The organism is Nonomuraea sp. NPDC050547, assembly GCF_044457345.1.
GTDB lineage: Bacteria > Actinomycetota > Actinomycetes > Streptosporangiales > Streptosporangiaceae > Nonomuraea.
The window spans coordinates 1-53,077 of record NZ_JBITGW010000039.1 but is presented as its reverse complement, the minus strand read 5'-3'; the positions used below and the strand labels follow the sequence as shown (position 1 = coordinate 53,077).

Here is a 53,077-nt window from a genome sequence, read left to right as displayed (position 1 = left end):
AGCCCACGTAGGCCGCCCCCTCGGCCAGCATGCCGGCGGGCAGGGTGCCGGGGACGTTGAGGTTGACCCCGATGCCGCCGGCCGTGCCGCCGAACGCCATGACGGCCGCCTGGACCAGCACCGCCAAGGCGCCCAGGCAGCCCAGGACGAAGCCGAAGCTGAACGTGATCTCGAGTCTGGCGATCCATCGCATAACGATTATCGTAAATAACGAAAGTCGTTATGTCGAGGGTTCGATGAGGGTCGCCAGGCCGTTCAGGAGCGGGGTCAGGCCGAACTCGAAGAAGGCGTCCAGGTCGAGGTCGTAGTCGTCGCCCAGCCCGGCGACGACGGCGGCGAAGTGCGGGTAGGCGCCGGAGGCCCGCAACTCCTCCAGGCCGGGCCCCTGCGCGTCCATCCACTCGTCGTCGCCCATGCCGGTCGCCGCGTCCTGCTGGGCTTCCCGCTCCAGGTGTACGGCCACGCCCTGCACGTAGTTGTAGATGAGCACATGGATGTTCTGCCTGGTCAGGGCGTCGAGCCCGTAGCCGTCCAGGGAGGCCAGGGCGTATTCGGCGTGCCGCATCAGGTGGGGCAGGATCAGCGGCCGGGTCAGCGCGGTGACGTGCGGCAGCCAGGGATGGCGGCGGTACAGGGACCACAGGCCGCGCGCCGACAGCTCGAAGCGGGCCCGCCAGCCCTCGGGCAGCGGCTCAGGGTAGTCGAACTCGCCATAGGCGGCGTCGGCCATCAGCCGCACCAGGTCCTCCTTGCCGCCCACGTGGCGGTAGAGGGACATGGTGGCGGCGCCGGTCTTGGCGGCGATGCCGCGCATGGACAGGGCGGCCAGGCCCTCGGCGTCGGCGATCTCGATGGCGATCCTCACGATCCGCTCGCGGGTGAGGTCGGAGGGGGTGGGCGGGCGGTCCCGGGCGGGGCCGGCGCCGGCGACGGTGCTGCCGACGCGGGGCTCGGACGTGATCACGCCCTCCTGGGCCAGAAGGGTCAGCGCCTTGGCCGCCGTGGCCAGCGCGACGTTCCAGTCACGGGCCAGGCCGCGAGTGGACGGGACCTTGTCACCCGGCTTCAGCTCGCCTTCTGCGACGCGCCGCTTGATGTCGGCCACGATCCGGATGTAGGGCGGGGTCATGGGGCCTCCTGTTCTAGTACAGAAGCTAGCAGAAATGCCTGTTGCATGAGCTGTGCGTACTGTGTACATTCAGCTTGCGTACAGCGTCAACGACTGAATGGGAGCACCATCGTGAACGTCCTCGTCTCCGGCGCGAGCATCGGCGGCACGGTCCTGGCCTACTGGCTGCGCGAGCGCGGGGCCCGGGTCACCCTCGTCGAGCGGGCCCCGGCGCCGCGCGGCGGCGGGCAGGCCATCGACATCCGCGGCGCGGCGCTGACCGTCGCCGAACGCATGGGCGTCCTGGAGGCGGCCAAGGCGCTCAAGACCGAGATGCTCGGCATGTCCGTCGTGGACGGGAACGGCGACGAGGTCATGCGCTCGGAGGAGTCGACCTTCAGCGGCGGCCGCCTGGACAGCCCGGACGTCGAGATCATGCGAGAGGACCTGATGGGGCTGCTCCTGGGCGCCGTCGAGGGCGTGGAGATCCTGTGGGGCGACTCGATCGCCTCGCTCGGCGACGACGGCTCCGCCGTACACGTGAGATTCGAGAAGAACGCGCCGCGCACCTTCGACTGGGTGGTCGGCGCGGACGGCCTGCACTCCAACACCCGCGGGCTCCTGTTCGGCGAGGAGGAGCAGTTCGTGGAGCATCTCGGCATGTACCTCGGCCTGTTCCGCGCCGAGAACTTCCTCGACCTCGACCGCTGGCAGGTGTGGCACCGCGAGGGGGCGGCCGGGTTCGGCCTGTACCCGGCCAGGGGCAACGGCGAGCTGGTGGTGAACATGGGCTTCGAGTCGGGGCCGATCGCCTACGACCACCGCGACACCGAGCGGCAGAAGCGGCTGGTCGCGGCGGCCTGCGCGGACCTGCGCTGGGTCGCGCCCAAGCTGCTGGAGGCGATGTGGGCGGCCGGCGACTTCTACTTCGACGCGATGGCGCAGGTCCACCTGCCCGCATGGCACAAGGGCAGGGTCGCGCTCGTGGGGGACGCCGCCTACTGCGCCTCGGTGAAGTCGGGGCAGGGGACGAGCCTGGCCATGGTCGGCGCGTACGTGCTGGCCGAGGAGATGGCGGCGGGCGGCGGGTTCGGGCGCTACCAGGAGCGGATGCGCGAGTTCGTCGCGCTCAACCAGGCGCTGGCCAAGGAGAACCCGGCCGGGCCCGCCCCCGACGAGAGCGTGCGGCGCGCGGCCGACGCGATCACTCTGTGAGACCGCGCCACGTGGGGTGGCGCAGGACGCCGTCCCTGGTCCAGCCGGCGTACTCCACCTCGCCGGCCAGCTGGGGCTCCACCCAGTGGGCCGGCTCGGGGGCCACCCCCGCGAACGGCGAGGCCGGGCGGGCCAGCGGCGCCATGCGGGCCGCGAGGTCGCGCAGCATGTGCTCGGTGAAGCCGGTGCCCACGTGACCCACGTACCGCAGGCCGCCGGCCGAGGGCACCCCCACCAGCAATGACCCGATCATCCCCGACCGGCGGCCCTCACCCGGCTTCCAGCCCCCGACCAGCACGTCCAGCATCAGCGTGTTCTTGACCTTGATCCACAGCTCGCTGCGCCGTCCCGGCAGGTAGGGCGAGTCGAGCCGCTTGCACACGATGCCCTCCAGACCGTGCTCGCGGGCCACGCCCATGACCACGCGGGCGCTGCCGGGAAACGACGGCGGCACCCGCACCCGTCCCCGATCCAGGGCGAGCTCCTCCAGCAGCGCCCGCCGCCGCTCGTACGGCAGCCGCAACGTCGAACGCCCGTCCAGGTGCAGCACGTCGAACGCGTGGTACATGACCGGCACCGTGGCCAGCAGCGACCGGCTCGGCGACCGGACGTGCATGCGCGACTGGAGCCGCCCGAAGTCCGGCGCTCCCGACGAGTCGAGCGCGACGACCTCGCCGTCGAGCACCATGCTCCGCTCACCGGCCAGGTCCGCGCGGAGCTCCGGATAGGCGCCGGTCACCTCGCGGTCGTTGCGCGAGAGCAGGCGTACCTCACCGTCGAGCAGGTAGGCGACGGCGCGTACCCCGTCCCACTTGAACTCGGCGGCCCAGGCCGCTTCCTGCGCGGCGACGGGCAGCTCCCCGCTGACCGCCAGCATCGGCCTGATCAGCATCATTCCCCCTGGTCAGAGGCATACCCCTGCCAGACATAGGGCGAACCGATACGATTTGCCGCCATGACCGGAATCAGGCTGACGCTGGCCTTGCTGGGCGCCGCCGCCCTGACACTGACCGCGGTGCCCGCATGGGCGAGCGCGGCCGCCGCGCCGATCACCGACCAGGTCAGCCTGGAACTGCGCAAGGACGGTGTGCTCCGGGTCAGCGAGAAGATCGGCGGCACGGGCGAGGTCAAGCGGACCTTCCTCACCAGGACCCGCTACGACGACGGCAACGACCGCGTCTACCAGATCGCCAACGTCAAGGGCGGCCAGCTCGCCGGTGACGTGCTCACCGTCAAGGCCCCCGCGACCGTCACCTACGAGGTGAAGGGCGCTGTCACGCCGTCCGGCGGCGTGGAGGAGCTGCGCTGGTTCGCGGTCAACGGCTGGAACGTCCCGGTCTCCAAGGCCACGGTGAAGGTCACCGGCGCCGGCATGGTGCAGAACCTGTCGTGCTTCGCCGGCGAGCTGACCTCGGCCATCGGCTGCACCAGTGCCTCCATGGACCACGGGGCCACCCAGGCCGACTTCGAGCAGGAGAACCTCGCGCCCGGCGAGGCCCTCACCGTCGTGGTCGGCTACCCCAAGGGCACCAGCTCCGGCGCCCCCATCCTGGAGCGGCGCTTCTCGCTGGCGGCCGCGTTCACGCTCAACGGGATCACCGGTGGCGCCCTGGCCGCGCTGCTGGTGCTGATGCTGGGCGGGATCGGGCTCCTGTACTGGACACGGGGGCGGGACGCGCGGATCGCCGGCCAGGAGACCGCCGTCGACCCCGTGCAGAACGGGCACTTCTCGCCGCCGGACGGGGTGCGTCCCGGTCAGATCGGCACGCTCGTGGACGAGCAGGCCGACGTGGTCGACGTGACCGCGACGATCGTGGACCTGGCGGTGCGCGGATACCTGCGGATCGACGAGCAGTCCAGGCAGGCCTACGACGCGCCGGACTGGACGCTGGTCAGGCTGCCGAGCGCGCCGGTCGAGGCCTTGCTGCCGTACGAGAAGGCGTTGTACGACGCGGTGTTCGAGGGCCGGGACGCCGTCCTGTTGTCGGAGTTGTCCGGATCCTTCGCGAAAAATCTCGGGAAAGTGCGGGATGAGCTGTACGCGGATGTCGTGCGGCAGGGGTGGTTCGCCCGGCGGCCCGACACCGAGCGCACGCGCTGGACCACGGCCGGCTTCGTCCTCATCGGCGCCGGGATCCTCGCCACGGTGGGGCTGGCCTGGTTCACCACCTATGGGCTGCTGGGCCTGGCCCTGATCATCGCGGGGGCGGCGCTGGCGGTGGGCGGGCAGTTCATGCCGGCCAAGACCGCGAAGGGGTCGGCCGCCCTGGCGCACACGCTGGGCTTCCGGCAGTACCTCTTCTCCGGCGAGCTGGGAAATGTCCCCGAGCAGCACCGAGTCGAGCTTTTTTCGCGATATTTGCCCTACGCCGTGATTTTTGATGGCGTGGAGCATTGGTCGCGCGTGGTGGCCTCGGTCACCGGCAACGGCCACCAGGCCGACAACCTGTACTGGTACCACGGGCCGGCCGAATGGGACCTGTCCAAGTTCGCCGGGTCGATGCGTACCTTCACCACGACCACGTCCGGCGCGATCTCCGCCACCCGGCAGCTGCGCTCGTTGTGAACGCCGAGGAGCTGGAGCGCCATCGCAGGGAACTGCACGTTCACTGCTACCGGATGCTCGGCTCCTTCCACGAGGCCGAGGACCTGGTCCAGGAGACGTTCCTGCGCGCCTGGCGCAAGCGGGACGAGCCGCCGGACAACCTGAAGGCGTGGCTGTACAAGATCGCCACGAACGCCTGCCTCGACTTCCTGCGCGCCAACCCCCGGCGGCCGGAGCCGCTCGACACGCCCATGGCGGCCGACGCGGGGATGCCGTGGCCGGTCTCCACCCACGTGCCCTGGATCAGCCCCTACCCGGACAACCTGCTCGACTCCGTCATCGAGCGCGAGACGATCGAGCTGGCCTTCCTCGTGGCGATCCAGCACCTGCCCGCCAAGCAGCGGGCCGTCGTCATCCTGCGCGACGTGCTCGGCTGGTCGGCGCCGGAGACCGCCGCGGCGCTCGACACGACCGTCACCGCGGTCAAGAGCGCCCTGCAGCGTGCCCGGCCGGTGCTGCGCGAGCACCTGCCCGCCCAGCGCATGAGCTCGGGCAGCGCCGACGAACTGGCCGTGGTGCGCACGTACATTCACGCGCTCGAACAGGGCGACCCCTCGGTCCTGCCCGCGCTGCTCGCATCGGACGTCTGGCAGACCATGCCGCCCACGCCGGGGTGGATCCTCGGCCGCGAGGCGTTCGTCTCCTCGTGGGGCCCGCAGATGTCCGGCGAGGCCTCGTGGGGCGACTGGCGTGTGCTGCCCGCCCGGGTCAACCGCCAGCCCGCGATCGCCGCGTACCTGCGCCGGCCGGGCGAGGAGGTCTTCTCGGCGTCCTGGCTCGGCGTCTTCCGCATGGAAGGGCCGCTGATCAGCGAGATCACCACCTTCGACCACGAACTTTTCCCGGAGATGGGTCTGCCCGATTCCTTTTCCGGCGATGCCTCGTCATATGGGCATGACTGATCTGCAGAAGAACGTTCAGGCCACGATCGACGAGCTCGTGGAGACCGGGGTGGAGCGCGGCGTCCAGGTCGCCGTGTACCGAGGGGGCGAGCTCGTCGTGGACGCGGTCGCGGGTCTCGCCGACCCCGCCACCGGCCGCCCGATGACCTCGGACACCCCGGTCTACGTGACCTCCACCGGCAAGGGCATGATCGCCACGGTCGTGCACCTGCTGGCCGAGCAGGGCGTGATCGCCTACGACACACCGATCGCGGAGTACTGGCCCGCGTTCGCCGCCCATGGCAAGGAGCGGGCCACCGTACGGCATGCCCTCAGCTACCGGGCGGGCGTGCCCGGCGTGCCCGTGGACACCACGCCGGCCGACATCGCGAACTGGGACAAGATGTGCGCGGCCGTCGCCGACGAGAAGCCCTGGTGGGAGCCGGGCACCACGATCGGCTACCACCCGCAGTCCTGGATGTACCTCATGGGGGAGATCGTCCGGCGGACGTCCGGCAAGACCGTCTCCCAGATCCTGCGCGAGCAGGTCGCGCTGCCGCTGGGCGTCGCGGACGAGCTCTTCCTGGCCGTGCCCCCCGCCGAACTGCCGCGCCTTGCCGTCATCGAGGACCCCGAGGGCCCGCCGATGGAGCTGACACCGGAGTTGACGGCGCAGATCCCGTTCTTCCGCGTCGTGGACGGCTACACCGCCGCGCCGTTGGCGGCCCTGCCCGACGCCGCCTTCAGCAACCGTCCCGACGTCCTGACCAGCGACGCCGGCGCCACGGCCACCGCCAGGGGCCTGGCCCGCATGTACGACGCCCTGCTCAACGGCCTGATCCCGGCCGCGCGGCTGGCCGAGGCCACCTCGGTGCAGGCCAGCGGGACCGACGAGGTCGTCGGCATGCAGGCGACCTGGGGGCTCGGGTACTCCGTCGGGCTGACCCAGGTGCTCGACCGCCCCACCTACTTCGGCATGGGCGGCAGCGGCGGCACCGCGGCCTTCGCCGACAAGGCCACCGGGCTCTCGATCGGGATCACCAAGAACCGCATCGGCGCCGGTGACCCGTTCGGCACGGTGGACAGGATCGGGCAGGTGATCCTATAGACGGATGTGGCCGAGCTCGACGGCCTTGCTGACGGCTGCGGTCCTGGTGTCGACGCCGAGCTTGCCGTACACGTGATTGAGGTGGGTCTTGACCGTCGCCTCGGTGATGAACAGGGCCTTGGCGATCTCCTTGTTGCCCGCCCCGCGGGCCAGGAGTTCCAGGATCTCGATCTCGCGGGTGGTCAGCGCCGGGCCGGGGTCGCGCATGCGGCGCATCATGCGGGTCGCCACCCTGGGTGAGAGTGCCGTCTCGCCCCTGGCGGCGGCCCTGATCGCCTGGAACAGCTCGTCCGGCGGGCAGGCCTTGAGCACGTAGCCGGTGGCGCCCGCGTCGATGGCGCGCACGATGTCGGCGTCGGTCTCATACGTCGTCAGGACCAGCACCTGCGGCGCGTCGTCGAGCGCGCGCACCTTCCTGGTCGCCGCGACGCCGTCGGGGCCGTCGCCGAGTTGCAGGTCCATGAGCACCACGTCGGGCCGGCGCAGGGCGATCAGCCGGAGCGCGTCGTCGGCGTTCTCCGCCTCGCCCACGATCTCCATGTCGGCCTCGCCGCCGACCAGCGCGGCGATGCCCGCCCTGACCACCGGATGGTCGTCGACCAGGAACAGCTTCATACCGGAATCCTCGCAGCCACCGCCGTGCCCTCCCCCGGCGCGCTCTCCACCGTCAGCGTGCCGCCCACCTCCGCGACCCGGTCGCGCATGGCCCGCAGACCGTACCCGCGCCCCGGGCGGGTCACGGCCATCGTCTGGTCGAAGCCCACCCCGTCGTCGTACACGTCCAGCGTCACCTCGTCGTCGAGATAGGCGAGCGTCACGATCACCCGGCTCGCGCGGGCGTGCTCGCGCGCGTTCGCCACCGCTCCCTGAGCCACTCTCAGCAGTACGGCCTGCGTCCCGTCGGCCAGCGGGAACTCCGTGCCCTCCAGCCGGAACTCCGCGCCCAGCGCCGTCAGCGCCTCGGGCAGCGACCGCACGGCCAGCGGCGCGGGCCCGAGGTCGCGGACGAACCGGCGGGCCTCGTCGAGGTTCTCCCCCGCCGCCTCGATCGCCGTCCTGACGTAGGAACGGGCCTGCGCGGGGTCGGACTCCCAGACCCGCTCGGCCGCCTGCAGCAGCATGCGCTGGCTGGTCAGGCCCTGGGCGAGGGTGTCGTGGATCTCTCGCGAGAGGCGCTCGCGCTCCTGCATGATTCCCGCCTTCCTCAGCTCCCAGAAGATCACGATGGTCATGGCCGCCACGGCGATCGGCGCCAGCACCAGGCTGGGGTCGAACCGGTCGGACAGGCTGATCTGCGCCACGATCACCGCGACGGTCAGCACGGCCGCGGCGACCAGCGTCATCCGCAACGACAGCAGCCGCAGGCACAGATACAGCAGGGGGATCGCGCACCAGGCGAACGACGGCGCCAGCTCCACCAGCACCAGCCAGCACCCGAGGACCACCGCCAGCCAGACCAGCCGGCCCCTGCGGCCCAGGCGCTCCCACAGCAGAACGCCGCCCGCGTACACGAGCGCCAGCAGGCCGGCGTCGGCCAGGGCCGCGACGGTCGTGAGGTCCATCGCGTGGCGTACCACCAGGCGGGAGGCGGAGGCGGCCAGCAACAGGAAGAAGCCGGCGTGCATCGCCCGGTTGAGCCAGATCCGCTCCATCTCACCCCCTCGCCGTGGTGCGAGCGTAGGCGGGGCCCCCGGCGCCCGCATCAACCGATCGGTTGACCCGCCCCTCGACCGATTCTCTCCCACGCATCGACCGCTCTCCCGATGGCGTGGCCGGTTCGTCCCGGCAGTCTGGAACTCGTCGAACTGACCACTGACCTGGAGGAACACCATGAAGCTCCGCACCCGCTTCGCCGCCGCCTCGCTCGCCGCCCTCGCCGTCGCCGGTGGCGTCACCGGCACCGCCGCGCAGGCCGCCGCGCCGGACGCGCCCGCGGTCGTCCAGACCAACGTGCTGTCGGCCGACGCCGCCCTCAAGATCGCCGACGCGGTGCAGAAGGAGGCGGCCAAGCAGAAGCAGCGCGTGACCGTGGCCATCGTGGACCGCTCGGGCGCCACCCGCCTCATCCTCAAGGGCGACGGGGCCGGGCCGCAGACGGAGGAGTCGGCCAAGCGCAAGGCGTTCACCGCGGTGTCCTTCGGCCAGCCGACCAGCGCCCTGGCCAAGAACCAGGCTCTGGCCGCCATTCCCGGCACTCTGCTGCTGGCCGGCGGCGTCCCGGTCGCCTCGGGCGGCGCGCCGATCGCCGGGATCGGCGTGGGCGGCGCGCCCAGCGGCGACATCGACGAGGCCATCGCCCAGGCCGGTCTCAAGGCCGTCCAGGGCCGACTGGGCTGATGCCGCCGACCCCTTTCGCGGGATATATCCCGTTCTGTCCAAAAAGGTGAAAAAGGGAGAGAGGATGGGGGCGTGGGTGGGGTTGGCAGGCGCGGGCTGCTGCTCGCGGGTCTAGGGCTCGTGGCGGCGGCCTGTGGTGGAGGTGATGGCCGGGCGGTATCGACCGCTCCGGGCGTTACCTCCCCAACAGCCGTGAAAGGATCAGACGTGCTTGACGAACAACTGCTTACCGCCGCCGCCGCAGGTGAGGCCGCCGCCGTGCGCGAGGCGGTCACCGAGGGGGCCGATCTCGAGGCCCGTGACGGGCGCCGGCGTACCGCTCTGCTGCTGGCCTCGGCCGCCGATCACGTGGAGGTCGCGCAGATCCTGGTGGCCGCGGGCGCCGACCCGAACGCGCTGGACGCCCAGCACGACACCCCATGGCTCGTGACCGGTGTGACCGGCAGTGTGGCGATGCTACGCGTCCTGCTGCCCGCCAACCCGGACCTGACGATCAGGAACCGCTACGGCGGCGTCTCCCTGATCCCGGCGTGCGAGCGCGGTCACGTGGACTATGTCCGCGAGGTGCTGAAGACGGACATCGACGTCAACCACGTCAACGACCTCGGCTGGACCGGCCTGCTGGAGGCGGTGATCCTGGGCGACGGCTCGGCCAGGTACCAGGAGATCGTCCGCCTGCTGCTGGCCGCGGGCGCCGATCGCGAACTGGCCGACCGGGACGGGGTGACCTCCTTGCGGCATGCGGTCAAGAAGGGCCAGCGGGAGGTCGCCGACATCCTGCGCGGCTGAAGCGCCGCCCTATGGGCGCACGCGGACCTCGCCCACAGGGCGGCCGCCGCCGTACAGGACACCCGTGGCGAGGACGTCCAGGTCGGGGCCGGACAGGCCGAGGCGGCGCAGGGCGGCGACCGTGACGGGCGTGCGGGCGCGCGACGAGCCGTCCTCGATCTTGACGGTGCCGGCCCGCCCGTCCTCGAAGACGAACGCGTCGAACGCCTCCGCCCCGGACTTCAGCATCAGTCCCGGTACGGCCCGCATGAGCTTGGCCTCGTCCCGGTGCGTGCCGGACGTCCACTGCGGGTAGGCGCGCATGGCGTCGAAGACCCGCCGCTCGTGGCTGCCGGGCCCGCCGAGCGGCAGGGCACGGAACGCCCTGGTCACCCCCAGCATGGACACGAAGAACAACGGGGCCCCGCACCCGTCGACCCCGGAGGCGGCCACGCGCTCCCCGGTCAGCTCCTCGACCGTCGCCCGGACCGCCCGCTGCAGCGGATGCCTGGGCTCCAGGTACGAGCCCAGCGGCCAGTCGTTGAGCACACAGGTCGCGAGCATGGCGGCGTGCTTGCCCGAGCAGTTCATGTACACGCGGCCCCGGTCGGTGACCGTCCGGTCCTCGGGATAGTCCTCGGGACACAGCAGCGCCGACTCCTCCAGCCCGGCCCCGGCCAGGATCTTGCGAACCCCGTCCACATGGTACGGCTCGCCCGCGTGCGAGGCGCAGGCCAGCGCGAGCAGTTCACCCTCCAGCGAGAGCCCGTTGCGGAGCATGCCCAGCGCCTGGAGCGGTTTCATCGACGAACGCGGCGAGGCGGGCACGTGGACCGCGCCGTGCGCGTCGACCGGCGTCCCGTCGGCGTCCACGGTGAGCACCCGCGCCAGATGCGTGGACTCCACGAACCCGGACCGGACAACCTCGACAACGAGCGACATTCCCCGCCCCCCTTCAGCAGGAGTCTACGGATCGGCGAGAATGAGTTCCCATGCGGGCGGTGGTGCAGCGAGTGAGTACGGCCTCGGTGGTCGTGGACGGTCAGACGGTGGGCGCGATCGACGAGCCGGGGCTGCTCGTGCTCGTGGGCGTCACCCACACGGACACGGCGGAGCAGGCGCGCAAGCTGGCCGCCAAGCTCTGGGGGCTGCGCGTCCTCGACGGCGAGAAGTCCTGCTCGGACGTCGGCGCGCCGCTGCTGGTCATCAGCCAGTTCACCCTTTACGCCGACACCAGGAAGGGCCGCCGCCCCACCTGGCAGGCGGCCGCCCCAGGGCCGGTGGCAGAGCCGCTCGTGGAGGCCGTGGTGTCCGGGCTGCGGGCGCTCGGCGCGCACGTCGAGACCGGCCGCTTCGGCGCCGACATGAAGGTCTCCCTGATCAACGACGGCCCCATCACGCTGGTGATCGACGTCTAGGGTGGGGCTGGCCCCACCCACAACCGGCCATCCACCGCCATGTCCCCAGACGGGCGGCGCTTCCTATCGTGCTGGTATGCGAAAGATCCTCTGGGCAGTGCCGGCCGGGGCCGCGCTCCTCGTCGCCGCGCTGGCCGTCCAAACCTTCGACCGTGAGCCAGGCCCGGCGCCCGTGCCGCAGACGGAGACGACGTTCGGCTACCACGAACTCCCGGGGGCCGATCTGGCCATCGAGGCCGACGGGCCCATCCGCCTCACCGTCGTGGCCGGGGGACGGCAGCGGGTCGCCATCAAACGGGAACTCAGCTGGACCGGCGCGCGCCACCACGAGGAAGCCTGGGAGGACGCCCGGCGGCTGCGCATCGCCTACTCGTGCGACGACGGGTGCGCGGCCGACTACGTGCTGACCGTGCCCGAGTCGACCCGGATCAAGGTCACCGGCGCGGCCGGGGGCCTCAGCTGCGCCGCGAAGGTGACCTGCGCTGAAGGCTGAGCCCGGCCCCTGCCGTACCGGGCAGAACTAGCGGATGCGGCGGCGCATGGCCGGGTCGATGCTGACGTTGCGGCCCGCGTCCGGCGGGACGATGATCTCCTGCGTGGCGGCGACGCCGCCCGCCAGCAGCGGTGCGTCGACCGGGACCGACCGCTTGACCACGGCCAGCGCGATCGGCCCGAGCTCGTGGTGACGGACGGACGAACCGACCGCGCCCACCTCCTGGCTCTCGAAGATGACCGGCGCGCCGTGCGGCGGCAGCGTGTCGACGCTGCCGTCGAGGTGCAGGAAGACCAGGCGGCGGGGCGGGTGGCCGAGGTTGTGCACGCGCGCGACCGTCTCCTGCCCGCGGTAGCAGCCCTTGGTCAGGTGTACGGCCTCGCCGATCCAGCCCACCTCGTGGGGAATGGTCTTGTGGTCGGTGTCGAGCCCGAGGCGCGGCTGGTGACGCTCGATGCGCAGCGCCTCGTACGCCCAGATCCCGGCCATGCGCCCCAGACCCGCGTTGAGCTCGGCCCGCGGGATGTAGCGGTCGCCGTCGGCGGTGGAGATCACGGCCAGCTCGTCGTCGGCGCTGGAGACCTCGACGCGCAGCATGAAGCGCATCTTGTCGAGGTAGTCGATCAGCGCCTCGGAAGTGCCGGGCTCCACGTGCGCGAGAACGGCCTCGCCGTCGTCGACCAGCGTGAGGTGGTGCTCGACGCGGCCCTGCAGGTCGAGGATGAGGGTCTGGGTCCACTCCCCCGGCTTGAGGGTGTCGAGCTTGTTGGAGGTCAGATCGTTGAGCCATTTCAGCCGGTCTGCCCCGGAGACGCGGACGATCTCGCGATTGCTGCGGTCGACGACCGCCTCTCCCTTGATCAGCGCGCGCTGCTCGGCGAACAGATCGCCGTAGTGCGCCGCCACGTCGGCGTCGGGGGCATCGGCCGCGACCGCGCCGGGGAGATCGAGCAGAGGGCTACGCATGCCCTCCAGGCTATCTGCAGTTGCGGCACAGCCCGAAGACGGTCAGGTGATGGACGTCGGCGACGAACCCGAGCTGGTCGTCCAGCCCCTTGACCAGGCCTTCCGCCATCTCTGGCCCCACCTCCCCGACCTCGCCGCACCCCCGGCAGACCAGGTGCACGTGGTCGGCGTCGGCCGCCAGGTGGTAGGTGGGCGCGCCGTGGCCGAGATGGGTGTGGGTGACCATGCCCAGCTCTTCGAGCAGCTCCAGGGTCCGGTAGACGGTGGAGATGTTCACCCCCCGCGCGGTCTCACGAACCTTGACGCAGATCTCCTCCGGGGTGGCGTGCTCCAGGTCCTTGACCGCTTCCAGCACCAGCTGGCGCTGCGGCGTCACCCGGTAGCCCTTGGCGCGGAGTTCCTCGTGCCACTGCGTCTCCGTCATGCCCTGAGAATAATCGCTTGCCCGGGTTCGGGAGCCTCGCATAGCGTCGTCTGCACGCGGAAAGGAGGTGGTCCAAACAATGGTGATTCATAGTTGGGCTAGCGAGGTGGTTGTCCGCTAACGAAGCGGACTCCATTGTCTCGCGTCGTTTCGGCGAAATTCGAGGCAACCACCGGGGCCCCGAGGCTGCTGGGGGGCGGGAGGTCCATCCCGACCCATGGCCCATCCAGCCCGCCCGCTCGAGCGGGCGGAACCTGCCCGGGGCCCTTTGCCTTTTCCGCCTAGTGTTCGGTCCGCCAGGGGATCCCGAGCTTCTCGCAGGACTCGCGGTAGAGCATCACCACCGCCTTGCGCACCTGGGGACGCTCGGTCAGCGTCTCCCCCCACGGCACGTCGAGCTTCTCGCCCCCGTCGATCGTGAACTCGATCGCCTGCGCCGTCACGTCACTCGTGACCGCCTCGGTGGCCTCGGGCCGCCCGCCCAGCCCGCGCACGATGATGAGCGCGTCGTCGGTGTGGTCGTCGTTCATGTGGCGCTTGATCGCCTCGACGACATCAGGGGTGAAAGGGGTAGTCATATCCGCTCAAGCTACCTTCTTCAGCTCCGCCGACATATGGGACGTCAGCGGGTGTCCGACGGCGGCCATGTCATAGGCCCACATGAGGTTCCCGTTGACCAGCCCGTAGATCCGCTGCCCCGCCGTGTACTCCTTGGCCGACTCCGTCCGCGCCACCACATCGGTGCGCAGCTCGATCTTGTGGAAGACGACCTCGCCCAGGTAGATCTCCACGATGCCCGTGGGATGCGCCAGCACCACCTCGAGCTGCCGCTCGGGCCGCGCCCGCCAGTAGCCCGACTCGGTGGCCAGGGGCCGCACCCGGTTCCCTTCCCCGTCGAGCAGCCAGGTCCGGCTCACGTACTCCAGGAACGGCTTGCCGTTGTGCCCGAACTCGATCTCCTGCCCGAAGTTGAAGCTCTCGATCGTGGGATAACCGCCGACTCCCGCGCCTTCCCACCTGCCCAGGAGGAAGGAGATGTGCTCAAGATCGGGGTGCGCCTCAGGGGTTTCCATGCCGCCCAACATTACTCTCCGTCGCCCGCCGTTCCCGGGGTACCGGGCGAGGTTCTGAGGTCCGGTGGAGGAGGCGTAGGGTGGCCTGCATGGCACGATCACTGGTGATCAAAGTGACCGCTGGGGCCGACGCCCCCGAGCGGTGCAACCAGGCCTTCACCGTCGCCGCCGCCGCGCTGGCCAGCGGTGTCCCGGTCTCGCTCTGGCTGACCGGCGAGGCCTCCTGGTTCGCGTTGCCGGGAAGGGCCAAGGAGTTCAGCCTCCCCCACGCCGCTCCCCTGACCGACCTCCTGGACGTGGTCCTGGCCGCCGGCCGGGTCACGGTCTGCACCCAGTGCGCGGCCCGCCGCGAGATCACGGTCGACGACCTCATCGACGGCGTACGCATCGCCGGCGCCCCGGCCTTCGTCGAAGAAGCGGTGGCAGAAGGCGCCCAGGCCCTGATCTACTGACCCAGCGCCGCAACCGCCGCACGCCGGTAACGATCGTCCAGAAACGCGTCCCGCGAACTCACCCGAGCAGGACCGAAGGCGATCGCCCGAAGCGCGGTCACAGGCCCACGTGTCAACGGGGCAGGACCGCGGAGAGGCGTTCGGTGCGCAGGGCCTCGTACCAGCGGTCGTCCAGGGGCGGGAGGTCGCCGGCCGACCAGGTCAGCAGGAGGTCGGCCAGAGCGGGGTTGCGGGCGAGGGCGGGGCCGTGGAGGTAGGTGCCGACGACGTGGCCGGCGTAGCAGCCTTCGAAGCCGTTGCCGTTGCCCACGCCGGTGACGACCTGGGAGAGCGGCTTGACGCCGGGGCCGAGCTGGGTGACGCCCATGTGGTTCTCGAAGCCGGTGAGGGTGGGCAGGTTGAGCGCGCTGTCGACCTCGGCGACGAGTTCGCCCACGGCGCGGGCCGGGCCGCGGGTGCTGCTGATGTCGAGGAGGCCGATGCCGTCGACCGGCTGGCCCTCCTCGCCGCCGAAGGTGGATCCCATGATCTGGTATCCGGCGCAGACGGCCAGCATGGCCGCCCCCCGGGCGATGGCGCGGTGGAGGCCGCCGTCGCGGCGCAGCCGTTCCGCGGCGAGGATCTGGGGGCGGTCCTCGCCGCCGCCGATGAGGTAGATGTCGCCGGTCTCCGGTACGGGGTCGGCCGAGCGTACGTGGACGACCTCGGCGTCGATGCCCCTGCGGCGGGCACGCTGCTCGAGCACCAGCGCGTTGCCCTGGTCGCCGTAGGTGCTGAGCAGGTCGGGGTAGATCCAGACGATGCGCAGGGTGCTGTCAGACGGCACGGCCGAACTCCGATCGGATCTGCTGGAAGGCGGTGTAGTTGGCGATCACGTCGACCCGGCCGGGCGGCTGCGCGCCGAGGGCCTCGGCGAAGGTGTCGGCCAGCGCGAACGGTACGTCGGCGACGTCGAGCCGCAGCGCCAGGTCGAGCCGGCGCTCACCGGTGACGAACACGGGCCGCCCGCGCAGGATGCGGTAGTCGACGTCCCAGAGCCAGGAGGTGTCGCGGCCGTCGGGGCCCTGGGCGTTGACCGACAGGATGATCGGCAGCGCCGGGTCGGCGACGTCGAAGGCCTCCAGCCAGCCGGCCGGGTTCTTGGCCAGGAGCAGGCGGGCGTGGCGGCCGTCGCGCTCGACGGTGGTGTAGCGGCCGGCCACGGAGGTGACCTCGCGCAGCCTCGGCAGGGCACGCTCGACCGGCAGGCCGAACGCCTCGGCGACGGCCAGGGCCATGGCGGCGTTGGAGCGGTTGGCGGAGCCGGGCAGCTGGATGTCGAGCACCCAGCGCTGGCCGCGCGGGTCGATCACGGCGTCGTCGTCGAGGATCCACTGCGGCTCGGGCCGGTGGAAGGTGCACTCGCGGCAAGCCCAGTGCCTGTCTTTACGGTCAAGAGGCCCACCGCACTCGGGACAGCACCAGCTGTCCTCCTTCCAGCGCTGGCCGCCGGAGACCCAGGTGACCTTGGCGGCGGTGGAGGCGCCCCAGGTGACGAGGGGGTCGTCGCAGTTGGCGATGACGTGGGTGGGTTTGCCGGACAGGGCCCGGCGCCACTTCTGGGCCAGCAGCCAGATCTCGGCGGCGCGGTCCATCTGGTCGCGGCTGAGGTTCATGAGGCAGACGACGCCGGCGCCGGTGGTGTCGAGCACCTCGGGCAGGTACTTCTCGTCGACCTCCAGCACACCGTAGGGCGCGTCCTTGTGCTGCGACAGCGCGGAGACGTGCCCGGCGGGCATGTTGGCGCCGTAGGCGTTGGTGGCCACCTCGCCCATCTCCAGCAGCGCGGAGGTGATCAGCCGGGTGGTGGTGGTCTTGCCGTTGGTGGCGCTGATGAGGGCCAGCCTGCGGTCGCGCGCCAGCTGGCGCAGCAGGTCGGGCTCCAGCATGAGGCCCACGCGGCCGCCGATCACCGAACCGTCGCCACGTCCGGTCATTCTGGACAAGGTGGCGGCACTGCGCCCCAGGGCACTCGCGAGCTGAGCCCGCAGGGGAAGCTGGGTCATGGTTATGGATCCTAGTCAAGGCTGGCCGGTACTCGGCGTTACCGCCGAATTCCCGCCGTGGACGGGCGGCCGGGGATCGGGGCAACCGCCCCACAAGCCCCTCTTTCCGGTACGCGCCTGCTCCGCCCGCTGCCGGAACTCCTTCTCGTACGCCACGTTCGGCCACACGCGAAGAAAGAAGGCGTTCCCCTCGGCCAGCTGGCTCTCGTTCACCAGCACCCCCCGGGCATTCCACACGTAACGCAGCTGCCTCCGGTAGTCATCGAATTTCCGCGTGTCGAAGGCGATGGTGACGATCGACCCCCGAGGCGCCAGCTTCAGCAAGGCGTCCGCCGACTGCCTGGCCCAGCACTGCGGCGACGGCCGCATCTCGGGCGCGTCGATCCCGATCAGCCGGACGCGCTGCTCACGCCCCGCGTACTCCCCGTCGACCGGCGCGACCACCATGGTGTCGCCGTCGTTCACCCACACGACCCGCGCGCTCTCGACCGGCGGCGGGCTCGCGGGCGCCAGCCCGGTGATGGGCGGCCTGACGAAGGTGTCGGCCAGCACGTACACCGCGCCCAGGGCGGCTACAACCAGCAGTATTCCAATCACGGTCAGTCGCACACGGGCAGACCTACCCAGACTCGGCGAAGGTGATCTCGGGGGCGCCGCCGTTCTCGAACGGCAGCACGAACCGCCGCGGCCACGACAGCACGCTCTCCAGCCACCCCGCGCCCATCATCTGCCCGACGTGCCGCAACCGCGCGGCGGCCTCGATCCCGATCGCGACGGTCATGATGTCGCGCTGCACGGCCTCGTTCTCGTCGTCGCCCAGGATGACCCGCCAGGCCAGCGCCCGGTTGTGGTCGATCTCCATCGACAGCGGGTGGTGGCGCAGCGCCTTGGCCCGGTGGCCGAGCAGCTCGCTGCGCACCAGTTCGGTGGCGGCGCCGGCGCCGAACAGCGCGTACTCCAGCGCCGGCGCGGGCGCGCGCAGGTCGGGAGCCGGATGCCCGAACGGGAAGAGCCTGTCCACCTCGTGCAGCCACCGCACCTGCGGGATCACCCACGAAGGACCGGGCCGCTCGCCGCCGCCCTCGGCCGCGTTCAGCAGCTTGGCCGCCGTCTCCGCGGCCTTCTCCACCAGCAGCGCCGGGTCGAACCAGCTCCGCAGCGCCCACGCCCGCCTGCTGACGGCCCGCTCGACCAGCGTGGCCAGCAGGCACTCGCGCCGCCTGGCCGGAACCTCGGCCCAGACCCCGGCCAGCGCGCGCGGCACCCCGGGCAGCGGCCGGTTGCCGACGAAGGCCAGCACGACGGTGTCGCACCAGATTCGCAGCCACGCCCACTCGGGCGCGCCCGCGAGCACGTCCGCCTCGCGCAGTTCCACGAGCGTGCACGCCTGTCCGGTACGGCACGCCGCCCCGCAGGCCGCCGAGCGCCGCCCCCGGATCGGCGGCGGCGGCCCCGGCAGCACCTTCTCCCGCGACTCCCCGAGCGGCACCATGATGCGCAGCGGCCGGTCCATGCCGTCGGCGAACACCGCCGCGGCGCCCGGCTGCAGCGAGACGACCTGGCGGGACTGCTCGTCGCTGAGGTTCATGGCGGCGCCGACCAGCTGCCTGTCGTCCTCGGCGGGCAGCCGGTGCACGACCTTGAGCGCGGTGTTCTTGACGACGTCGGACACGAGTTTGGTCGGGATCTGCTCGGCCACGACGATGCCCTCGCCGTACGCGCGGATCTCGGCGAGCATTCCGGCGAGCAGTTCGACGGCGTGGGTGGAGGCGCGGCCCGCGCCGCGGTCGCGCAGCAACCGGTGCGCTTCCTCGATCACGATCACGTGCCGCAGCCCGCCGGACTTCTCGCCGCGGGCGCGCATCCGCAGGTGCTCCACGATCCGGATGATCAGCGTGCCCATGAGGAAGGCTTTGTCCTCGTCGTTGGCGACGTCCTCGATGGCCAGGACGACGTTGCGTTCGAGGAGCCCGCCGATGTCGGCCGGGTGGCCGCCCTCGAAGAAGCGCCCGGCCGAGCCGACGCGCAGTGAGCGCAGCCGCAGGGAGATGAAGCCCTCGACGTCGGCCTGGACCTCGCGGCCGTAGCCGATCTCCCGGATCACGTCCATGGCGTGCTGCTGCAACTGCTCCAGGGTCGGCACGCTGGGCGGCACCTTCGAGCCGGGCACCGCGCCGCCGGTGACGACGTCCCAGCCGGTCGCCTCGTAGACCCGCTGCAACGCCAGCGACATGATCTGCGGGAACGGCTCCTCGGCGTCGAAGGCGGCCATGAACAACGCCCGGATCATGTCGATGTGCGCCTGCACCGGGTAACCGGGCTCGGGCTCCAGCGGGTTCACGCTGAACGGCACGCTGTCCGGCGCCGACGGGTTGATCACGGTGACCGGGGCGTCGATCCGCCCGGCCATGGCCTGGTACTCCGACTTGGCCGGCTCGATGGCCAGCCACGGGATCCTGGCGGCGCTGAGCTGTTCGAGCAGGTGCCGGACGGTCTGCGACTTGCCCGAGCCGGTCGCGCCGGTGACGAAGGCGTGGCGGTTGAGCGTGGCCAGCGGCACCCGGAAGGCGCCCACGCCGCGGTCCTGGCCGTCGAGGATCTCGCCCAGGTCGAGCTCGCCCGCCTCGGAGGCTTCCGAGGTGACGTCGAAGAATCCGGCGTCCAGCACGCGCAGGCCGGGCACCTCGCGCCTGGGCAGCCCGGCGAGGGCGGCCAGCGCGCCCGCGGTGGCCGCGAACGGCGCGGCGGCGCCGTCGCCCGGGTCCTGGAGGTTCAGGCTCAGCGCCTCGGGCAGCGCGTAGACGGCGCCCGCGGCGCTGCGCAGCCGGTAGGGGTGGTGGCCGATCTCGACCGAGCCGACCAGGACGGGCGCGAGCTGGCGCAGTTCGTCGGCGGTGGCGGCGCCGGCCAGCGCCCTGACGTTCCACAGCCCGGCCTCGCGGAAGGCGTCGAGCTCCTGCATGCGGCGCTCGGCGCGCTCGGCGTCGAACCTGGAGCGCTCGGAGGCGTCGCCGTACTGCCTGAGGACGTTGAGCTGGGTGCGCAGGTGGGCGACCTCCGCGTCGAGCAGGTCGGTCGGCTCGGCCACCAGCAGCCAGGCGAACGGCCGCGACATGAGCGTGACCAGCGTCGACTCGAACAACGTGGGCCGCTTCAGCTCGTCGGGGTCGTACTCCCTGCGCGCGTTCAGCGGCGGCGCCTGACGTCCCGGGCAGGGCATCCACACCAGGTCGGACAGGTCGGCCAGGCACTCCTCACCCAGCTGCACGCCCCTGGCCCCGCCGGGGAACAGCAGCGGCTGAGGCCCGCGCGCGCCCTCTGGCCCCGGCGCGCGGCGCGGCTGCCGGGGCGGCGACAGCGGCCCGGCGTTGGTGATCAGCTCCAGCGGCGCGCCGGAGCCGCGCGAGAGCCAGCCGATGACGAACGGCCGCTGCCGCTGAGCCGCCGAGAGCACGGCCGGCAGGATGGAGACGAAGTCCCACTCCGCCGATGAACTTCGCGAGGGTGCGGCGATCGACTGGATTCTGTACCAGGGTCCGCTTAGCTGCATCTCATCCCCCCACAGATGGTTCTTAGTAAAGTCCGCCTCCATTCGGCGTGTGGACCGGCCATTGGGGAGGTCCTTACCTCTCCTTGCGCCAGTCCAGACGCGGCGGGGGCGGGCCGAGGTTCGGGGGTGGCTCTTCGCCGGGGTTCTCGTTGCCGTTCTGCGCCAGTACGGCGTCGCGGACGTCCTCCAGCTCGCCAAGCGTGGTTTTGGGGAAGGTCAGTATCGCGGGATTGGCGTCGGCCAGGCGGACCCGGCGGCCCTCGGCGGTGGCGTCGGTGACGATCACGGACGTCGTGGGCAGCTGCTGCAACTGGTGCGGCTCGACCAGGAACTCCCGCGAGCGCTGCAGCACCCGCTCCTTCTCGCCGATCTTGGTCGCCGTCCTGCCCCACTCGGTCGATTCGGTGATGTCCCCGGCCAGGTCGGTACGGTTGTCACCGCGCTCCTCCGTCGACTCCTCCACCTGGGAGATCGTCGAGGTGTAGCCGCCGTCGAGCCCCGGCACCGAGGCGCTGATCGTCTCGGTGAGCTGGGCCAGCTCCAGCCGGTGCTCGGTGCCGACGTGCTCGCTGGCCACCCGCGCGTCCTCGGCGTTGCCCAGCCGCATGAACGCCACCGCCGCGTGCCCGCGGCCCAGCCGTTCCCTGACCGTGGGGGTCAGCGAGCGGTAGGTCAGCACGAGGCCGGTGCGGGAGGTCTCGCAGGCGTCCATGAGCCGGTCGAGCACGTCGCCGCGGAGCTTGTCCGCGCCCGCGACGATGATCGTGTGGTACCAGGGCCGCTCGGAGGCGGGCGACTGGCGCAGGATGTGGGTCAGCGCCGTGGCCACGTACGTTCCGAGGACCCGGTTGCCGAACACGCCCGCCTGACGGTCCATGCTCACCACGCGCAGGCGCGCGGGCGGGAGCCGGACGGCCTGGGTGCCGAGGGTTTCGAGTTTGCGCAGCTGCGACTCCAGCGCCCACGCCCGCTCGATCACCACGCGGTCGCTGACGCCGCGCCCGAACAAAGTCCCGATGCGCTCCAGCTGCGTCGCGGTGATCAGCCCGAACCTCAGGTCGTCGCGCGGGTCGCCCACCTGGGCCAGCGCCCGCAGGGCCGCGGTGACCTGTCTGATCGTGGCGTCCTCGCCCAGGACCTCCAGCACGCGCTCCAGGATGGCGTTGTCGAAGCTGAGGTCGCGGGTGGTGCGGTGCTCCTCGCTGACGCTGACGACGTGGGCCAGCACGTCGGCGAACGCTTCCGGCTTGAGCGTGGCCCCCAGGTCCAGCCGGGGCAGGTCGACGGGCAGCACCCAGACGAGCGGGTCGTCGCCGCCGCGCCTGGCCAGCTCGATGAGGTCCTTGGCGATGGCGCCCTCGGACAGGTCGAGCACGGTCAGGTGCCCGCCGCTGTAGAGCCGGGTGGCGCCGATCAGCGTGATCAGCGCCGACCATCCGGGCAGCGTCCCGCCGGCCACGTCGATGCGGTCGATCTCATCCGGTACGGCTACCGCGTACCAGTTGACCTGCCGGTCGTGGCGGTCCTTGACCTCCTGCCACTCGCGGTAGCGCTGGGCGTGCTCCTCCTGGGCGCGGAACAACTCCTTGTCACGTTCCTGACGCACCCGGTCGTCGCGCGCCTGCTGCTCCAGGACCCGGTAGCGCACCGCCCGGTCGCCCTGCAGCAGCGCGTAGCTGCAGATTCCCGCGACGCCGCCCGCGGCCACGAACCCGATCAGCGCGAACGACCAGTCGAGGTAGCCGAGCAGGGCGAGGGTGAAGATGAGCAACGTGAGAAAGATCATGAAGATCCGGAAGATCCGGACCGGCCGGTTGAGCAGATCCTCCTGGAGCTTCTCGCGCCGCAGCAGCTCGGTGTCGACCCGGGCCTGCTCTCCGGCGTCGGCGGGCTCGCCGGTGTCGCCGATGGGCGAGGGCCGCTTCGGCGGCGGGCCGGGGTCGGGGTGCAGCAGGACGTACTGCCAGCCCAGGTAGATCCGGTCGGCCTGGAGCTGCGCATGCTCGGGATGCACGTCCGTCACGTGACCCTCCGGCTGCGATATGTCCTTGTCCCGCGGCGACCTCGTCGTCGGCCGCTCGTGACAGCGTAAGAGCTAGAACCCCTATTCGGGCAGGGTTCCCGCCAAATCCATCACAGGGATGGGACCATTGCGGCAGATGGTACAAGCGCGACCTATTACCATCCATACCCATGACGGAACCCTCCGGCGCACCAAGCACCCCCAAACGCCCGGTTGTGGTGCCCGCGATCGGCTTGGTCATCCTCACCGCCCTCGGCATCACCGCCCTGCTCGGCGGTCTGAACACCGCGCCCGACAAACCGCCGCCCCAGATGGCCGCCGGCCAGAAGATCGACCAGGGCCTGTACGAGACCGAGTTCGTGGAGGCCAAGATCACCGTCCAGCGAGGTCCCGGCGAGTTCGCGGAGGACCGGCGGTATCTCGACATCCTCTTCAAGGTCACGAACAAGAGCGACACGACGATCACGACCGGTGCGGGCTCCAGCGCCACCGGCGCCGGCAGCGGCTTCGCCGGGACGCTGATCAAGATGACGCCGGAGATCAAGTCGCAGTGGGGCGCGCAGGCCTTCATCCCCTCGGGCGAGGACGGCAAGAGCTCCCAGCTGCATCCCGGGGTCCCGTCGAACGTGACCGTCCGCTACGAGCTGGACAAGGCGGCCCAGGCTCCGCCAGAGGTGGCCCTGAGCCTGTCCAAGCTGGAGAAGAACGAGAGCCCCATCTCCGGCACGACGGTGTGGATGCCCGTCGACAAGGAAGACCCCTTCACCCGGAAGCGCGCCGTGGAAGTGCTCTACACCATCAAGGCCCCTGTGAAGCAGGAGGCGACGCAGTGACGGCGACCGACCAGCGGCCGGCGGCGCCGCGCAGACGCCGCGCGCCCGCCCGCGGGGGCGGTTCCAAGGTTCTCGGCGCCGTCGTGGGCCTCGCGCTGGCCGCGGCCGCCGTGGGACTCCAGACCCTGGGCCTGAGCGACGACGACCTGTCGATGCCGCTCGCGACCACGGGAGACACGGGCGAGGAGGTCGCCACCGGACGGTTCACCATCCGCGTGGACGGCGTGAAGACGGCCAAGTCCATCCGCGCCGGGGACAAGACCGCCGTCACGGGCAACATCTTCCTGGTGGTCGAGACCTCCGCGACCGTACCGCTGGAGCCCACGAAGATCCGGCCGCCCGTTCTGGTCGCCGAGGACGGCCGGCGCTTCGACGCCACCGACAAAGTCGACAGGAGCAAGACGCTGGCGAACGTGTGGAGCCAGCCGGGCTGGTGGGCCTCGGGTGTGTTCGTGTTCGACGTGCCCGCCGACGTGCTGGCCGGCGCCCAGGCCTCGTTCGTCGCGCCCACGAGCGCCTTCTACGGCGAGCCGATGCCGCCGGCGGCCGAGATCGACCTGGGCATCGACGAGACGGCGGCCAAGCGACTCGCCGCCGCCCCTCAGGACGTGTACACGCTGGGCGAGAAGAAGTAGACGATGAGCACGAACGATTCAGAGCGCGACTGGTTCGCCCCGCCCGCCGGCCAGCCCCCGCAGCGTCCGCAGCCGCCGGCGCCGCCGATTCGGCGTCCGGGGCGCCGGGCCGCCGCCCCGACGCCGCCACGCCCCCGTCCCGCGATCCACGCCGACCAGCAGGTGTGGCCGCCCGCTCCCGCCGAGCCGGCCGGTAGCTCGACGCAGCCCATCCCGGCCATCCCGAGCGCGGGGCCGTTGCCCCCGAGGCCGCCCCAGCCGCCGTGGACCCCTCCGGAGGAGACGCCGCCCGCCGCCACGCCGCCGCCCAGGCCGCGCCGTCTCCTGCTCGGCATCGGGGCGGTCGTCGCCCTGGTGGTGGCCCTCGGCGTACCGACCGCCGACCGGTACCTGTTCTACAAGAGCGGGCGGCCCAGCCCGACCGTGCACCTGGCGGGGCCCGGCCAGACGCTCACCTACGAGCACGTGTCCTGGAAGTCGGCCATCGAACCGGCCACGGCGCCCCCGGGCAGCAGGCACAACACGCCCGACAAGCAGTGGTTGAAGATCACCGTCACCCGCTCCGCCACCGACGCCACCGGCGCCGTGCTCACCGCCAAGCCGAAGCTGACGCTGAAGGACGCCGCCGGGCGTGCCTGGATGGCCGAGATCTACGAGGACAACACCCCGACCGAGAAGCACGAGGTAGGCAAGGAGTACAGCTACCTGGCCATGGCGGTCGTCCCGGCGGCGGTCGGCAAGGAGGTCCAGCTGAACCTGGAGCCGGACATCACCTACCGCATGGACACCCCGACGGAGAAGCTGTTCGAGGCGAACGAAGAGGACACGGAGAAGTCCCGCCGCAACGATGTGATCGTCTTCAGGCGGTGATGTCCTCGCCGCGGGCGCGGGCCCTGGTAGCCGCGATGTCGAAGGTGGCGGCCAGCAGGCAGTAGGTGAGCACGGTCACCAGCAGGTTCTTGACGAAGTCGACGGGCCAGCTGACCCACAACCACATGTACGGCGTGGGCGACCCGATGAACGTGCTGACCGCCCTGTCCAGATAGTCCGCGCCGACCCGGATTCCCACGAACAGCAGGCACATCAGCCCGAAGAGCGTCGCGCCGCCCTTGACCGTGACGCGGAAGGCGTTCACGACCGGGACCCAGCGTTCCTGGAACCCGCCGACCATGCGGTTGACCGACCGCTGGGTGACCTCGTGCGAGCCCTCCAGCCTGTCGACGCTGCCCGCCAGCCGGGTGCCGCGCAGCGCCCGCCGGGTGTCGTCGACCGTGCCGCCGAACACCAGAACGGCGACGGCCAGCCAGGTGAGCGGCATGACCAGGGCGTCCACGATGAAGGGCCAGGCCTCGCCCACCCAGCCCCAGAACGCCTCCAGCCCGGGAACGCTCTCCTTGGCCTTGGTGACGATGTCCCCCGCCTCGGAGACCACGACGCGGTGCTCGGCCCAGTCGGCGCGCAGCGCGCTGAAGGTGAAGACCGCGTTGAGGCCGCAGAACATGAACGCGAACTCGGCGAAGGCGGTCGCGACGCCGGCCAGCTTGCCGGCTCCGCGCTCGACCTGCCGCTCGAACAGCATCCGCAGACCCAGCGCCACCGCCATGGCGGCCAGCGACACGCGCCAGTCGAGACCGACCAGCCCGGTGGTGAGCGTGGTCTCTTCCTTCGTGCCGTTGGCGATGTTGTTGAAGATGACGTTGTAGAAGTTGTCGTCGAGGTTGTGCAGCAGGTCCATCGCCACGAAGGCCCTGGCGTCGGGCTTGTACAGCTCCCAGGCGAGATAGATCACCGCGAACGCGGGGGCGATCCGGTTCAGCGAGGACCAGAACGACTCGTCCTCGGCCCCGTCGGCCCGGCGGGCGGCGTTCTCCCACATGGCGGCGCGCAGGGAGAGCATCATCCCGGTGATGACGGTCATCGCCAGCATGACGATGACCGTCATGAGGGTGATGGTCACCACCAGGCGGGCTTGGCGGAAGTCGCCGTGGGAGATCTCGGTCGCGATGTAGAGGAGCGCCCATCGGGCCGCCTCTCCCGCGGAGAACCACAGGACCAGCGGCAGCGCGCACTTGCCCGCCAGACGCAGGGTGTGCAGGGGCAGCGAGTACGGCGAGGGCACTCGCTGAGCCGGTGTCGGCCCGGGTTGAGGGGGTGCCACCACACCAGACGATCCGGACATCTGCAGAATCGTAGCGGTCTGTCCAGGATGGGCGCATCCACATCGCGGAATGCCGCCAATCAGTTGATTGTTCAACCGTCCATGACGCTTCTCAACGAGATCGAGCGTTACCGCTACGCCGAGCGGTTGCTTGGCCAGCGGGATGCGCTCGGAGCCCTGTACATGCTGGAGCCGCTGCTCGACGAGCACGGCGACGATCCCGGCGTGCTCCTGCTCGCCGCCCGTGCCTACTTCCACTCCGCCCAGCTCGGCCGTGCCCAGAAGGCCCTGGGCACGCTGGTCGAGCGCGACCCGAGCGACCACTATGCCCGGTTCCTGCTGGGCCGGACGCTGGAGCGGGCGAGCAAGCCGGAGCAGGCGCTGCCGCACCTGCGGATGGCCGCGGCCATGGCCGCCGAGCCCGACTACGCCGACTCGGTGACGCGAGTCGAGCGGAAGCTGTCCTTGTAGTTCGTCAACAGGTGGAACGCGCCGCCCACCAGCAGGCCCCAGAAGGCCGAGCCGACGCCGAAGAAGGAGACTCCAGAGGCGGTCACCACGAAGGTGACGGCGGCGCTTTCCACCCCGGCTCTTTCCACCCCGGCCCTGAACGCGGACGCGATCGAGGCGGCCAGTGCGCCGAGCAACGCCAGACCCGCCACCGCCTCGATCAGCACCGGCGGCGCCAGCAGGACCAGCGCCACCGCCAGGCCCGATCCCAGGCCCAGGACGACCATGCAGATGCCCGACGTCAGGGAGGCGACCCAGCGGCGCGCGGGGTCCTCGTGCGCGTCGGGCCCGGCGGCGAGCGCCGCGGAGATGGCGGCCAGGTTGATGGCGTGGCCGCCGAGGAAGGCCCCTGCGGCGGTGCCGGCCCCGGTGGTCAGCAGCACCTCGCCGAAAGGCGGGCGGAAGCCGTACCCGGAAAGGACGGCCATGCCCGGCACGTTCTGGGAGGCCATCGTCACCAGGAAGAGGGGCAGTGCGATGCCGACCATGGCGGAGCCGGTGAAGGCCGGTACGGCCGGCGCCACCACGGGCACCGCGTCGAACGTGAGCGAGGGCGCGGTCACCACGATCGCCACGACGGCGGCGGCCAGCGCGCCCGGCACCGCCCACATGCGGGCGAACCGGTAGAGCAGCGCCCAGATCACGATCACCGGGATCGCCATGAGCGGCACCTGCGCGACCGCGGCCACCGGCGCCAGGCACAGCTTGAGCAGGATGCCGGCCAGCATCGCGCCGGCGATCGGCTGCGGGATGCGGGCGATGAGGCGGCCGAGCGCGGGGAACAGCCCCGTGGCCATGATGGCCAGGCCGCAGACCAGGAAGGCGCCGATCGCCGCGGTGTAGCCGCCGTCGACGGGGCCGGTGGACAACAGGAGCGCCGCCCCGGGAGTCGACCAGGCGGCGGTGACGGGCATGCGGTGCCGTACGGAAAGGACGATGGTCGTGACGCCCACGGCCACGCAGAGGACGAGCAGGCCGGAGGCGGCCTGGCGGGAGTCCGCGCCGACGGCGCGCAGGCCGGCCAGCACGATGGTGAACGAACTCGCGAAGCCGACCACCGCGGTCACGATGCCGGCGATGACCGGTCTCAGGGTAGTTCGTTCCATTTATGGAACAGTAGTGAAGTCGGCGGCGAAAGGGCAAGATGGGCGGCATGGATTCCCGGCCGGCGCTCGACGGCGACCCGCGCGAGGTGGGTCAGCGTGTACGCAGGCTACGGGAGGCACGCGGAGTCTCCCTGTCGGAGCTGGCCAGGCGGGCCGGGATCGGCAAGGCCACACTCTCCGGCGTCGAGACCGGTCAGCGCAACCCCACCCTGGAGACGCTCTGGGCGATCACCGCGCAGCTCGGCGTGCCCATCGGCGCCATCCTCGACACCCCCGCGGAACCCCAGGTCATGTACGGCACCGCCGTCGAGGCCACCCTGCTGGAGGTGTTCGAGGACCAGGAGGTCACCTACGAGCTCTACCGGCTGCGCGTCCCGCCGGGAACCACCCAGTCCTCGCCCGCCCACCATGCGGGCGTCACCGAACACCTCACCGTCTTCCACGGCACCCTGATCGCCGGGCCGGCGTCCGCGCCGATGACGGCGGGCCCCGGCGACCACATCAGCTGGACGTCCGACGGGCCGCACCTCTACCGGGCGCAGGGACCCGACGTCGTGCAGGCCAGCCTGCTCATCCGCTACCCGGGACGGCAGACCTTGCAGGGCCGGTAGCCCTCCCGCTCGGCCTGGTCGAGGGTCCGGAAGCCGACGCGGTGCGCCGGGGTGATCCGGCGGGCGTTGTGGCAGGTCGGGAAGCAGACCACGCCCGTGGTGTCGCTGCCCAGGTAGAAGACGCTGGAGGTGGTCAGCTCGCGCATCCGCGCCAGGTCCACGCCCTCGCCCGCCAGCACCTCCTCCTTCGCGTCGGCGCCGAAGACGTACTCACCCGGGACGCCGTCCGAGCGGGTCACCCGGTGGCAGGGGATCAGCAGTGGCACCGGGTTGTTGCCCAGCGCGGTACCCACCGCCCTGACCGCCTTGGGCCGGCCGATCCTGGCGGCGATCCACGCGTACGGGCGTACCTCGCCGCGCGGGATCGTCCGCGCGGCCAGCAGCACGTCGCGCTGGAAGTCGCTGATCCCGCGCAGGTCCAGTTCAAGCCCGGACGCCTTCCCCGTGCGCAGCGCGGGGACCAGTCCCGCCGGCGGGCGATCTGCCCGCACCAGCGGGCGGCCGAAACGCCGCCGGAACGTCTCGGCGAAGCCGTCGCCGTGGTGCACGTACGCGATGCCGCGATCGGTGAAGGCCACCGACAACTCGCCGATCGGGCCCGGTACGCGGGTCCAGCGGGCGGCGATCCGGTCGTAGAGGTCGTGCGGCGGCTCCGCGGCCAGTGCCGCGAGTCCGGTGATGATCGGGTCGTGGGTCATCGGGCACCTCCCAGTGTGCGCAGCCGCTTCAGGCCTCGTGAGATATGCGATTTGACGGTGCCCTGCGGGATCCGCATGACCGTCGCGATCTCGCTGACCGGCAGGTCGACGACGTGCCGCAGCACCACGGCGGCGCGCTGGTCGTCCGGGAGCTGGACGAGCAGGTCGGCCAGTTCGTCGCCGGTCTCGTGGCGCAGGGCCGCCTCCTCCACTCCCTCACCCGGGTCCAGCGTCTCGACCGGCTCGTCGAGCAGGTGTGGTGGTGGCTTGCGGGACTTGTGCCGGGCGCAGTTGCGCCAGACGTTCATCACGATCGTGACGATCCAGGCGCGCGGCTGCAGCGCGGAGATGCGGTCGTGGTCGTAGTCGGCGAGCGCGCGGTAGGCACGCAGGAACGCCTCGGCCGTCAGGTCCTCGGCGTCGGCCCACTTGCCCGTCAGGCGGAGCGCGGTCGAGAACACCAGACCGCGGTAAGCGTTGAAGAGCTCGGCGAACCCCTCGTCGAGGTCGTCGAGCAACGCTTTGCGCACCGGATCCAGGCATTCCATGTCAATCACGTTCTATAGAACACCATCGGGGTGCGAACGGTTGCGGGGCGGTAGCCGTACCGGAAAGGAAAGGACCCGCGCCGCAACACGGCGCGGGTCCTTCCGAGGGGGACCTAGACGGCGACGGCGAGCTGCGAGACCTCGCCGAGGCGCGCGGAGACGTGGACGTCACGCGTGACGCCGCCACCGGCGATGATGCGGACGGTCCAGTCGCCGGGAGCGGCGAAGAAGCGGAAGATGCCCTCGTCGGACACCACGACCTCGCCGGTGAACTCGCCCGAGTGGTCGAGCAGCCGCGCGTAGGCGGTGCCCGCGCCGGTCACCACGCCCTGGATGACGGCCTGGGTGGACAGGTCGATCCCGGCGGGCAGCGTCGCGGTCTGCTCCGGCGCCGCGCAACCCTGAGACACAACAGACATCAGCGGGCCTCTCCCAGCTCGATCGGCACGCCCACGAGCGAGCCGTACTCGGTCCATGAACCGTCGTAGTTCTTGACGTTGGCCTGGTCGAGGATCTCGTGCAGCACGAACCACGTGTGCGCCGAGCGCTCGCCGATGCGGCAGTAGGCGATGGTGTCCTTGCCGAAGTCGACGCCGGCCTCCCCGTAGAGGGTGCGCAGGTCGTCGTCGGACTTGAAGGTGCCGTCGTCGTTGGCCGACTTCGACCACGGGATGTTGCGGGCGGTGGGCACGTGGCCGGCGCGCTGGGCCTGCTCCTGCGGGAGGTGCGCGGGAGCCAGCAGCTTGCCGGTGAACTCGTCGGGCGAGCGCACGTCGACCAGGTTGAGCTTGCCGATCGCGGTGACGACGTCGTCGCGGAAGGCGCGGATGGAGCTGTTCTGGTCCTGGGCCACGTAGGTGGTGGCGGCCTTGGCCGGCACGTCCTTGACCAGCTCGCGGGAGTCGAGCTCCCACTTCTTGCGACCGCCGTCGAGCAGCCGGACGTTCTCGTGCCCGTAGAGCTTGAAGTACCAGTAGGCGTAGGCGGCGAACCAGTTGTTGTTGCCGCCGTAGAGCACGACCTGGTCGTCGTTGGAGATGCCGCGCTCGGACAGCAGGGCCTCGAACCCGGCCTTGTCCACGAAGTCGCGGCGGACCGGGTCCTGCAGGTCGGACTTCCAGTCGATCTTGACGGCGCCACGGATGTGGCCCTTGTCGTAGGCGCTGGTGTCCTCGTCGACCTCGACGAGTACGACACCGGGCGTGTCGAGGTTGGCCTCGACCCAGTCGGCATCCACCAGGACGGCGGAGCGGCTCATTGGGGAACCTCCATTTTGGCGGCGGGCAGTAGACGGCGAATCAGCAGATACATCTCGCAGCCAAGACAGAATCCGAAGGCTGCGTTGAGGAGGGCGGCGAGGAGGGCCGCTGCCGTCGCCCCCAGGGCGAGCGGCGTGATCCCGGTGAAGAAACCGATCAGCCCGGCACCCGCGAAGACCAACCCCACCACCTGCGCGAAACGCGGCGGGCGGGCGTCTTCCGTCTCCTTCGGAGCGCTCTTGACGAGCGCCTTGAAGAGCATGGTGTACGGCGAGCGACCCGCCGTACCGAGTGCGAAAACCACCGCCTGGGCGGCCAGGAGCCAGGGGCTCTCGGTCACCAGGACGAGGATCAGGACCAAGGTCGTTATCGCGGCGCCGAAGCGCAGCGCTCTAGGGTCGGCACGCATCGCTGGATGCTCCTGAAGGGGTCGGGTTGGGGCGGACCAGAATGTCCGCGAGACCGTCCTCAGGCAGCGCGACAGAGCGCGGTGGCCACGCGGCAGAAATCAACCGCGCGCCGCTTCGTCAGCAGCTCTGTCGTGGGGTTCATGTCGATGAGACTACATCGACGTCTCGCCATCTGTCACATCTCGTCCGGCTCCTGAGACACCGCATGGCCCAAAGCCGCGAGCACGTCGGCCTTCCTGGGCTGCCCCGACGCGGTTTTCGTGATTTTTCCCGACCGATCCAGAACGAGGACCGTAGGGGTGCGCAGAATGTCCAGTTGGCGTACCAGATCCAGCCGGGACTCCGCGTCGATCTCCACGTGCGCCACGCCCGGCACGAGATCGGCCACCTCGGTCAGAATCCTGCGCGTGGCACGGCACGGCTGGCAGAACGCCGTCGAAAACTGCACCAGCGTCGCCCGTTCCCCCAGCGGCGCGCCGATCTGCCCTTCCGTCAGCACGTCTGCCGGCCTGTCAGTGGCCGTTTCGCGCATCCTTCCATCGCGGCGCAGTCGTACCACCCCGATCACCAAGCCCAGCGCCAGTGTGCCGAGCGCCACCCACAAACCCGTCATCGCTCATGGCCAACCATCGCGGGGCCCGGGTTCTTCCCTACGTCACGGTCTTGGTGTGCACCAGCAGCTTGCCGTCCTGGTCGACGATCCTGATGAACCGGATCGACTCCAGCGGCAGCTTCGTCGTCAGCTGGAAGACCGGGGGCTTCTCGTAGTTCTCCCGGCTGACCTCCCAGCCGTCGAGCGTCTCGCGCTCGCCGCCCTCGCCGAGCACGATCACGCGGCATTGGGTGCCGACCGCCACGCCGGAGACGGTGAGGTTGAGCTCGGTGCCGCCCTCCGCGGGCATCGCCATGACGGTGGCCTGCCTGGTGCCGTTGGCGCCCTTGAACTCCTTGCCCGCGGGGGCGTTCATCGTCGAGGGCGACTCCGTCGCGCTCTTGCTCGCCGCGGTCCGCGGCTCCGGGCTCGCGCTGGTGTCGAAGCCGTACTCCGGCTGGGTGGCGCTGTCCGGTGCGGCCGCCTTGCCCTGATCGGCATGCTCCGCTCCCGCGGCCGTCGAGCTGGTGCTCTCGCCGCCGGTCGTGGCCGTCCAGATCGTGCCGCCGACGGCGATCACCGCGGCGGAGGCTGCCACGGCCAGCAGGAGGCGGCCGCGCCTGCTGCGCTTGGCACGGTCGTTCAGCAGCCGGTCAAGCACCTGGCGCGGGGGGCTGGCGACCAGTTCCACGTCGCGCTCGGAGACCTTGCCCAAAAAAGCGGAGACGCCTTCGAGCTCCATGAGCTCGGCGCCGCACGCCTCGCACGTGGCGAGGTGGGTGTCGATCTCCAGCGCCTCCTCGGGGTCGAGCGCGCCGAGCGCGTGGGCGCCCAGCGACAGCCGTACCTCCTCACAGGTCATCCTCACGGCGCCAACCCCCGCTCTTCCAGCGCCAGCTTCAACGCCCGCAACGCGTAGTAGGTGCGGGACTTGACCGTGCCCGGCGGAATGCCGAGCGTGGCCGATGCCTCCTTCACGGACTTCCCCCGGTAGTAGACCTCCATGAGCACCTCGCGGTGCTCGGGCCGCAGCGCCGCCAGGGCCTCGGCCACGGCCCACGACTCGACGGCCTTCTCCAGCTCGTCGTCGGCGGGGATCACGGCCAGCGCGTCGTCACCCGTCTCCGGCGGCCTGGCCCTCCTCGCCCGGTGCTGATCGACGACGAGGTTGCGGGCCACCGTGAACAGCCACGCGCGGATCGGACGCCCGGACAGCGCGTCGGGATGCCGCCAAGCCCTCAGCAGCGTCTCCTGCACGACATCCTCCGCCCGGCCGGAATCTCCGGTAAGTCGCAACACGTAGCCATACAGCGGCCCGGCGTGCTCGTCGAAGAGGGTGCGTACAAGCTCCTCGTCGGCGGTGCCAGCTGGACTCACGCCCTCATCACGTACGGCACGGCCAGGCGGTTCACCGGCGCCTTCGCCCCGGGGCGGGTCACCCGCGGCTTTGTCCTCATCCACGGAGCGGCACGTTCTTTCCCTCGGCCGAGAGCTCCAGCCCGTCGGCCACGCTCTTCACACCCGTCACCTTCACGTCGAACGGCAGCTTGCCCTTGAACGGGATCGTGTAGGTGACGAACTGCGCCAGCTGGCTCGGCACTCCCTGGATCTTCGTGGCGGCGAGCTTGATGCCGCCGTCGGTCAGCTCCACCTTCAGCTCGGCGCTGAACTTCACCTTCTGCCCGCCGAACGGCACCTCGCCCGAGGCGACCAGCCGCTGGCCGTTGCCCGAGATCTTCACGCCGTCGGGGGCGAACTTGTCGATCGTCGCCCTGGTCACGGTGCCGCTGACGGTCAGCCGTTCGGCGCGGACGTCCGCGGTGTTCTGGATCACGTCGGACAGCGGCGCGGTGACCCCGTAGGCGACGCCGCGCAGGTTACGGATGGGCACGCCCCCGTAGGTGAGGGTCCCGAGGTCGAAGCGGACCTCGGGATAGCGGCCCGCGAGCGCCTGGGTCAGGAACGGGATGCCCTCGATCGTCACCGTGGGCGTGCCACTGAGGTCGGCGGCGGCCCCGATCCGGTTGGCCAGGTCACGCTGGACGCCGGCCACCGCGACCCGGTCGACCGCGACAAGGAGAACGATCAGCACGATCAGGAAAATGACCAGCTTGCGCATCGGGCTCCTTTGGCACGGGGGACATTGAGCTTACCGACCAATTCCCTGAAAAAACCGGAGATCACCCGCCCGCGAACGGCGGCAGAACCTCCACCGTCACCCCCTCACCCAGCACCACCTCGTCATGCGCCCGCCGGCCGACCGGATCACCGTCCACCAGGAACGACGAGCGCCTCATCACCCTGGCCAGATCGTCGCGCCCGGCTGTGATTTTCGTCATGAGTTCGCCAAGAGTGACGGCGTCGAACGGCTCCTCCGCGACCCCGGCCGCGTCCTTCGCCGCCGCCCAATAACGAACCTTTCCCGTGGCCATAGGCTCCTCACAATCGTGTCGGTCCATTGTGCGCCCCTGTTAACACGCGTGTTTCGCTGTTCAACAGGTGGACGCACAATGAACGCGAGATTCCCTTGGGTTATCCTCACGTATGGGACCTGGGCGACGTAGCCCCCGGGTCCTTGCGCGTTTTGGGGAGGCCGTGATGAGCAACCTGCTCCTGCTGACGAACGCTCTGGAGCCGTCGGCCGAGGTGCTGCCCGCTCTCGGCCTGCTGCTCCACTCTGTCCGCGTCGCGCCGGCCGAGGCCTCCGCCCTGATCGACGCCCCGCCCTCCGACACGGTGATCGTCGACGCCCGCAAAGAGCTCGCCCACGCGAAGAGCCTGTGCCGCCTCATCAGAACAACAGGCATCGACGTCCCCCTGCTGGTCATCGTCACCGAAGGCGGCCTGGCCGCGATGACCGCCGAATGGGGCGTGGACGACGTCCTGCTCGACAGCGCCGGCCCCGCCGAGGTCGAGGCCCGCCTGCGCATGGCCACCGGCCGCCTGTCCCTGGCCTCCACCGAGGACGCGCCCGACGAGATCCGCAGCGGCGAACTGTCCATCGACGAGGCCACCTACACGGCCCGCCTGCGCGGCCGCGTCCTCGACCTGACCTTCAAGGAGTTCGAACTCCTCAAGTACCTCGCCCAGCACCCCGGCCGCGTCTTCACCCGGGCGCAACTGCTGCAGGAGGTGTGGGGGTACGACTACTTCGGCGGCACCCGGACGGTGGACGTACACGTGCGGCGGCTGCGGGCGAAGCTCGGAACCGAATACGAGTCACTGATCGGCACGGTCCGCAACGTCGGCTACAGATTCGTCCCAGAACGCGGCGACTCATCCCTGGTCTCGTAGCCGCGCCGGCGAAGGCCTCCAGATCGTCTTGGCCGTTCGTCAGTGACGGTCAGGTTCCGAGGTTGCGGCCGCCGTCGACCACGATGCGCTGGCCGGTGATGAAGCCGGCGCCTTCCGAGGCCAGGAAGCTCACGGCATGGGCGACGTCGTCCGCGGTGCCCATGCGGCCCGCGGGTACCGACGCCCGGTAGGCGCTCCTGATCTCGGCCGCTACGCCGGCATGGCGCTCGACCGGGATGAAGCCCGGGGCGACGGTGTTCACGGTGATGCCGTCGGGCGCCAGTTCGCGGGCCCAGCTGAGGGTCAGGCCGATCTGGGCGTTCTTGGCGGTCGCGTAGGCCGACCGGCCCGGGGGTGGCCGGTGGGCGACTTCTGAGTCGATCTGGATGATCCGGCCGAACCCGCCTTTCCGCATCTGTTCGATCACCAGGCGGCCGAGAAGCACGGGGCTCTTGACGAAGAACTCAAGCTGGGCGAGGTGATCCGCCCAGGTGACGTCGGTCAGGGGAGCCTCGGGCTGGGGTCCGGTGGCGTTCAGCACCAGCACCTCGATGGGACCCAGGGTGGTGGTGACGGCGGCGACCAGTTCGGCGACCTGCCACTCGTCGGTGACATCGGCGAGAATCGCGTCGGCGATGCCGCCGCTGTCGCGGACGGCGCGAGCGACCTCGCGGGCCTGGGCGTCGCCGGGCGGCCCGTTGACGACGACGGCCATGCCGTCCTCGGCCAGCCGCCGCACGATGGCCCTCCCCAGCCCGCGCGAACTACCGGTCACCAGCGCGACACGCCGGCCGCTCCCGCCGGTGTCACCTGTGGTCACTTGTGTTCCTCCACTAGGACATCCCAAGCCGCATCACCTGATTGTCGTGGGCGGTTCGGCCGTCGGTGACAAGATCCCATAGGCGAGACCGCGCATGGTCCTGTCGCGATCACCACCCGGGTTTCCGGTCGCCCAGCCATACTCACGAACACGCACCTGAATGGGGAACCACATGAGCGAGGTCTTCTTACTCACGAGCTGGACCATTCCGGCCATCGTGCTTTTCTTCATTGTCTACTGGGCCGTACGGCCGGACATCCGGCATGAGAGGTACCGGCAAGAGGGCCCGAAAGTCTGAAAGCCGGCCAAGTTGCTCGTTCAATCTTGGCGAGGGCCGTCATCGTGCGGGTTTTTCGACGGACACCACAACCCCAGGGTTCGACGCGCTCGCGCTCCCGGCGAGGGCCCTCCTCGATCAAGCTACTCAGTGTGCAACGAGAGGTGGAACCTGGTGTAGTGCTCGAATTCGGCCACCGCGCCGAACCCCAGCCGCTCCAGAACAGCCACGCTCCGGTCATTGCCATGCGTCACCCCGGCGAACACATCCGTCGCCCCCAACCCGGCCAGAGCAAAGTCGATCAACGCCCCGCAAGCGGCCGTCATGTAACCCCTGCCCGTCACACCTTCATCAAGCCAGTAACCCATCGAGTACCGGGGCGGATCAACCGGATTGAGATCCGCTCTGCCAACAAGCTGATCCTCGAACCAAAGGCCAAACCGCAGATTCCGGTCGAGTGGGCTAGCAAAGTCCCGCGCAACCGCCTCCCGCGTCGCGACCTTCATCTCCTCGTAGTCGCCGTGGCGGGTCAGGTGCTCGCGATTGCGCACGATCAGCTCGTAGTACGCCTCCATCGCGTCGGCCGTAAGCGGCCGCAGGGTAAGCCGGGGCACGGAGGTCGGGAGAACGGGCAGCGCCAGATCATCAGCCACAACCAGCGACCATAGCAACCCGCTCTCCGGCCACGACGAACCACACTCCACGGGCAGCGTGCCGCCGGTGGCTGGCGCCGATCCCACCCCACGGCGATCATCCGACCTTGGCGAGCTGGTTCGCCCACGCCTTAGGCGGTCGACGGGGCGGGGTGCTCGTGGGGCGGCAGCCCCTCGATCGAGATCAGAACAGCCTGAGCCCCTCATGCGCGTAGCGCCCAAGGGCGAAGACCGAGCTTTGGGCGGGGTGCCCCCACAAAGCACAGCCTGAGTCCCCAAGCGCGAAGCGCCCCACAGCGAAGCCCGAGCCTTTGGGCCGCGCCGCCGCAAGACACAGCCTGAACCCCAAAGCGCGAAGCGCTCAGAAGGGAAGACCGAGCTTGCAAAGCGACGCGGCCCCACACATCTAGTCGACGGCGGTGATACGGCCCAGCGCCGGCGGGGCGATGGGCTGGTTCGCGGTGAGGTAGGTGACCAGGGCGTCGATGTCGAGCGGCCCGCTCCACACGTCCGTCCCGTCCTTGAAGGCGGCGAACGCGTCGCCACCACCCACGAGGAAGTTGTTCGCCGCCACCCTGACCTGCTGGGTGTCGGTAACAGCGGCACCGTCGATCTTCAGGTCACTGACCTTGGAACCCCAGGCCGCGCCTCTGCTGTACGTGTAGGTCAGGTTCGCCGAAGGCTGGAGGATCTTCTGGAACGGCTGGCCGTTGGGACCACCGACGAACTGCTGCTCCAGCAGCGTCTTCAGCTGCGCCCCCGTCAGCGTCACGACCTGCATCAGGTTGTTGAACGGCTGAACGGTGAACGCCTCCCCATATGTCACGACACCGTCCCCTTCACCCGCCGGCGACCCGGCGAACGTGAACGGAGCCCGGATGCCACCCGGGTTCATCAGCGCCACCTGCGCGTTGCCACCGGTCTTGGTGGCGGCGAGCTGGGCGTCGGCGATGAGGTTGCCGAGCGGGGTCTCGCCGGTGGGAGTGGCGGTGTTGGTGATGTCCGCGGTGATCTTGCCGACGGGCTTGTTGGCGACCGGGGCGACCCTGTCCTTCCATGTCTGGACGAAGGTGGAGATCTCGGGGTCCGCGGCGATGGTGCGGGTCACGACGTGGTTGTCGGCCGTGACGGTGTTGCGGACGATGTCGCGGCTGCGGGTGTCCACCTGGAAGTCGACCTGGGTGATCACGCGCCCGAACGATCCGCCCTGCGAGTACAGGCGATCGTTGCCCGCCGGGTCCTTGACGGTGCACTTGTACGCCTGGTGCGAGTGCCCGCTCAGCACCATGTCCACTTCGGCGTCCACCTGCGTGGCGATACGGTTGCCCGCTCCAGGTATGGCGCTGCAGGCGTCGGGCGACTGGCCGGCGTTCACCTGGTCACCCTCGTGCACCAGCACGACCTGGGCCTTGATGCCGATGAGCTTGAGGAGCTTGGAGGCGACGTTGGCGGCCTTGACCTCGTCGACGAACTTGAGGTCCTTGATGCCTTCCGCGGTGACGATGCCGGGCGTGGTCTGGGTGACCAGGCCGATGAAGCCGATCGGCACGCCGTTCTTCCACTTGATGCTGACCGGCGGCAGCGCGGGGACGCCCCAGTCCTGGAGCAGTTGCTTGGCCTGCGGCGTGGAGGCCAGCCCGGCCAGCGCGTCGGACCTCTCGTTCCGGTTCTTGAACAGCACGTTGGCGCCGACGTAGTCGAACTGGGCGCCCTTCCACCGGCCGGCGGGCGAGCAGCCGTCGACCGGGTGGCAGCCGCCCTTCATGATCCGGCGCAGCTCGGCGTACCCCTCGTCGAACTCGTGGTTGCCGACCGCGGAGACCTTCACCCCGATCTTCCCGAGGAACTCGACGGAGGGCTCGTCGTGGTAGGCGGCCGAGATGAGCGGCGTCGCGCCGATGAGGTCGCCCTGGGCGACGCCGATGGTGTTGCGGTCGGCCAGGCGCTTCATGTGGGCGGCCACGAAGGCGGCGCCACCGGCGTCGACGGTCTGACCGTTCTCGTCGACCATGCGGCCGGAGGAGCCCGTGGGCGGCTCGAGGTGGCCGTGGAAGTCGTTCAGCGCGAGGAGGCGCACGGGGACCGTTCTGGCGGTGGTCTTACCGGCGTCCGCGGGGGTGATGGCCAAGGCGAACCCGCCGGCGGCCACGGCTCCGGCCAGCGCAAGCCGGAGGAGGGATCGAGACGTCATGGACCAAGACGTTACGGCCGCAATCCATGCAACCCATGTCGCAAAGGTAACGATTCATCGGCCAGCCCCCTGGCGTTGTTTGCCATACGGACGCCTAGAGTTCGACGCATGAGCGTGCATGTGAAGGTCGCGGAACGACTTGCTGAACAGGAAATCGCCGACGTTCTGAGTGTCGTGGAAGCGGCCACCGAGGCCGACGGCGTCCGCCCCCTGAACGAGCACGTGATGCTCCACCTGCGCTACGGCGGCGACGCCCGCGCACGCTCGCTCCTGCTCTACGACGACCAGACCCTGGCCGGCTACGCCCACGTGGACCCCACCGACGAGGTCGAGGGTCCAAGTGGCGAGCTGGTGATCCACCCGTCGTACCGTCAAAGAGGGCATGGCGCGCGTCTGCTCAGCGAGGTCCTGAACATCACCGACGGCCGGCTGCGCCTGTGGGCGCACGGAGATCACCCCGGTGCGGGCGCTCTGGCCGCTTCCATGGGGTTTGAGAGGGTTCGCTCCCTGTGGCAGATGCGCCGGTCGCTGTTCGCGCCCCTGGCGTCCTTTGAGATGCCCTCAGGGGTACGGCTGCGCGCCTTCGTCCCCGGCCGCGACGAGGAGGCCTGGCTCAAGGTGAACGCGGCGGCGTTCGCCCATCACCCCGAGCAGGGGGCGTGGACCCTGGAGGACGTGCTGCGCCGCGAGGCGGAGGCGTGGTTCGACCCGGCCGGCTTCTTCCTGGCCTTCCGCGGCGACCGGCTCGTCGGCTTCCACTGGACCAAGGTCCACGGCTCCGACGAGCACGGCCACGAGCCGCTGGGCGAGGTGTACGTCGTCGGCGTCGACCCCTCCCAGCAGGGCACCGGCCTGGGCAAGTCGCTGACCGTCGCGGGCCTGCGCCATCTGCGCTCGCGCGGCCTCGCCCAGGTCATGCTCTACGTGGACGAGGCCAACGCGGCCGCGATCAGGCTCTACTCGGGTCTCGGGTTCAGCCGATGGGACATCGACGTGATGTACGCCGCTACTCCACGAGCCAGTGAAGCGCGTAGTACGACAGAGCCGCGACAAGAGCCGCGGCCGGGATCGTGAGGATCCAGCCCGTCACGATGTTTCCGGCCACCCCCCAGCGCACGGCCGACAGGCGCTTGGTGGCGCCGACGCCCATGATGGCCGAGGTGATGGTGTGGGTGGTGGAGATCGGGGCGCCGAAGCCGATGGCCGCGCCGTACAGCACGGTCGCCGCGGCGGATTCCGCCGCGAAGCCCTGCGGTGGGTCGAGCGCGATGATGCGCCGGCCCAGCGTGCGCATGATGCGCCAGCCGCCCGCATAGGTGCCGAGTGAGATCGCCCCGGCGGCGGCCAGGATGACCCACTGCGGGATCGGGTCCTTCGGGGAGGCGTAGCCGCCGACGGTGAGCGCGAGGAAGATCACGCCCATCGTCTTCTGCGCGTCCTGCAGGCCGTGCCCGAGCGCCATGGCGGCGGCGGACACAGTCTGCGCGTAACGGAAGCCGCGGTTCGTTTTTCCGGGCTGCGCGTTGCGGAAGATCCAATAGATTGCGATCATGATCGCGGCGGCGAGCGAGAAACCCACCAGCGGCGACAGGATCATGGGGATGACGACCTTCTCCACGACGCCGTCCCAATGGACGATGCTGGCCGAGGCGAGCGCCGCGCCGATCAGGCCGCCGATGAGGGCGTGGCTGGAGGAGGAGGGCAGTCCGAAGTACCAGGTGACCATGTTCCAGGTGATCGCGCCGATGAGGCCGGCGCAGACGACCACCAGACCGTGGGAACCCTGTGGGGCATCGATGATGCCTTTTCCGACGGTCTGTGCGACCTGGGTCCCCAGGTGGGCGCCGATGAAGTTCATCGCCGCCGCCATGAACAGAGCCGCCCTTGGGGTGAGGGCCCTGGTGGAGACCGAGGTGGCGATGGCGTTCGCCGCGTCGTGGAAGCCGTTGGTGTAGTCGAAGATCAACGCCACGACGACCACGCCGATGACGAGGGCGAGCGTGAGGTCCACTTAGCTTTCCTTGACCGCGATCGACTCGATCGTGTTGGCCACGTGCTCGAAGGCGTCGGCGGCCTCTTCGAGACGGTCGATGACCTCCTTCATCTTCATGACCGTGAGCGCGTCGTACTCACCGCTGAAGAGCTTGGCCAGAAGGCGCCGGTACACCTGGTCGCCCTGGTTCTCCAGGCGGTTGACCTCGATCCAGTACTCGTTCAGGTTCTTCATCGAGCGCAGCCGCGGCATCGCCTCGGCGGTGAGCTCGGCTGCGCGTTCCAGGACCTCGACCTGCCGGATGACGTCCTTGGGCAGGTGGTCGATCTGGTAGAGGACGATGAGGTCGGAGGCCTCCTCCATGAAGTCCATCACGTCGTCGAGGTTCGAGGCGAGGCGGTAGATGTCCTCGCGGTCGAATGGGGTGATGAAGCTCTCATTGAGCCGATTCATGATCGCATGAGTGCGTTCGTCACCGGCGTGTTCGCAAGCGCGCATCTTCTCGGCCAGGGCTTCCCTGTCCGAGCCGTCGCTGATGATCTCCACCAGCAGCCGGGATGCCGTGACCAGGTTGTTCGCGGAGTCGGCGAACAGGTCGTAGTAGCTGTCCTCACGAGGCGTGAGACGCAGGCGCACGTCGTTCTCCAGATGTGCGGGGATGGTCCGTGGAAGAGAGTACGGGTTACCAGGCAAAATGCGAACTTCATGTCCCCTTCATCGTGTGGCTACCCTCCATCCCTTGCCGGATACCAGCCCTGTAGATAGCTTGATCACCATTTTGCCGACGTCCGCTTTGCTGGTTTTTGAGCCAGTTATGGCTCATCCTGGTGACATATGCGGCCAGCCGCCGGTGTGTTGGGAGATCGAGCCTTCCGTCTGCTTTGGTGCAGCCTCACCGCATCTGTGGCGGCTGACTACATCTTTCCCATAGCCGTGGTGATCTCACTCGTCCGGGGTGGGTACGGCGCCGCCGCCATCGGCCTCGTCCTGGCCGGACGCCTGATCGCCCTGGTGGGCTTCGCCCTCTTCGGCGGCGTATGGGCGGACCGGCTCCCCCGCCGCGTCGTCATGGCCTGCTCCCAACTCGGCCTCGTGGCCATCGCGCTCGTCGTCGCGATCTGGCCGCTGGCGCCGTTCATGGGGATCGCCGTCTTCCTCGGCGGGCTGTGCGAGGCGTTCTTCCGCCCCGCGTTGCAGGGGGTCCTGTCAACCGTTCTTCCTGAACGGCACCGCCGTACCGGAATCGCCATGACCAGCGTCTCCCTGCGCGGCGGATCACTCCTCGGGGCGTTCACCGGAGCGGCCATCGTCGTCGCGTGGGGCCCGTGGGCCGCCTTCTTCGCCGCCGCGCTCGGGTTCGGCATCAGCGCCGGGCTCATCTGGCTCATGCGCGAACCCGTGCTGCCCGCCCAGCCGCGCCACCGCCTCATGGACGAGATCCGCCAAGGCATGCGCGAAGTCTGGTCCCGGCCCTGGATGGCCGGAGTGATCGCGGTGCTCGCCCTCCACCAGACGCTCATCGTCGCCCCGGCCCAGGTCCTGCTGCCGGCCACCGCGTCCAACCTGCAGTGGAACTTCCTGCCGCTGCACGAGGCCGACGCCATCTACGGGCTGTCGCTGGCCGCGCTCTCGCTCGGCGGGCTCATCGGGGCCTTCATCGCCTTCCTCCGGCCCAGGCCCCGGCCGGGGCTCACGGCCATGGTGGGGCTGCTGCCGTACGGGCTGGTGCCCTTGTCGCTCTTGACCTCAACGACGCCGTGGCCGGTGTTCACCTGTTTCCTGCTGGCCGGGGTCGGGCTGGAGGTCGCCGCCATCGAATGGGTCATCGGCATGCTGCGCGAGGTGCCGCCTGGGCGGCAGGCCCGCGTGGCCTCGCTGGAATGGGTGGCGGTGCTCGGGCTGACGCCGTTCGGCCTGGTCGCGACCGGTGTGCTCGTGGACACCGTCGGGGCCAGGCCGGTCTTGCTGGTCAGTGCGCTCGCCGCGGTGCTGCCGCTGGTGGCGTTGGCGATTCCCGGGCTCGTGGAGCTGCGGTCTAAATCTTGGTCCGGTGAAAACTCTTGAACGAGCGCGACGGGGTGGGGCCGCGCTGGCCCTGGTAGCGGGAGCCGTACTTCTGGGCGCCGTACGGGTGCTCGGCCGGCGAGCTCAGCCTGAACACGCACAACTGGCCGATCTTCATGCCGGGCCAGAGCTTGATGGGGAGCGTGGCGACGTTGGAGAGCTCAAGGGTGACGTGGCCGCTGAAGCCCGGGTCGATGAAGCCGGCCGTCGAGTGCGTGAGAAGCCCGAGCCGACCGAGCGAGCTCTTGCCTTCCAGGCGGCTGGCCAGGTTGTCGGGCAGGGTGATGACCTCGTAGGTCGAGGCCAGGACGAACTCGCCCGGGTGCAGGATGAACGGCTCGTCGCCGTCCGGTTCGACGAGGCGGGTGAGGTCGGGCTGCTCGACTGCCGGATCGATGTGCGGATATTTATGGTTTTCGAAGACACGGAAGAATCGATCAAGCCGGACATCGATGCTGGACGGCTGGATCATGTCCTCATCGAACGGCTCCAGGCTGAGCCTGCCGGAGTCGATCTCGGCGAAGATGTCGCGGTCTGAAAGCAGCACGTAGAGCAACCTATCGTGGTTGCGGGGGTGGGGCGGGGTTGCTTGGGGACGCCTGGTTTCCGCTACAGTGGGGGCGCGGCGTTCGGCCGACGCGGGTGTAGTTCAATGGCAGAACATCAGCTTCCCAAGCTGACAGCGCGGGTTCGATTCCCGTCACCCGCTCCACCTTGATGAAGGATGTCGCTCCTCCTCTGTACCCTCTATACGGGGAGAGGAGCACGCCATGACAGCCCAGCCTCAGAACTTCACACCCTCAGACACGTCCATGCCGGACAGGAATCTGCGCTCCATTCGCGCTGCGCTTGTGGTCCCACAAGATCGCGAAGCGTTCGACGCCGGGCTCACGGCCGTCCTAGACGAGGTCAGAGTCAGCCTCGATCTCGAAGCCCTGGCTGCGTTCGTACATCGCTGGTGGATCTCCGCCTGCGACTCGGCGAAGGACCCCGAAGGGCGACGGCAAATGCACATCCGGGCGGAGCAAGTCATAGCCGACGACGCAGCTCCGCATGGAACGCCATGGCGTGAGCTAGTCCGGATTGAATGGCCTTAGGCTCCCTCCCCCGCGTGCCCGTTGCGTGCCCGTTCACAGAGTGGTTCGCAGGGAGTCACGGAGGCTCACGGTCACTCGGCTGCATCTGCCCAGGGTGGTGCTTCCCCTGCTCCGACACCATGACCTTGAAAGAGTTCCCAAGCTGACAGCGCGGGTTCGATTCCCGTCACCCGCTCTCACGATGAAAGCCCAGGTAGACCGATGGATTCGGTACCTGGGCTTTGATGTTTCCTGATGTTCTTGGTCTCTGCGTGCCATTTGGGCCATGATCACCCTGCCGGAACCAGCGGGGCCCGGGGCATAACTCACACCTTGATGACAGTGACGCGTACACCGCACAGTGCGGTGAGGTCCTCGGGGTCGGAGGTGAGAACCGTGACGGGGCCTGGGGCCGCGAGGGCGGTGGCGCTGAGCATGGCATCGATGGCGTACTTGTGCCCGTGCAGGCCGGCGTTGGACAAGAGTGTGGCGGCGTGGCGGGCGATGGGTTCGGTGACCGGCTCGATGACGAGGCGGGATAGCGTCCATTCCAGGGCTGGCCGATTGACACGGGGGTGGACCACCTCGACAAGGGCGGCGGCAGAGGTGATGACGCGGAGGTCGTCAGCACGGGCGAGAGTGAGCCATGCGGTGATCCTACGGTCGCGCAGGACGGCCTTGGCCAGTCCCTCGCTGTCGAGGACAAGGGTGCCGCCAGGAACGGCGGGAGAACGGGTCACGCAACCGCCCCACCATCGGTCTGTCCCCGTCGGGTCTGGTGGAGTTGGTCACGCAGTGCCTGGACCTCGTCGTCGGTAATGGGGCCGTGCTCGGCCTCGGCGACCTGGATAAGTTCGCTGAGGTTGTCGCGCTCGATCTGGCGGGCGACGGCGGCGGCGACGTAGGCGGACAGGCCGGAAGGGCCACTGCGAGATCGGGCGGCCTCGGCGATGTCACGCGGCATGGTGATCGAATACTTGCCAGTAGGCTCGCTCATGCCCCCTATCCTACCTCTCATCCTCCCGTAGTCGCTGGGGAGTTGTGTATTGGTGAGAGCGAGGTCTTCGCTCCTGGGGCGCTTCGCGCCAATTGGCTCAGGCTGTGTTCAGTGGGGGCGCGGCCCCCACACCCCGCCCACTGCTCGGACTTCGCTCTTGGGGGCGCTTCGCGCCTATAGGGCTCAGGCTGTTCTTCCAGTCGAGCCGCGGGCTCGACCCCTGAAGGTCCTCCCTTCGGTCGGGCGCCCTCTCTCGGCCCACCCGTTACCCAGTCAAGTGGTTGGCCAATTGGATCCCGCCCTGACCCAAAGGTGCTCCGCTACGCTCCGCGCGCCCTTCTAGGAGCTTGCGCCATGGCCGAGACGGGCGACGTCGGCTGCCTGGGCTACAGCAAGCCCCCGCGTTTGAGAGACGCGACGACACCGGACATCCGATGTCGGTACCGCCGCGTCCGGCCTCATGAGCCTCGCCGCGTAGGAGCGCGGCCCAGAGCTTGTCGGCCTCATTGAAAGTCCAGCGGAACGTCCCGTGAATCACCGGCTTGGCCTTCTTACGACTGGTTCGGCGAATGTGCGCCTGGCCTCCCGCGCGGCACAGCCCGTACACCGTGGAACGGCAATCACAGGTCCGAGCGACCACCCGAACGCGATCTTCCCTATTGGACCCGCCGCGCCAGCTGATCTGGGTGTAGCGCTCCTGTGCGGGAGCGACATGGGGGCTGAAGCACTCGACAAGGCGGACTCAGAGGCACAGGTTGTCGAGGGCGACGTCCGGCGCTGGAAACCGTCCAGCTCTTTTCGGCCGGAGCGGACCGAAGCAAACCATGAGCCGCCACCACTTCCCCACCGCATTCGCGAGCGCGGCCGCCTGAGCAACGGTGGCGATACGCCGCCCAGCGGCCTTCTTTCCGGCCCTCTTAGCCGGGCGGAGCAAGCCGGAGTGCGCCGCGACGGGAAGGCAGACCAGGACCTGTCGCGTAAGATAAAACGTCTTACTGTGGCTGTATGGCCGACACCATCACCATCCGCAGCGACTCGGAGACCGAGCACGCACTGGATGTTCTTACCCGTGACGGCAGCTCACGCTCGGCGGCTATCCGCCAGGCCGTCCTGGAAGCCGCCCTCCGTAAGGAGCGCGCTGCCGCCATGCGTCGCGCTGTCCTACGTATGCCGCTCGGCGAACCGGACGGCATCGACATCGCCGCGGAGATCACCCGCAACCGCGAGGACGAATGCTGATGATCTATCTCGACTCGGCCGCCGTCGTGAAACTCGTCCACGCCGAGGCCGAGTCACAGGCATTGCGCGACTGGCTCGATGAACGGGCGGAGACCGGATGGACCAGCTCGGTTCTGCTAGAGATCGAGTCATCACGGGCCCTGGCGCGCTACGCCCCAGAAGCCGTCTCTCGACTTCATCTGGTCCTCGATCTGATCGAGTTTGTGGAACTGGACGCCGGCATTCGTATCCTGGCCCAGACCGTGAGACCGGTGACCGTCCAGAGCCTGGACGCTATCCACCTGGCAACTGCTCTCGGCATCCGATCCCGACTCACTTCATTCGTCACATACGACAAACGCCTGGCCGATGCTGCCCAGACAGCCGGACTAGCCGTCGACATGCCTGCCTGAGATGTCTCCCCATCACCAAGATCTCCTGTCGGGGTTCCTGGCCCGCGGATGCCTGGCTTCCGGGGCGCTTCGCGCAAACAGGCTTCAGGCTGTCCTTCCAGTCGAGCCAATGGCTCGACCCCTGAAGGTCCTCCCTTCGGTAGGCGCCCTTTTGAGGCCCCACCCGTTGCCCAGCCAAGTGGTTATGCAGTTGGATCCCACCCCACTCTGCTGCGCTCCGCGCGTCTTCTTGAAGAGCTTGCGCCATCCGTGAGCCGCTCATAGCGGTGAAACGCCACAGCATCACCCAAGGCAACCCCCGCGCAGAATGACGCGATGGCACCGGAGACCCGGTGTCGGTGCCGCCGCGTCCGGCTATCGAGGCTCGCCCGCGTAGCAGCGCTTGTCAGCCTCGCAGCCGGTTCAATCTTCTTATCGACCGGGCAACAACCCTTCTTTCCGCGGTCGAGCGGCGTCGGATCCCGACGTTTGTGACTGCCGCGGATGGGCTATTCCTCGTCTTCGACCAGGTTCAACGAGATGTGGGAGCGGAGCTGACCCGCATGACGATAGACACCCGAACGCTTCTCCCGATCGCCGAACAAGCCGTCACCATCGCCAGCCAAATCATCCGCACCAAACCGCCCGGGATCATCACTGCCAAGGGTGACCGTGACATGGCCACCGAGGTGGACTACGCCGTCGAACAGACCGTCCGCGAGTTCCTCGCAACCGAGACGCCCGAGATCGGGTTTCTCGGTGAAGAGGAAGGCGGCGCTCACATGGGTACCGGCCTGATGTGGGCACTCGATCCGGTCGACGGGACTGCTAACTTCCTGCACCGGCTTCCCCTGTGCGGGGTCTCTCTGGGCCTGGTCGACAAGGACGCATCCACACTCGGCGTGATCGAACTACCGTTTCTCGATGCCCGCTACAGCGCCGTCGTCGAAGGTGGAGCCAAGCTCAACGGCGAACCCATCGGCGCCAGCGACACCAGCGAACTCGACGCCGCACTCGTGGCTCTCGGCGACTACGCCGTGGGCACCGACGCGGAAGCTCGAAACCGGCCACGACTCGCGCTCACCCAGCTACTCGCCGCCCGTGTCCAACGAGTGCGCATGTTCGGCTCGGCCGCCATCGACCTGGCCTGGGTCGCCGAAGGCAAGATCGACGCCAACATCATGCTCAGCAACAACCCCTGGGACACAGCCGCCGGCGTCCTCATCGCCAGGGAAGCCGGAGCGGCCGTCGTCGACATCGACGGCAGCCCACACACCATGACTTCACGAGCCACCATCGCCGCCAGCCCGAAGCTCGTCGCGGGCCTCGTCGAACTCATCGCCGAAGCGCGGAAGGCGGCCAAGGAATAGTGCCTGTACCGCCGAATTTGTTCGTGGCGGTATCAAGGGCGACGCTGCGCGCCGCCACGCGGACCACGTGCGTTCCGGGGCCGTTCTCGCGCGCGACGCGCATGGGCCGCGATGGGGCTGCACCACCCGTCTCACGGCCATTCCGCCCCATCACTACGCCCTACGATCCGCCGCTGTGATGACCTTCTTCGGCCCTCTACTCGTCCTGCTACCTCGACATCCTGCTCCTCCCCGACTAGTTCGAGCCGCACTCCCCAGGCGCCGCAGGCGAACCGCATCGATGCCTACCCATGGGAGTGGGCACTCAGCGAACTTGCCGCATCCGGCTCATAAGAATCAAGCGGCGGAGCGCCGCGGCCCGTCGCTGGCCCGGCCCGGCATACCGAAGCTCCCGGCATCGACCGTGGGTTTCTGCACAATACATACACACCGGCTCGGCGAAGTCGCCATCGGCGAAAGTTAGGATCACGCGGTGGACCTAACGAGCGACCTCCCAGATGCGTCTCGCCAGCGCGCTCCCATGAACATCAGCGGCAGGACCTGGGGAATGTTCGCCGTATTGCTGGGGCTTGGGATGATTTATGCGACGAGTGTTCCCGGCGGGCATTTCGCCTGGCTCATGCTCGGCAGCATCGGCTGGCTTTCGTTCGGCGTCGGCTGGTTGATCGTGCTCGGCGTCGTCCTCGCCAGGCGGGGGAGGCTAGTCACATTGCGGCGCAACTGGCCGTTCTGGGCTGTGCCGCCCCTGGTGGTAGGGTTGGTCGGCTCACTGATCTACGTCGGTGCGCCGGTCAGGATGCGTTTCGAGTTGTCGCGCAGCGGCCTCGACCACCTCGCGAAGACGGTGTCAGAGGGGACACCGCTGGGAAAGCGGCATTGGATCGGCCTGTATCCCGTCGAGTACCTTGAAGGGTCCCGCGATGCCTTCGGCTTCATGATTGAGGACACAGGCTTCTTCGGTAGCTATGGCTTCGCCTGGAGTTCAAGCGGCGCGCCGGACATCGACGCAACGGGCTACTACCGCCATTTCGACGGCCCGTGGTACATCTGGATCGACGATTGATAAACGATTCGTCCACCTCGGGCGCCAACCGCTCGCCAGGGCGTGAATAACTCTACGAAGAGTGCCACCCGGATGGACGATCACGAGCTGGGCTGAACGGATTTGGGCACGGCGTTCTTGCGAATGGGTAACCTCGGAATGGCAGTCGCAGGTCCCAGCAACCACCCGAACGCGATCTTCCCTGTTGACCGCCCCGCGCCAACCGAGCTGGGTGAACCGCTCCGACAGGACGATCACGATGCACGCACCGATCCTGTGCCCGCGCACGGCAGGGCAATCCCTCGCTGTCGTGAACCACGGGACTGTCCCGCCTGCCGGCCGGCGCAACCTGAAACGCCAGAGCGCCTTGAGCTTAACGTCTGCGACGAGACGATCCGCGCTACAGCAAGGCGATCGACGATTCAAGGCCACCGACACATCCTGCGGATGCTCGTTGCCGAATAGAGCTGGCCGGGGTTCTCCGGCGTCCCGACCAATGCAGGAGCAGATATGCAAGCTGACATCTCCCGCCCTACCCGCCGCTGGGTCCGGCTGCTGGCGTCCTTGGCCGTCGCGACCGCCGGTCTCACCGTCGCTGGTGCCGTTAGCACAGCGACGCCCGCAAGCGCCTGCTGCTTCCAGGGCCGACACCCCGACGAGGATGGGTTCGTGGTCGTCGAACGCGCCGGTTTCGGCAACTACGACTATGTCTACAACAGCGGGCTGGTCCGGGAGTATCGCAACTTCACGTTCTTCCGCGAGTACCGCCGCTGACGACGAGCGCCCGTTCCCGCTGGCAGCCTGTCAGCGGGGGCGGGGCCGTATCGCTGATTCTCGTACATCCCGAAGGTTGTACGTGCGCCATGAGCCACTTCACGCGGTCCGACTCGAAAGGCTTCGGCCACGGTGACGTATCCGGGTCGCCGACATTATCGAGAGCTTGGGAAGCGTCCGGCTTCACGACCTGGTCACCGCCCCTGACCAGCCCATGGTCGTTTCCAAGCTGACAGCGGCTTCGGGCTTCAGGAAGTACTGGACGGCTTCCGTAGTTTTCAGCACGGCCGGGTCATATTGTGGCGCAGGCCATATCTGAAGGTAGTGGTCATCAACCGAGCAGCGCTCTTCATCCACTCCTCGGATGTGATAGCGCAAGCGGTACACGCCGGGACCAGAAAGCAACGGGGAAAGGTTGTGCGCCTTTTCATCGTCCCAATCCATAAGCCACCCCACCAGGAAGACCTTGCCGGACGGGGACTCAAAACTGATCTCCACGACGTCCTCGTAGCCGTCCAGGTCAGCACCTGGATCCCGGTCGGCGGCAGTCACCGTAAAGGGAATCTCTCCCCATTGCGTGGCGATGTTCAGGCTCGCGAGACCTCTCTCCTCTAATTTGATGAGCCCAACGGAGTGAGTCCGTGGGTCGGCCGGTATGCCGGCGGCCTCATAGTCCCCACGATCCATGAGGTAGACCTGACCACAGTCCTCCACCTCCACGTCCATTCGCTTCGTGTACACGACAGAAAATTCGTCTCTGCTCATGGGCGGGAAGCATAGAGTCCGTCCACGACACTTTCGGCTACCTGGCCGCGCAACTCCAGGCGCGCCCCTCTTGAGGCGCCACCCGTTGCCAAGTTGGATCTCACTCTTGTCCAAAGATGCTCCGCTTCGCACGTTCCTTGAAGAGCTTGGACCGTACGATGAGCTGCTCACAGCGGCGAAAGGTCGCAGCGCGTGGTCCTGAGGCCGGTCCCACGCTGGGAACCGTGCGCCGGGAGTACATGGCCGCCAAGCCGTACAGTATCGAGATGTCCGAGGGCACACCGTCCGACGGACGGTACGCCGAACTTCGCAGACTGGGCGAGGAAGAGCGTCAAATGACGGTCGAGCTCCAGCAGACCCGCACCCAGGTTGCCAGACTCATCCAGCAGTTTCTTCCGCCGCATGCGCGCACCGAGAAGATAGACGAGGTTGCGCAGGCCAGCGGCTACAGCCGGACTCTGATGGACGCCCTCCGGTACAAGGACCACCCCTGGCACCAGGGCAGCGGGCCCAAGAAGGAATGAGCCTCCGGCTGGGGCGACTCCAGGTGATCAGGCAAGCCGCCGATAGGAGCCTCATCGCCGGCTGCGCCGCGCCTCCAGCGCTTCGGATAGCCCGGGAGGGCCGTGCGCCGCACTCGCTCATGGTCCGAAGCGTTGCACGGTTCTTACCAGGTCAGAGTGGCGCGGTCGCTCCTGACCGGTCTCCTGGTCAGATCGGCCACGGCGAGCCGGGGCCCAAACTGGCGGTTCGTTGACCGGGCGTTCTCACTGCGGGCCGGAGCGGGCGCGGCGGCTCACCAGGACGATCAGCCCTGTCTGAATGACAAGCATCCCCAGTGCGATCAGTCCCGACACGGAGGACATCGCTTCCTCCGAAAGCCCACCACCACATTCCGTAATGTTGCCGCCGTCGTATAACACGGCGCAGTTGCGCCCCAGGACCGCAGTAACGGCCAACCAGTTGGCCATGAGAAGTGGGGCCGCGCCCAGGAAGAGGGCTGGCGCTAGGTATTTCGACTTGCCAACTACTGGGTTGCAGATAGGAGACGCCACCTCTCCCATTCTAAGTGTGGGCGCGGAGACGCAGGTCCAAACGCTCAGATCCCATGGAGAGCTGGCCAACCTGCCTTGCGCGCGCTTCTCCTCACCGCCGCCGCTGCTGAGCACGTCGTACGGCCGACCCTGCGGGCCCGTTGTCAACGGCGGAAGGGCCACAGCGAAAAGGAGCGGCGTCGCCGGGCGAGGACGCGACGCACCAGGTCCTTGGTGATGTCGTTCCGGCGCCGACCGTAGCGAATCTCGGTGTATACCTCTTCAGGCGTGAACTTCGGGTGTTGGGCGGCGACTTCGCGGATGTATCGGGCCTTAGCCTCGTCGAGGTTGGAGTCTGCTCGTGGGATACGGCGTTCGAGGGGCCGATGTATCCGCCGACCCGATTTGTCGAAGTAGACCACGCATACCTCCAAGCACCGGATGACTTGACGCTAAAAATGCACGGCATGCAGGTCTATGACCGAAATGTGCGCAACTATGACGTCGAATGACACGTTCCTGCCAGCCCTAAGCTGTCGGCTGCCGTTTCAGGTGAGAGCCGGCAGCTACAGGGAGGTGCGGGGCGAACGTTCACGTTGCGGTCGTGGACCCTGTGCCCGTGTTCCGGCATGGCGTCGTGGCGGCGTTGTCAAGCGTGGGATACCTCGTCGAGGAGCCCGCCGATGCGGCCACATGGCTCAACGAACGGCCAGGCGCGATGATTCTGCTGACCTTGCGCTCTGCCGAGGACCTTGACCAGGTGATCGCCTTATGCCGCGTACGGCCCCGGCCCCTCATCGTCGCGCTGCCTTTCGGCGAGGCCCCTTCGCTGGGAGTGCGGGCCATGCGAGCGGGTGCCCGGTCGGTGGTGGCGCACACTGCGACGGTGCCGGCGTTGCAACGGGCGGTGGCCGCGACACTCGACGGCGAGGCAGTCATGCCGGCCGACGTGGCCGACCTTCTGGTTGCTGGACGGGGTGGACGGCCACCCCGTCGCTCGGTTCTCTCGAAGGAGCAGATTGCCTGGTTGCGGCGGCTATCCGATGGTTGGACCGTGGCGCGCCTCGCCACGGAGGCCGGGTACTCCGAGCGTGCGATGTACCGGCTACTCAAGACGCTTTACCAACAGATAGGCGCCGATTCCCGGTTCGAGGCCATGTTGCTGGCACATGAGGAGGGCTGGTTTCAGACCTAGATGTACTGACCACAGAGGTTAGGTACGGGGATTGATCGTTTTGGCATGAGGAAGGGCCTCCGGGTTCGGTGTGGATTGCGACATCTGCACCGAGAA

At 69.1% G+C, this 53,077-nt stretch carries 62 protein-coding genes and 1 tRNA gene (1 of these 63 cut by a window edge); 25 read left to right on the top strand and 38 right to left on the bottom strand.

Features of this window, described 5'->3' with window-relative positions:
• Positions 1-193 carry the start of a hypothetical protein gene (locus ACIBHY_RS53630; RefSeq protein WP_397258997.1) on the bottom strand. It extends 284 nt beyond the left edge of the window, so only the first 193 of its 477 coding nucleotides appear in the window; the start codon lies at positions 191-193; the stop codon falls past the left edge of the window.
• Between the two features lie 27 nt (positions 194-220).
• A complete protein-coding gene (locus ACIBHY_RS53625; protein ID WP_397258999.1) occupies positions 221-1,129 on the bottom strand; it encodes a TetR/AcrR family transcriptional regulator C-terminal domain-containing protein in 909 nt (302 codons plus the stop codon).
• A 111-nt stretch (positions 1,130-1,240) separates the two neighbouring features.
• On the opposite strand from ACIBHY_RS53625, the gene ACIBHY_RS53620 reads away from it, so the two are divergent.
• The gene (locus tag ACIBHY_RS53620) at positions 1,241-2,323 is read left to right on the top strand and encodes an FAD-dependent monooxygenase (RefSeq protein ID WP_397310928.1); all 1,083 of its coding nucleotides are present in this window, start codon (positions 1,241-1,243) and stop codon (positions 2,321-2,323) included.
• On the opposite strand, the gene ligD is transcribed toward ACIBHY_RS53620, so the two are convergent.
• Positions 2,313-3,218 (bottom strand): non-homologous end-joining DNA ligase, encoded by a 906-nt coding sequence (gene ligD / locus ACIBHY_RS53615; RefSeq protein WP_397259003.1) that lies wholly within the window; start codon positions 3,216-3,218, stop codon positions 2,313-2,315. The genes ACIBHY_RS53620 and ligD overlap by 11 nt on opposite strands.
• Positions 3,219-3,278: 60 nt before the next feature.
• Between ligD and ACIBHY_RS53610 the strand changes: the two genes are divergently transcribed.
• Genes ACIBHY_RS53610 through ACIBHY_RS53600 form a run of 3 tightly spaced genes read left to right on the top strand, consistent with a single transcriptional unit; the run spans position 3,279 to position 6,917 of the window.
• Positions 3,279-4,889, top strand: a complete 1,611-nt coding sequence (locus ACIBHY_RS53610) for a DUF2207 domain-containing protein (protein ID WP_397310927.1) — start codon at positions 3,279-3,281, stop codon at positions 4,887-4,889.
• Positions 4,886-5,830, top strand: a complete 945-nt coding sequence (locus ACIBHY_RS53605) for an RNA polymerase subunit sigma-70 (RefSeq protein WP_397259007.1) — start codon at positions 4,886-4,888, stop codon at positions 5,828-5,830. The genes ACIBHY_RS53610 and ACIBHY_RS53605 overlap by 4 nt, the downstream gene beginning before the upstream one ends.
• Entirely contained in the window at positions 5,823-6,917 is a 1,095-nt protein-coding gene (locus tag ACIBHY_RS53600) for a serine hydrolase domain-containing protein (protein WP_397310926.1), read from the top strand. The genes ACIBHY_RS53605 and ACIBHY_RS53600 overlap by 8 nt, the downstream gene beginning before the upstream one ends.
• On the opposite strand, the gene ACIBHY_RS53595 is transcribed toward ACIBHY_RS53600, so the two are convergent.
• Positions 6,912-7,532 carry a response regulator transcription factor gene (locus ACIBHY_RS53595; protein ID WP_184958235.1) on the bottom strand — a complete coding sequence of 207 codons (621 nt, stop codon included), beginning with the start codon at positions 7,530-7,532 and terminating at the stop codon, positions 6,912-6,914. The genes ACIBHY_RS53600 and ACIBHY_RS53595 overlap by 6 nt on opposite strands.
• Positions 7,529-8,569: a sensor histidine kinase gene (locus ACIBHY_RS53590; RefSeq protein ID WP_397259011.1), complete on the bottom strand. Its 1,041-nt coding sequence runs from the start codon at positions 8,567-8,569 to the stop codon at positions 7,529-7,531. The genes ACIBHY_RS53595 and ACIBHY_RS53590 overlap by 4 nt, the downstream gene beginning before the upstream one ends.
• A 178-nt stretch (positions 8,570-8,747) precedes the next feature.
• Between ACIBHY_RS53590 and ACIBHY_RS53585 the strand changes: the two genes are divergently transcribed.
• Complete coding sequence (locus ACIBHY_RS53585; RefSeq protein WP_397310924.1) at positions 8,748-9,254, top strand: heme-binding protein; 507 nt, start codon at positions 8,748-8,750, stop codon at positions 9,252-9,254.
• A gap of 207 nt (positions 9,255-9,461) precedes the next feature.
• Positions 9,462-10,043: an ankyrin repeat domain-containing protein gene (locus ACIBHY_RS53580; protein WP_397259014.1), complete on the top strand. Its 582-nt coding sequence runs from the start codon at positions 9,462-9,464 to the stop codon at positions 10,041-10,043.
• Between the two features lie 9 nt (positions 10,044-10,052).
• On the opposite strand, the gene ACIBHY_RS53575 is transcribed toward ACIBHY_RS53580, so the two are convergent.
• Positions 10,053-10,964: an asparaginase gene (locus ACIBHY_RS53575; protein ID WP_397310923.1), complete on the bottom strand. Its 912-nt coding sequence runs from the start codon at positions 10,962-10,964 to the stop codon at positions 10,053-10,055.
• Positions 10,965-11,014: 50 nt separating this feature from the next.
• Here ACIBHY_RS53575 and dtd point away from each other — a divergent pair, with 50 nt between their 5' ends.
• Both dtd and ACIBHY_RS53565 read left to right on the top strand, forming a co-directional pair.
• Entirely contained in the window at positions 11,015-11,440 is a 426-nt protein-coding gene (gene dtd, locus ACIBHY_RS53570; protein WP_397259018.1) for a D-aminoacyl-tRNA deacylase, read from the top strand.
• 76 nt (positions 11,441-11,516) lie between these two features.
• On the top strand, positions 11,517-11,933 hold the full coding sequence (locus ACIBHY_RS53565) for a hypothetical protein (RefSeq protein ID WP_397259020.1): 417 nt from the start codon (positions 11,517-11,519) through the stop codon (positions 11,931-11,933).
• A 27-nt stretch (positions 11,934-11,960) separates the two neighbouring features.
• Here ACIBHY_RS53565 and ACIBHY_RS53560 read toward each other — a convergent pair whose 3' ends face one another.
• The 4 genes from ACIBHY_RS53560 to ACIBHY_RS53545 form a co-directional block, all read right to left on the bottom strand.
• Positions 11,961-12,899, bottom strand: a complete 939-nt coding sequence (locus tag ACIBHY_RS53560) for a YgfZ/GcvT domain-containing protein (RefSeq protein ID WP_397259022.1) — start codon at positions 12,897-12,899, stop codon at positions 11,961-11,963.
• 10 nt (positions 12,900-12,909) lie between these two features.
• Entirely contained in the window at positions 12,910-13,323 is a 414-nt protein-coding gene (locus ACIBHY_RS53555; RefSeq protein WP_184958251.1) for a Fur family transcriptional regulator, read from the bottom strand.
• A 281-nt stretch (positions 13,324-13,604) separates the two neighbouring features.
• The gene (locus tag ACIBHY_RS53550; RefSeq protein ID WP_397310922.1) at positions 13,605-13,901 is read right to left on the bottom strand and encodes a DUF2470 domain-containing protein; all 297 of its coding nucleotides are present in this window, start codon (positions 13,899-13,901) and stop codon (positions 13,605-13,607) included.
• A gap of 6 nt (positions 13,902-13,907) precedes the next feature.
• Positions 13,908-14,396, bottom strand: a complete 489-nt coding sequence (locus ACIBHY_RS53545) for an FABP family protein (protein WP_397310921.1) — start codon at positions 14,394-14,396, stop codon at positions 13,908-13,910.
• An 89-nt stretch (positions 14,397-14,485) separates the two neighbouring features.
• On the opposite strand from ACIBHY_RS53545, the gene ACIBHY_RS53540 reads away from it, so the two are divergent.
• Positions 14,486-14,848: a DsrE family protein gene (locus tag ACIBHY_RS53540; RefSeq protein ID WP_397259028.1), complete on the top strand. Its 363-nt coding sequence runs from the start codon at positions 14,486-14,488 to the stop codon at positions 14,846-14,848.
• A 112-nt stretch (positions 14,849-14,960) separates the two neighbouring features.
• On the opposite strand, the gene ACIBHY_RS53535 is transcribed toward ACIBHY_RS53540, so the two are convergent.
• The 5 genes from ACIBHY_RS53535 to ACIBHY_RS53515 form a co-directional block, all read right to left on the bottom strand.
• Positions 14,961-15,674 (bottom strand): type 1 glutamine amidotransferase, encoded by a 714-nt coding sequence (locus tag ACIBHY_RS53535; protein ID WP_397259030.1) that lies wholly within the window; start codon positions 15,672-15,674, stop codon positions 14,961-14,963.
• Positions 15,664-16,893 (bottom strand): MurT ligase domain-containing protein, encoded by a 1,230-nt coding sequence (locus ACIBHY_RS53530; RefSeq protein WP_397259032.1) that lies wholly within the window; start codon positions 16,891-16,893, stop codon positions 15,664-15,666. Before ACIBHY_RS53530 ends, ACIBHY_RS53535 begins: the two co-directional genes overlap by 11 nt.
• 15 nt (positions 16,894-16,908) lie before the next feature.
• On the bottom strand, positions 16,909-17,490 hold the full coding sequence (locus ACIBHY_RS53525; protein WP_397259034.1) for a thermonuclease family protein: 582 nt from the start codon (positions 17,488-17,490) through the stop codon (positions 16,909-16,911).
• A 22-nt stretch (positions 17,491-17,512) separates the two neighbouring features.
• Positions 17,513-20,347, bottom strand: a complete 2,835-nt coding sequence (locus tag ACIBHY_RS53520; protein ID WP_397259036.1) for an ATP-binding protein — start codon at positions 20,345-20,347, stop codon at positions 17,513-17,515.
• A gap of 169 nt (positions 20,348-20,516) precedes the next feature.
• The gene (locus tag ACIBHY_RS53515; protein ID WP_397259038.1) at positions 20,517-22,466 is read right to left on the bottom strand and encodes a hypothetical protein; all 1,950 of its coding nucleotides are present in this window, start codon (positions 22,464-22,466) and stop codon (positions 20,517-20,519) included.
• A 170-nt stretch (positions 22,467-22,636) separates the two neighbouring features.
• Here ACIBHY_RS53515 and ACIBHY_RS53510 point away from each other — a divergent pair, with 170 nt between their 5' ends.
• The 3 genes from ACIBHY_RS53510 to ACIBHY_RS53500 are packed head-to-tail and all read left to right on the top strand — an operon-like array spanning position 22,637 to position 24,804.
• The gene (locus tag ACIBHY_RS53510) at positions 22,637-23,299 is read left to right on the top strand and encodes a hypothetical protein (RefSeq protein WP_397259040.1); all 663 of its coding nucleotides are present in this window, start codon (positions 22,637-22,639) and stop codon (positions 23,297-23,299) included.
• Positions 23,296-23,934 carry a hypothetical protein gene (locus ACIBHY_RS53505; protein ID WP_397259042.1) on the top strand — a complete coding sequence of 213 codons (639 nt, stop codon included), beginning with the start codon at positions 23,296-23,298 and terminating at the stop codon, positions 23,932-23,934. Before ACIBHY_RS53510 ends, ACIBHY_RS53505 begins: the two co-directional genes overlap by 4 nt.
• Positions 23,935-23,937: 3 nt before the next feature.
• A complete protein-coding gene (locus ACIBHY_RS53500) occupies positions 23,938-24,804 on the top strand; it encodes a hypothetical protein (RefSeq protein WP_397310920.1) in 867 nt (288 codons plus the stop codon).
• On the opposite strand, the gene ACIBHY_RS53495 is transcribed toward ACIBHY_RS53500, so the two are convergent.
• On the bottom strand, positions 24,794-26,113 hold the full coding sequence (locus ACIBHY_RS53495; protein WP_397310919.1) for a hypothetical protein: 1,320 nt from the start codon (positions 26,111-26,113) through the stop codon (positions 24,794-24,796). The genes ACIBHY_RS53500 and ACIBHY_RS53495 overlap by 11 nt on opposite strands.
• An 81-nt stretch (positions 26,114-26,194) precedes the next feature.
• Here ACIBHY_RS53495 and ACIBHY_RS53490 point away from each other — a divergent pair, with 81 nt between their 5' ends.
• A complete protein-coding gene (locus ACIBHY_RS53490; protein WP_397259048.1) occupies positions 26,195-26,563 on the top strand; it encodes a tetratricopeptide repeat protein in 369 nt (122 codons plus the stop codon).
• Here the strand turns inward: ACIBHY_RS53490 and ACIBHY_RS53485 are convergent.
• Positions 26,518-27,708 carry a benzoate/H(+) symporter BenE family transporter gene (locus ACIBHY_RS53485; protein ID WP_397310918.1) on the bottom strand — a complete coding sequence of 397 codons (1,191 nt, stop codon included), beginning with the start codon at positions 27,706-27,708 and terminating at the stop codon, positions 26,518-26,520. The genes ACIBHY_RS53490 and ACIBHY_RS53485 overlap by 46 nt on opposite strands.
• A 47-nt stretch (positions 27,709-27,755) precedes the next feature.
• On the opposite strand from ACIBHY_RS53485, the gene ACIBHY_RS53480 reads away from it, so the two are divergent.
• Complete coding sequence (locus ACIBHY_RS53480; RefSeq protein WP_397259053.1) at positions 27,756-28,319, top strand: helix-turn-helix domain-containing protein; 564 nt, start codon at positions 27,756-27,758, stop codon at positions 28,317-28,319.
• Here ACIBHY_RS53480 and ACIBHY_RS53475 read toward each other — a convergent pair.
• The 11 genes from ACIBHY_RS53475 to ACIBHY_RS53425 form a co-directional block, all read right to left on the bottom strand.
• Positions 28,286-29,017 (bottom strand): methylated-DNA--[protein]-cysteine S-methyltransferase, encoded by a 732-nt coding sequence (locus ACIBHY_RS53475; RefSeq protein ID WP_397310917.1) that lies wholly within the window; start codon positions 29,015-29,017, stop codon positions 28,286-28,288. The two genes, ACIBHY_RS53480 and ACIBHY_RS53475, sit on opposite strands and share 34 nt — an antisense overlap.
• The gene (locus ACIBHY_RS53470; protein ID WP_379622802.1) at positions 29,014-29,565 is read right to left on the bottom strand and encodes an RNA polymerase sigma factor; all 552 of its coding nucleotides are present in this window, start codon (positions 29,563-29,565) and stop codon (positions 29,014-29,016) included. The genes ACIBHY_RS53475 and ACIBHY_RS53470 overlap by 4 nt, the downstream gene beginning before the upstream one ends.
• Before the next feature lie 113 nt (positions 29,566-29,678).
• On the bottom strand, positions 29,679-29,984 hold the full coding sequence (locus tag ACIBHY_RS53465) for a DUF1416 domain-containing protein (RefSeq protein ID WP_184958290.1): 306 nt from the start codon (positions 29,982-29,984) through the stop codon (positions 29,679-29,681).
• Positions 29,984-30,823, bottom strand: coding sequence for a sulfurtransferase (locus ACIBHY_RS53460; RefSeq protein ID WP_379622778.1), 840 nt, complete (start codon positions 30,821-30,823; stop codon positions 29,984-29,986). Before ACIBHY_RS53460 ends, ACIBHY_RS53465 begins: the two co-directional genes overlap by 1 nt.
• Complete coding sequence (locus tag ACIBHY_RS53455; protein WP_397259057.1) at positions 30,820-31,233, bottom strand: DUF4395 domain-containing protein; 414 nt, start codon at positions 31,231-31,233, stop codon at positions 30,820-30,822. The genes ACIBHY_RS53460 and ACIBHY_RS53455 overlap by 4 nt, the downstream gene beginning before the upstream one ends.
• Positions 31,234-31,292: 59 nt before the next feature.
• Positions 31,293-31,376, bottom strand: coding sequence for a putative leader peptide (locus tag ACIBHY_RS53450; protein ID WP_357918323.1), 84 nt, complete (start codon positions 31,374-31,376; stop codon positions 31,293-31,295).
• A gap of 33 nt (positions 31,377-31,409) precedes the next feature.
• Positions 31,410-31,766, bottom strand: a complete 357-nt coding sequence (locus ACIBHY_RS53445; RefSeq protein ID WP_397310929.1) for a TlpA family protein disulfide reductase — start codon at positions 31,764-31,766, stop codon at positions 31,410-31,412.
• A 118-nt stretch (positions 31,767-31,884) separates the two neighbouring features.
• Entirely contained in the window at positions 31,885-32,688 is an 804-nt protein-coding gene (locus ACIBHY_RS53440) for an anti-sigma factor family protein (RefSeq protein ID WP_397259103.1), read from the bottom strand.
• A 2-nt stretch (positions 32,689-32,690) separates the two neighbouring features.
• On the bottom strand, positions 32,691-33,203 hold the full coding sequence (locus ACIBHY_RS53435; protein WP_397093222.1) for a sigma-70 family RNA polymerase sigma factor: 513 nt from the start codon (positions 33,201-33,203) through the stop codon (positions 32,691-32,693).
• A gap of 76 nt (positions 33,204-33,279) precedes the next feature.
• On the bottom strand, positions 33,280-33,945 hold the full coding sequence (locus ACIBHY_RS53430) for a DUF2993 domain-containing protein (protein ID WP_397259059.1): 666 nt from the start codon (positions 33,943-33,945) through the stop codon (positions 33,280-33,282).
• Between the two features lie 61 nt (positions 33,946-34,006).
• The gene (locus tag ACIBHY_RS53425) at positions 34,007-34,258 is read right to left on the bottom strand and encodes a MoaD/ThiS family protein (protein WP_397259061.1); all 252 of its coding nucleotides are present in this window, start codon (positions 34,256-34,258) and stop codon (positions 34,007-34,009) included.
• Between the two features lie 166 nt (positions 34,259-34,424).
• On the opposite strand from ACIBHY_RS53425, the gene ACIBHY_RS53420 reads away from it, so the two are divergent.
• Complete coding sequence (locus ACIBHY_RS53420) at positions 34,425-35,120, top strand: winged-helix domain-containing protein (RefSeq protein WP_397259063.1); 696 nt, start codon at positions 34,425-34,427, stop codon at positions 35,118-35,120.
• Positions 35,121-35,169: 49 nt separating this feature from the next.
• On the opposite strand, the gene ACIBHY_RS53415 is transcribed toward ACIBHY_RS53420, so the two are convergent.
• From ACIBHY_RS53415 to ACIBHY_RS53405, 3 genes are all read right to left on the bottom strand, one after another.
• Complete coding sequence (locus tag ACIBHY_RS53415) at positions 35,170-35,940, bottom strand: SDR family NAD(P)-dependent oxidoreductase (RefSeq protein WP_397310916.1); 771 nt, start codon at positions 35,938-35,940, stop codon at positions 35,170-35,172.
• A 420-nt stretch (positions 35,941-36,360) separates the two neighbouring features.
• Positions 36,361-36,870, bottom strand: a complete 510-nt coding sequence (locus ACIBHY_RS53410) for a GNAT family N-acetyltransferase (protein ID WP_397310915.1) — start codon at positions 36,868-36,870, stop codon at positions 36,361-36,363.
• Positions 36,871-37,276: 406 nt separating this feature from the next.
• Positions 37,277-39,061, bottom strand: a complete 1,785-nt coding sequence (locus ACIBHY_RS53405; protein ID WP_397259069.1) for a bifunctional metallophosphatase/5'-nucleotidase — start codon at positions 39,059-39,061, stop codon at positions 37,277-37,279.
• A gap of 108 nt (positions 39,062-39,169) precedes the next feature.
• Between ACIBHY_RS53405 and mshD the strand changes: the two genes are divergently transcribed.
• Entirely contained in the window at positions 39,170-40,135 is a 966-nt protein-coding gene (gene mshD / locus ACIBHY_RS53400; RefSeq protein WP_397310914.1) for a mycothiol synthase, read from the top strand.
• On the opposite strand, the gene ACIBHY_RS53395 is transcribed toward mshD, so the two are convergent.
• Together ACIBHY_RS53395 and ACIBHY_RS53390 are read right to left on the bottom strand one after the other, a co-directional pair.
• On the bottom strand, positions 40,068-41,072 hold the full coding sequence (locus ACIBHY_RS53395; RefSeq protein ID WP_397259073.1) for an anion permease: 1,005 nt from the start codon (positions 41,070-41,072) through the stop codon (positions 40,068-40,070). The two genes, mshD and ACIBHY_RS53395, sit on opposite strands and share 68 nt — an antisense overlap.
• Positions 41,073-41,690 (bottom strand): DUF47 family protein, encoded by a 618-nt coding sequence (locus ACIBHY_RS53390; RefSeq protein WP_184958320.1) that lies wholly within the window; start codon positions 41,688-41,690, stop codon positions 41,073-41,075.
• 198 nt (positions 41,691-41,888) lie between these two features.
• On the opposite strand from ACIBHY_RS53390, the gene ACIBHY_RS53385 reads away from it, so the two are divergent.
• Complete coding sequence (locus tag ACIBHY_RS53385) at positions 41,889-43,118, top strand: MFS transporter (RefSeq protein ID WP_397259075.1); 1,230 nt, start codon at positions 41,889-41,891, stop codon at positions 43,116-43,118.
• On the opposite strand, the gene dcd is transcribed toward ACIBHY_RS53385, so the two are convergent.
• Positions 43,090-43,665 (bottom strand): dCTP deaminase, encoded by a 576-nt coding sequence (dcd, locus tag ACIBHY_RS53380; protein ID WP_397259077.1) that lies wholly within the window; start codon positions 43,663-43,665, stop codon positions 43,090-43,092. The two genes, ACIBHY_RS53385 and dcd, sit on opposite strands and share 29 nt — an antisense overlap.
• Before the next feature lie 91 nt (positions 43,666-43,756).
• Here dcd and ACIBHY_RS53375 point away from each other — a divergent pair.
• Together ACIBHY_RS53375 and ACIBHY_RS53370 are read left to right on the top strand one after the other, a co-directional pair.
• Positions 43,757-43,830, top strand: a tRNA-Gly gene (locus ACIBHY_RS53375).
• A 58-nt stretch (positions 43,831-43,888) separates the two neighbouring features.
• Positions 43,889-44,215, top strand: a complete 327-nt coding sequence (locus tag ACIBHY_RS53370) for a DUF6247 family protein (RefSeq protein WP_397310913.1) — start codon at positions 43,889-43,891, stop codon at positions 44,213-44,215.
• 305 nt (positions 44,216-44,520) lie between these two features.
• Here ACIBHY_RS53370 and ACIBHY_RS53365 read toward each other — a convergent pair whose 3' ends face one another.
• Positions 44,521-44,934: a PIN domain-containing protein gene (locus tag ACIBHY_RS53365; protein ID WP_397310912.1), complete on the bottom strand. Its 414-nt coding sequence runs from the start codon at positions 44,932-44,934 to the stop codon at positions 44,521-44,523.
• On the bottom strand, positions 44,931-45,191 hold the full coding sequence (locus ACIBHY_RS53360) for a CopG family transcriptional regulator (protein ID WP_397310911.1): 261 nt from the start codon (positions 45,189-45,191) through the stop codon (positions 44,931-44,933). Before ACIBHY_RS53360 ends, ACIBHY_RS53365 begins: the two co-directional genes overlap by 4 nt.
• A 1,005-nt stretch (positions 45,192-46,196) precedes the next feature.
• Between ACIBHY_RS53360 and ACIBHY_RS53355 the strand changes: the two genes are divergently transcribed.
• The 4 genes from ACIBHY_RS53355 (at position 46,197) to ACIBHY_RS53340 (ending at position 49,234) form a co-directional block, all read left to right on the top strand.
• On the top strand, positions 46,197-46,430 hold the full coding sequence (locus ACIBHY_RS53355; protein ID WP_397310910.1) for a hypothetical protein: 234 nt from the start codon (positions 46,197-46,199) through the stop codon (positions 46,428-46,430).
• A complete protein-coding gene (locus tag ACIBHY_RS53350; protein ID WP_397310909.1) occupies positions 46,430-46,822 on the top strand; it encodes a type II toxin-antitoxin system VapC family toxin in 393 nt (130 codons plus the stop codon). Before ACIBHY_RS53355 ends, ACIBHY_RS53350 begins: the two co-directional genes overlap by 1 nt.
• 542 nt (positions 46,823-47,364) lie before the next feature.
• Positions 47,365-48,171 carry an inositol monophosphatase family protein gene (locus ACIBHY_RS53345; protein WP_397310908.1) on the top strand — a complete coding sequence of 269 codons (807 nt, stop codon included), beginning with the start codon at positions 47,365-47,367 and terminating at the stop codon, positions 48,169-48,171.
• Positions 48,172-48,691: 520 nt separating this feature from the next.
• Positions 48,692-49,234, top strand: a complete 543-nt coding sequence (locus tag ACIBHY_RS53340) for a hypothetical protein (protein ID WP_397310907.1) — start codon at positions 48,692-48,694, stop codon at positions 49,232-49,234.
• Between the two features lie 936 nt (positions 49,235-50,170).
• On the opposite strand, the gene ACIBHY_RS53335 is transcribed toward ACIBHY_RS53340, so the two are convergent.
• Positions 50,171-50,752, bottom strand: a complete 582-nt coding sequence (locus ACIBHY_RS53335) for a hypothetical protein (RefSeq protein ID WP_397310906.1) — start codon at positions 50,750-50,752, stop codon at positions 50,171-50,173.
• Between the two features lie 224 nt (positions 50,753-50,976).
• Here ACIBHY_RS53335 and ACIBHY_RS53330 point away from each other — a divergent pair, with 224 nt between their 5' ends.
• Positions 50,977-51,276, top strand: coding sequence for a hypothetical protein (locus ACIBHY_RS53330; protein ID WP_397310905.1), 300 nt, complete (start codon positions 50,977-50,979; stop codon positions 51,274-51,276).
• 674 nt (positions 51,277-51,950) lie between these two features.
• Here the strand turns inward: ACIBHY_RS53330 and ACIBHY_RS53325 are convergent.
• A complete protein-coding gene (locus tag ACIBHY_RS53325; protein WP_397310904.1) occupies positions 51,951-52,208 on the bottom strand; it encodes a hypothetical protein in 258 nt (85 codons plus the stop codon).
• A gap of 182 nt (positions 52,209-52,390) precedes the next feature.
• Between ACIBHY_RS53325 and ACIBHY_RS53320 the strand changes: the two genes are divergently transcribed.
• Complete coding sequence (locus ACIBHY_RS53320) at positions 52,391-52,981, top strand: helix-turn-helix transcriptional regulator (protein ID WP_397310903.1); 591 nt, start codon at positions 52,391-52,393, stop codon at positions 52,979-52,981.
• The last annotated feature ends 96 nt before the right edge of the window (positions 52,982-53,077 follow it).

Excerpts from the sequence above, each read along its gene's own strand:
- ACIBHY_RS53445 (WP_397310929.1), bottom strand. The coding sequence starts at position 31,766 with ATGCGCGAAACGGCCACTGACAGGCCGGCAGACGTGCTGACGGAAGGG.
- ACIBHY_RS53355 (WP_397310910.1), top strand. The coding sequence starts at position 46,197 with ATGGCCGACACCATCACCATCCGCAGCGACTCGGAGACCGAGCACGCA.
- ACIBHY_RS53575 (WP_397310923.1), bottom strand. The coding sequence starts at position 10,964 with ATGTCGCTCGTTGTCGAGGTTGTCCGGTCCGGGTTCGTGGAGTCCACG.
- ACIBHY_RS53555 (WP_184958251.1), bottom strand. The coding sequence starts at position 13,323 with ATGACGGAGACGCAGTGGCACGAGGAACTCCGCGCCAAGGGCTACCGG.
- ACIBHY_RS53420 (WP_397259063.1), top strand. The coding sequence starts at position 34,425 with ATGAGCAACCTGCTCCTGCTGACGAACGCTCTGGAGCCGTCGGCCGAG.
- ACIBHY_RS53360 (WP_397310911.1), bottom strand. The coding sequence starts at position 45,191 with ATGAGCGAGCCTACTGGCAAGTATTCGATCACCATGCCGCGTGACATC.
- ACIBHY_RS53440 (WP_397259103.1), bottom strand. The coding sequence starts at position 32,688 with ATGACCTGTGAGGAGGTACGGCTGTCGCTGGGCGCCCACGCGCTCGGC.
- mshD (WP_397310914.1), top strand. The coding sequence starts at position 39,170 with ATGAGCGTGCATGTGAAGGTCGCGGAACGACTTGCTGAACAGGAAATC.
- ACIBHY_RS53545 (WP_397310921.1), bottom strand. The coding sequence starts at position 14,396 with ATGGAAACCCCTGAGGCGCACCCCGATCTTGAGCACATCTCCTTCCTC.
- ACIBHY_RS53550 (WP_397310922.1), bottom strand. The coding sequence starts at position 13,901 with ATGACTACCCCTTTCACCCCTGATGTCGTCGAGGCGATCAAGCGCCAC.
- ACIBHY_RS53475 (WP_397310917.1), bottom strand. The coding sequence starts at position 29,017 with ATGACCCACGACCCGATCATCACCGGACTCGCGGCACTGGCCGCGGAG.
- ACIBHY_RS53335 (WP_397310906.1), bottom strand. The coding sequence starts at position 50,752 with ATGAGCAGAGACGAATTTTCTGTCGTGTACACGAAGCGAATGGACGTG.
- ACIBHY_RS53600 (WP_397310926.1), top strand. The coding sequence starts at position 5,823 with ATGACTGATCTGCAGAAGAACGTTCAGGCCACGATCGACGAGCTCGTG.
- ligD (WP_397259003.1), bottom strand. The coding sequence starts at position 3,218 with ATGATGCTGATCAGGCCGATGCTGGCGGTCAGCGGGGAGCTGCCCGTC.
- ACIBHY_RS53460 (WP_379622778.1), bottom strand. The coding sequence starts at position 30,823 with ATGAGCCGCTCCGCCGTCCTGGTGGATGCCGACTGGGTCGAGGCCAAC.
- ACIBHY_RS53595 (WP_184958235.1), bottom strand. The coding sequence starts at position 7,532 with ATGAAGCTGTTCCTGGTCGACGACCATCCGGTGGTCAGGGCGGGCATC.
- ACIBHY_RS53455 (WP_397259057.1), bottom strand. The coding sequence starts at position 31,233 with ATGCGTGCCGACCCTAGAGCGCTGCGCTTCGGCGCCGCGATAACGACC.
- ACIBHY_RS53465 (WP_184958290.1), bottom strand. The coding sequence starts at position 29,984 with ATGTCTGTTGTGTCTCAGGGTTGCGCGGCGCCGGAGCAGACCGCGACG.
- ACIBHY_RS53490 (WP_397259048.1), top strand. The coding sequence starts at position 26,195 with ATGACGCTTCTCAACGAGATCGAGCGTTACCGCTACGCCGAGCGGTTG.
- ACIBHY_RS53500 (WP_397310920.1), top strand. The coding sequence starts at position 23,938 with ATGAGCACGAACGATTCAGAGCGCGACTGGTTCGCCCCGCCCGCCGGC.
- ACIBHY_RS53625 (WP_397258999.1), bottom strand. The coding sequence starts at position 1,129 with ATGACCCCGCCCTACATCCGGATCGTGGCCGACATCAAGCGGCGCGTC.
- ACIBHY_RS53510 (WP_397259040.1), top strand. The coding sequence starts at position 22,637 with ATGACGGAACCCTCCGGCGCACCAAGCACCCCCAAACGCCCGGTTGTG.
- ACIBHY_RS53560 (WP_397259022.1), bottom strand. The coding sequence starts at position 12,899 with ATGCGTAGCCCTCTGCTCGATCTCCCCGGCGCGGTCGCGGCCGATGCC.
- ACIBHY_RS53485 (WP_397310918.1), bottom strand. The coding sequence starts at position 27,708 with ATGGAACGAACTACCCTGAGACCGGTCATCGCCGGCATCGTGACCGCG.
- ACIBHY_RS53565 (WP_397259020.1), top strand. The coding sequence starts at position 11,517 with ATGCGAAAGATCCTCTGGGCAGTGCCGGCCGGGGCCGCGCTCCTCGTC.
- ACIBHY_RS53480 (WP_397259053.1), top strand. The coding sequence starts at position 27,756 with ATGGATTCCCGGCCGGCGCTCGACGGCGACCCGCGCGAGGTGGGTCAG.
- ACIBHY_RS53370 (WP_397310913.1), top strand. The coding sequence starts at position 43,889 with ATGACAGCCCAGCCTCAGAACTTCACACCCTCAGACACGTCCATGCCG.
- ACIBHY_RS53405 (WP_397259069.1), bottom strand. The coding sequence starts at position 39,061 with ATGACGTCTCGATCCCTCCTCCGGCTTGCGCTGGCCGGAGCCGTGGCC.
- ACIBHY_RS53450 (WP_357918323.1), bottom strand. The coding sequence starts at position 31,376 with ATGAACCCCACGACAGAGCTGCTGACGAAGCGGCGCGCGGTTGATTTC.
- ACIBHY_RS53470 (WP_379622802.1), bottom strand. The coding sequence starts at position 29,565 with ATGGAATGCCTGGATCCGGTGCGCAAAGCGTTGCTCGACGACCTCGAC.
- dtd (WP_397259018.1), top strand. The coding sequence starts at position 11,015 with ATGCGGGCGGTGGTGCAGCGAGTGAGTACGGCCTCGGTGGTCGTGGAC.
- ACIBHY_RS53345 (WP_397310908.1), top strand. The coding sequence starts at position 47,365 with ATGACGATAGACACCCGAACGCTTCTCCCGATCGCCGAACAAGCCGTC.
- ACIBHY_RS53495 (WP_397310919.1), bottom strand. The coding sequence starts at position 26,113 with ATGTCCGGATCGTCTGGTGTGGTGGCACCCCCTCAACCCGGGCCGACA.
- ACIBHY_RS53385 (WP_397259075.1), top strand. The coding sequence starts at position 41,889 with ATGCGGCCAGCCGCCGGTGTGTTGGGAGATCGAGCCTTCCGTCTGCTT.
- ACIBHY_RS53610 (WP_397310927.1), top strand. The coding sequence starts at position 3,279 with ATGACCGGAATCAGGCTGACGCTGGCCTTGCTGGGCGCCGCCGCCCTG.
- ACIBHY_RS53530 (WP_397259032.1), bottom strand. The coding sequence starts at position 16,893 with ATGACCCAGCTTCCCCTGCGGGCTCAGCTCGCGAGTGCCCTGGGGCGC.
- ACIBHY_RS53340 (WP_397310907.1), top strand. The coding sequence starts at position 48,692 with ATGAACATCAGCGGCAGGACCTGGGGAATGTTCGCCGTATTGCTGGGG.
- ACIBHY_RS53350 (WP_397310909.1), top strand. The coding sequence starts at position 46,430 with ATGATCTATCTCGACTCGGCCGCCGTCGTGAAACTCGTCCACGCCGAG.
- ACIBHY_RS53425 (WP_397259061.1), bottom strand. The coding sequence starts at position 34,258 with ATGGCCACGGGAAAGGTTCGTTATTGGGCGGCGGCGAAGGACGCGGCC.
- ACIBHY_RS53430 (WP_397259059.1), bottom strand. The coding sequence starts at position 33,945 with ATGCGCAAGCTGGTCATTTTCCTGATCGTGCTGATCGTTCTCCTTGTC.
- ACIBHY_RS53590 (WP_397259011.1), bottom strand. The coding sequence starts at position 8,569 with ATGGAGCGGATCTGGCTCAACCGGGCGATGCACGCCGGCTTCTTCCTG.
- ACIBHY_RS53540 (WP_397259028.1), top strand. The coding sequence starts at position 14,486 with ATGGCACGATCACTGGTGATCAAAGTGACCGCTGGGGCCGACGCCCCC.
- ACIBHY_RS53585 (WP_397310924.1), top strand. The coding sequence starts at position 8,748 with ATGAAGCTCCGCACCCGCTTCGCCGCCGCCTCGCTCGCCGCCCTCGCC.